Here is a 56,289-nt window from a genome sequence, read left to right as displayed (position 1 = left end):
GTACAGGCATGTAACGCAGTTCTCCACCAGGAGGATCAACTCAGACGAAGGGAGAAGCCCGTGCGCTTCGAAATCCTGCGACTCGACGACGTCGACGGCACGCCCGTCGACCGGACGGTCGTGGACGCCGCCTCCGTCAACCGGATCGTGCAGCAGGCCGCCTCGATCGGCCAGCGCATCTGGATCCGCCCCGCCGAGACCTCGGCCTCGTAACAGGCAGGGTCCACACCACGCACCGCGCCCCCGCACGGACTTCGCAAGAGCGGAATCCGTACGGGGGCGCAGTGGTGTCCGGGGCCGCCCCGGGGAGGTCAGGAACCCCGGATGACCTGGGTGACGCCGTTGATGATCTGCTGCACCGCGATGGCGGAGAGCATCATGCCGGCGAGCCGGGTCACCAGGACCACGCCGCCGTCCTTGATGATCCGGATGATCACGAGCGAGTACCGCATGGTCAGCCAGAGGACGACGTGCATGGCGGCGATGGCGGCCCAGACGGAGATCTGGGCGGCCGCGCCGTCGGCGTGCTGCACGGCGAGGATGACCGAGACGATCGCGCCGGGCCCGGCGAGCAGCGGCATGCCGAGCGGGACCAGGGCGACGTTGACGTCCTTGGTCTGCTTGGGCTCGTCGGTCTTGCCGGTGAGCAGGTCGAGCGCGATGAGCAGCAGGAGCAGTCCGCCCGCGATCATCAGCGCGGGGACGGAGACGTGCAGGTACGCCAGGATCTGCTGGCCCAGGATGCCGAAGACGGTGATGACGCCGAAGGCGACGGCGACGGCCTGCCAGGCCATCCGGCGCTGCACCTTGGCCGCGCGGCCGGAGGTGAGGGCGAGGAAGATCGGGGTGATCCCGGGGGGATCCATGATCACGAAGAGGGTCAGGAACAGCGAGCCGAAGACGGCGACGTCGAACACGGTGGGGTGCCTTGCGGGAGAGGTGGAACGGTGGGGTGTCGCCCCGGCGCGGAATCCATGATTCCGGCGCTGGGACGGGGAGTGCCGTACCCGCGCGGGGCGCGGGGGCGGACCAGGAAGGGGAGGGCTCCGGGGGCGGCGGGCGGACGGACCGGACCGGATCGGGCCGGAACGGACCGGGCCCGAACGGAGCGGACCGGATCGGGCCGGGCCCGAACGGACCGGGCCAGACCGGGCCGACTGCCGACCGGTGATCCGACCGGCGGCCTTGACGGCCGATGGGCCTGTCAGCCGGTGGGGCGGTCAGTCGGTCGGTGGCCCGGTCGGTCCGGTCGCCGTTTGTCGGCCGGTCCGTCTGCCCGCCTGCCCGCCTGTCAGCCGGTGGGCCGACCGGTCAGCCGGCCGGCCGGTCGGTCCGGTGGTCGGTCGGTCGGTCAGCCGGTCGGTCGCGAGTCGGTCCGTCGGTCGCCGGGCCCGTCGGCTCGATGCCCGACCGGCCCGTCGCCCGGCAGCCCGTCGGCGGGCCACCGGGAAGCGGTCCCGGCGGAACCGGTCCCGAAAGGACCGGAGCCCGGGAGCGTACGCCCGGAAGGCCGCCCGGAAGGCCGCCCGGCCGGAGGCCTAGGCGGTGGCGGGTCCCCCCGCGCCGGGGACCGGGAAGGCCCCCGCCGCGCGGCGGGTGATCTCGCCGTAGATCTCGGGGTCGGTGGTGTACTCGCCGAGGCGGCAGGTCTTGCGGCTGCCGTGGTAGTCGCTGGAGCCCGTGGCCAGCAGACCGAGCTCCTTCGCGAGGCCGCGCAGCCGCGCCCGCGTCGCCTCGTCGTGGTCCATGTGGTCGACCTCGATGCCGTCGAGACCGGCCTCGGCGAGCCGGGCGATCGAGGCCTCCGGGAGGACCTGGCCGCGCTTGACGGCGAGGGGGTGCGCGAAGACGGTGACGCCGCCGGCCGCCTTGACGAGGCGGATCGCCTCGACGGGGTCCAGCTCGTGCTTGCCGACGTACGCCCGGCCGCCGTCGGCGAGCCACTCGGGCGTGAAGGCGCCGGACACGTCCGGTACGACCCCGAGCTCGACGAGCGCCTCGGCGACGTGCGGGCGGCCCACGGAGCCGTCGCCGGCGATCCGGGCGACCTGCTCCCAGGTGACGGGGACGCCGAGGTCGCGGAGCCTGCCGACCATGGCGCGGGCGCGGGGCACGCGGTCGTCGCGGACGAGTTCGCGCTCGGCGAGGAGCGCGGGCTCCTCCGGGTCGAAGAGGTACGCGAGCATGTGCAGGCCGATCCCGTCGACCCGGCAGGACAGCTCGGCCCCGGTGACGAGGGTCAGCCCCTCGGGCAGCGCGGCGATCGCCTCGGCGTGGCCGCGGGTGGTGTCGTGGTCCGTGAGGGCGACGACGTCGAGCCCGGCGGCGGCCGCGTTCCGGACGAGTTCGGCCGGGGAGTCCGTGCCGTCGGAGGCCGTGGAGTGGGTGTGCAGGTCGATGCGCACGACGCGGTACTCCAGGGGGCTCGGGACGGACTGAGGGACGCTCCAGCATAACGGGCGAATCGAACACGCCCGTACGGAAGGAACACCCCTCCCCCGGGCGGCCTGCGCCCCCGGACCCCGGGAGCGGCTCCGGCCCCGTCCTCGGCCCTGACCCGCCGGACGGGCCCTAGGGGGTGTCCGGAAAGTCCTGTGCGGTGTCCGCGGTGTCCGCGGTGTCCGGTGCGTGCGGTCGGCACGCCGGGCGGAAGCGCTCGTACGGGACGTACCCGGGCTTTCGCCCGGTGGGGCGGGAGTGCGTGCCGGGCGCCGTGGGCGCCGTGCGGGACCTTCCGGACGCCCCCTAGCCCAGCAGCCTCGGCGTGAGCGCCCCGCACGGCAGCAGTTCGACCTCGGCGCCGGCGTCCCGCAGGTCCGTCAGGACCAGTTCGTCGTACATCAGGAGGCCGGACTGCTCGGGCCAGACGATCGCCCACAGCCACAGGCCGCGCGCCTCGCCCGCGAAGACCGCGCGGTCGTGCGGGGCGCCGCTGACGTGCCAGAGCGGGGTGGGGCGCCCGGCGGCGAGCACCTTCGTCTGGGGCGGTTTCTCGATGGCCATGCCGGAGCCGGGATCGAGCCCGTCGATGCCGGCGTAGCGGGCGCCGAGGCCGACGCCGAGCTCCTCGGCGACCAGGAGCAGCTCGCCGATCCCGCCGAGCGGGCCGGGGCCCGAGCAGGCGACGGCGGTCGCGCGTCCGCCGCTGCGGTCGTCGCCCGCGTACGCGACTCCGGTGAAGAGCCAGCCGACGGGCAGGGGCCACGGCATCCACACGGGCACCCGGGAGCGGTGCACCACCACGCCGAGGGCTTCGACGCTGGGCGGGACGACGGGCTGGAGCGGGTGCACCGAGCCGTGCGCGTCACACTGCCAGGAGTCGGCGAAGAGACCGGGCGCTCTGACCCGGCCACCGCACTTCGGGCAACTGGGTTCGCCCCTCATAGGGCCCAACGGTCCTACCCCTTCCGTCCCGCGTCAAGGACGACCCCGAACGATCACCCGTCCGGCATGAGTCGTTCATCCTTGGGGGACGTGTGCCCGGACTCGGGCACATGCGGGCGTCGCGTCCCGAAGACCGGCCCGCACCGGATTCCGCGCCCGCCCGGAAGGCCGGCAGGGGCGCCCGCGGCCGGAGCGGGGGCTCAGTCCAGCTCCACGGACCTGCGCAGGGGATCGCGCAGGTCCGTCCCCCGGGCCAGCCAGCGCTCCTCCAGGGCCTGCGCCCCGTGCACCCGCTTCCACGCCGCCTCGTTCGAGGTCATCGGCAGCAGCGGCAGGAACCGCACCGGATCCATCGGCTCGTCCAGGTCGAGGTCCTCCACCAGGCCGCCGGACTCCGCCACCAGGACCGAGCTGAAGGGGGCGCCCGGCCAGAGCGGGTCGCCCACGTCGAGCGAGGCGCCGGGGGCCACGATCACGCCCTCGACCTGCGGGGTGGCGGCGAGCACGGCGAGCGGGCGCAGCACCTTGTCGGTGTCGGCGAGACCGGCCCGCACGGTGAGGACGAGTTCCGCGCGCGGGCCCTTCACCGGGTCGGCGAGCGCGGCGGTCGGATCGGCCATCGGCCGCGCGGACATCCCGAGGGTCGCGTACCGCACGCGATCCCCGTCGACGAAGCGGAGCACCTCGATCCGGTCCGTGCCGAGAAACGTCACCGCGGCGCGCGCGTCCGGTTCCCCGAGGGCCGTACGCAACCGGGCCTCGACCAGAGCAAGAACTTCTCCCATGGGTTGAGCATAAAGCGCGTATGGAACGGGCAAAATAAGGGATTGACCATCTGTCGGCTGATAGTCTTGGGCGCTGGCCGGGAGTGCTGGATCCCCCGACCGCTCGTCACACGTCATCCCTCACGAGGGACCGGCCGGAGGAGGTGGGGCTGCGATGGACCGAAGTCGATCGGGCAGTACCAGCGGCTCTTCCGCCCCGCACCCGAGCCCGGTGCGCTTTTTCTCCCGGTGATTCCGGGTACGCGACCCCGGATCCGTGCTTTTCCCTGATCCGCACGGACCGCGCGACCCGTTCTCCGGCATCTCGCACGACGGAAGAGCACTTCTTCTCCTGCCTGTCCGTAGCGAATGTCTGTAGCGAACGCCGTCACCGCGATCCCCCGGTGCCGCCCGCTTTGTGGACGACGTAGCTCCACGTCCCCATTCCGGGCTGTGCCACGGTCGCCGACGGCCTCTCCGTGAAGGAGCATGCCCATGTCGATGATCCGTGACCTGCGCGCCGCCGTCCGTCCGAGCCTGCGGCACCCCCTGCGCAAGACCCCCACCACGTACACCGCGTACGACCCCACCCGCGACCACTCGGCGTCCACCGCCGTCGTCGACTGCGCCGTCTACCGCGACGGGCGCCGGGTCGAGGACGACGAGTGCCTCACCCCGCGCGGCGCGATGCGGCGCGTACGGGAGAAGGGCGGCTTCGCCTGGATCGGCCTGCACGAGCCGACCGAGGCCGAATTCGCCGGTATCGCCGCCGAGTTCGGGCTGCACCCGCTCGCCGTCGAGGACGCCGTCCACGCCCACCAGCGGCCCAAGCTGGAGCGGTACGACGACACCCTCTTCACCGTCTTCAAGACGATCCACTACGTCGAGCACACCGAACTCACCGCGACCAGCGAGGTCGTCGAGACCGGCGAGGTCATGTGCTTCACCGGCCCCGACTTCGTCATCACCGTCCGGCACGGCGGCCAGGGCTCCCTGCGCAACCTGCGCCACCGCCTCCAGGGGGAGCCCGAGCTGCTCTCCAAGGGCCCCTCGGCCGTCCTGCACGCCATCGCGGACCACGTCGTCGACGGCTACATCGCGGTCGCCGACTCCGTCGAACTCGACATCGACCAGCTGGAGATCGACGTCTTCTCGCCCGCCGCGAAGGGCTCCACGCGCGGCACGGACACCGGCCGGATCTACCAGCTCAAGCGCGAGGTCCTGGAGTTCAAGCGGGCCGTCTCGCCGCTGCTGCGGCCGATGCAGCTGCTCAGCGAGCGGCCGATGCGGCTCGTGGACCCGGACATCCAGAAGTACTTCCGGGACGTCGCGGACCACCTCGCCCGCGTCCAGGAGCAGGTCGTCGGCTTCGACGAGCTGCTCAACTCGATCCTCCAGGCCAACCTGGCGCAGGCGACCGTCGCGCAGAACGAGGACATGCGCAAGATCACCTCGTGGGCGGCGATCGTCGCCGTCCCCACGGCGGTCTGCGGCGTGTACGGCATGAACTTCGACCACATGCCGGAGCTGCACTGGAAGTACGGCTACCCGATGGTGCTCACCGGCATCGTCGTGGTCTGCCTCACCATCCACCGCACCCTCAAGCGCAACGGCTGGCTGTAGGAGCGGCTTGGATAGGCTGCGGCCATGACCGATCAGCCGCTCGGGCCCGCCCTCGTCGAGGAGGCCACCAAGAAGTCCGGCCTGGTGTGGGTGCGCGGCACCGGGCCCGCCCGCGCGCTCTGGCACGTCTGGCACGACGGCGCCGCGTTCGTCGTCGGCGACGGTCCCGGGGAGCAGCCGCTGCCGGGCCTGGTGGACGGCGGCACGGCCGAGGTGACCGTCCGCAGCAAGGACAAGGGCGGCCGGATCGTCGCCTGGACGGCCGCCGTGCGCGAGCTCGCCGCCGGTACGGAGGAGTGGGACGCGGCCGTCGCGGAGCTCAAGGGCAAGCGGCTCAACGCGCCCGACGGCGAGGCGATGCCCGCCCGCTGGGCGCGCGAGTGCCGGGTGGTGCGGCTCGACCCGCGGGAGGTCGCCGCGGAGCTGCCGGACGGCTCCCTGGCGGCCGTACCGCTGCCCACGGCGGCCACGACCCGCCGTCCCGCGCCGGCCGCGCTCCCGCGCCTGCTCCTGAAGCGCCGCAGGCGCCGCTGAGGCCCGTGCGCCCCGCCGAACGGGCCCCTCAGGTGCGGGGCAGCTGCTTGCCGTAGTCCACGGTCTCGTCCTTCGTCGGCGCGGCGAGCGGGAAGTCCTTGTTCCAGTCGGAGAGCATCACCACGCCCCCGCCGCCGCCCCGCGCGAACTGCACGGGGTACGGGGAGCCGTCCAGGGACACGTCGAGGACGCCGCCCTCGCCGTCCGCACCGCCCTTGACCTTGATCGTGCGCACCCCGCCGACCCGCGTGCGGTCGCCCTTGACCTTCTCGCCGTGCAGTCCGATGAGGCCGTCGAGCAGCGGCTTCATGTCGGTGAAGCCGCGCAGCTGCTTGTACGAGGGGTCGTCCTGCGGCACCTTCACGTACTTGCCGTCGAGCTTCTCGGCGGCCTCGGTGTCCGCGTCCGTCGGCTTGTCGTCGCCCTTGTCGTGGGACCAGAAGCCGGCGTCGGCCTTCAGGTAGAGCGTGTCGCCGACCCGCGTCAGCTCGAAGGTGCTGTTCCTCGTCGTCACCGAGCCGCTGGCGCCGCCCTGCTTGAGGCGCATGTTCAGCTTGAAGGTGCCGCCCTTGCTGACCAGGGTGCCGGCCAGGCGCACCGCCTTCGCCCCGTCCGCCACCGTCCGCGCCTCGCGCTCGATGTCGGGGGCGGCGAGCCTCCCGACCCCGTTGGTCCCCTCGTCCGGGTCGGCGGCGCAGGCCGTGAGCCCCGCCGTCAGTCCGGCGCAGAGCGCCAGGGGCACGGCGGCCCCGCGGATACGCGATGACGGGATGCGGACGGTCATCTGCGCTGCCTCTCGTGTCGTGCGGGCGTACGGGCGCCGGGACCCGGCCGGGCGGAAGGGCGGGGTCCGGTACCGCGGGCGGTACCGGGGGTTCCGGCTCCGGTACCGGGGTAACAGCAGACCGCAGCGTACCCGGGCCGGCCGGCGGCCCCCGCAGGCAGCCGTACGGAGGCACTGCCGGGGCGGGCCGCAACGGCACGGGCTAGCCTGAACCGGTAGCGCTCCGCGATCACCGGCCGGGCGCCGCGAGGACTCGAATCGTGCGACACCCAGGAGGCGCGTGGCATGGCGGCAGGCGCCCCCCGGATCTTCGTCTCCCACCTGGCGGGGGTCCCCGTCTTCGACCCCGTCGGCGACCAGGTCGGCCGGGTCAGCGACCTGGTGGCCATGCTCCGGGTCGGCCGCCGCCCGCCGCGCCTGCTCGGCATGGTCGTGGAGGTGCTGAGCCGCCGCCGGGTCTTCGTGCCGATGACCCGGATCACCGGCGTCGAGTCCGGGCAGGTCATCACCACCGGCGTGGTCAACATGCGCCGCTTCGAGCAGCGGCCCACCGAGCGGCTCGTCCTCGGCGAGCTCCTCGACCGACGGGTCCGGCTCGTGGGGTCCGACGGGCGGGAGGGCGAGGAGGTCACCGTCCTCGACGTCGCCATCCAGCAGCTGCCCGCCCGCCGCGACTGGGAGATCGACAAGGTCTTCGTCCGCAAGGGCAAGGGCGGGGCGCTGCGCCGCAAGGGCGAGACGCTGACCGTCGAGTGGTCGGCCGTCACCGGCTTCTCCCTGGAGGAGCACGGCCAGGGCGCCGAGAGCCTGCTCGCCACCTTCGAGAAGCTGCGCCCGGCCGACCTGGCCAACGCGCTGCACCACCTCTCCCCCAAGCGGCGCGCCGAGGTGGCCGCGGCCCTCGACGACGACCGGCTCGCGGACGTCCTCGAAGAGCTCCCCGAGGACGACCAGATCGAGATCCTCGGCAAGCTGAAGGAGGAGCGCGCGGCCGACGTCCTGGAGGCGATGGACCCGGACGACGCGGCCGACCTGCTGTCCGAGCTGCCCGAGGAGGACCAGGAGCGGCTGCTGACCCTGATGCAGCCGGACGACGCGGCGGACGTGCGGCGCCTCCTGGCGTACGAGGAGCGCACGGCGGGCGGTCTGATGACGACGGAGCCGATCGTGCTGCGGCCGGACGCGACCGTCGCGGACGCGCTGGCCCGGGTCCGCCAGCAGGACCTGTCCCCGGCGCTCGCCGCGCAGGTGTACGTGTGCCGGCCGCCGGACGAGACGCCGACCGGGAAGTACCTGGGCACGGTGCACTTCCAGCGGCTGCTCCGGGACCCGCCGTTCACGCTCGTCAGCTCGATCGTGGACAGCGACCTGCCGCCGCTCGGCCCGGACACGCCGCTGCCGGCCGTCACCAGCTACCTCGCCGCGTACAACATGGTCGCCGCGCCCGTCGTGGACGAGAGCGGCTCCCTGCTCGGCGCGGTCACCGTCGACGACGTGCTCGACCACCTGCTGCCGGACGACTGGCGCGAGACCGAGTTCCACGAGGAGGGGGCGGGGCATGGCCGCTGAACGCACGCAGGACCGGGAGCGGGAGCGGGAACGGGCCGTGCCCCGGATCCGGCTCGACCTGCCGCGCGAGCGGCGGGCCCGACTGCTGCCGGAGTACGACCCCGAGGCCTTCGGGCGGATGTCGGAGCGGATCGCCCGCTTCCTGGGGACCGGGCGGTTCCTGGTCTGGATGACGCTGACGATCGTCGTCTGGGTGCTGTGGAACATCTTCGCGCCGGGGGCGCTGAAGTTCGACGAGTACCCGTTCATCTTCCTGACGCTCGCGCTGTCCCTCCAGGCCTCGTACGCGGCGCCGCTGATCCTGCTCGCCCAGAACCGGCAGGACGACCGGGACCGGGTCAACCTCGAACAGGACCGGAAGCAGAACGAGCGGTCGATCGCGGACACCGAGTACCTGACGCGGGAGATCGCGGCGCTGCGCATGGGCCTGGGCGAGGTCGCCACGCGCGACTGGATCCGCTCCGAGCTCCAGGACCTCCTCAAGGAGATGGAGGAGCGCCGGGATCTATTCCCGTCCGGCGGCGGCCGGGGAAGTGACGTACCCGACCGTTGACAGCCTTTCATGGGCCGGTGCTCCGCGCCGTACCATCGTCGGTATGGCTACGGAAGACGCGGTGCTCGCGGCACTGGCGACGGTGAACGACCCTGAGATCAACAAGCCGATCACTGAGCTCGGCATGGTCAAGTCGGTGGAGATCGAGCCGGACGGCAGGGTCGCCGTCACGGTCTACCTGACCGTCGCCGGCTGCCCCATGCGCGACACCATCACCCAGCGGGTGACCGAGGCCGTGTCCCGCGTCGAGGGCGTCACCGGCGTCGACGTGACGCTGGACGTGATGGGCGACGAGCAGCGCAAGGAGCTGGCTGCGGCGCTGCGCGGCGGCGGCGCCGAGCGCGAGGTGCCCTTCGCGAAGCCCGGCTCGCTGACCCGGGTGTACGCGGTGGCGTCCGGCAAGGGCGGCGTCGGCAAGTCCTCCGTGACCGTGAACCTGGCGGCCGCGATGGCCGCCGACGGGCTGAAGGTCGGTGTCGTCGACGCCGACATCTACGGCCACAGCGTGCCCCGGATGCTGGGCGCGGACGGGCGTCCGACCCAGGTCGAGAACATGATCATGCCGCCGTCGGCGAACGGCGTGAAGGTCATCTCGATCGGCATGTTCACCCCGGGCAACGCGCCGGTCGTGTGGCGCGGCCCGATGCTGCACCGCGCGCTCCAGCAGTTCCTCGCGGACGTGTACTGGGGCGACCTGGACGTCCTCCTGCTCGACCTGCCGCCGGGCACCGGCGACATCGCGATCTCGGTCGCGCAGCTCGTGCCGAACGCGGAGATCCTGGTCGTCACGACCCCGCAGCAGGCGGCGGCCGAGGTCGCCGAGCGGGCCGGCTCGATCGCCGTCCAGACGCACCAGAAGATCGTCGGCGTCGTCGAGAACATGGCGGGCCTGCCGTGTCCGCACTGCGACGAGATGGTGGACGTGTTCGGCACCGGCGGCGGCCAGAAGGTCGCGGACGGCCTGACGCAGACCACGGGCGCGACGGTCCCGGTCCTCGGCTCGATCCCGATCGACGTGCGGCTGCGCGAGGGCGGCGACGACGGCAGGCCGGTCGTCCTGTCGGACCCGGACTCCCCCGCCGGCGCGGCGCTGCGCGCCATCGCGGGCAAGCTGGGCGGCCGCCAGCGCGGCCTGTCGGGCATGAGCCTGGGCATCACGCCGCGGAACAAGTTCTGAGCGGATCCCGACGCACGGTGAAGGGGCGCCCCCGCGCGGGGGCGCCCCTTCACCTTTCCCGCCTCCGCGTCCTACGCGTACGCGTCGAGGTCCTTGATCTGCGAGAACCCGAGCCCGTACGCGCTCATCCCCCGCCCGTACGCCCCCAGGTGCACGCCCGCCGCCGAGCCGGCCAGGACCCAGCCGAACTCGGACTCGCGGTAGTGGAACGGCACCGGCACCCCGTCCACGGGCAGCGAGAGCGTCGTCCAGGCGGGCCCGTCGAGGTCGTCGGCGAGCTCGAAGGCCGTCTCGGTCTGCTGGTCCAGCCAGTTGTCGCGCGTCACGTGGTCGAGCGTGGCCGGCCAGGTGTGGACGAGCAGTCCGGAGCCGGCCAGCCAGGCGGCGGAGGAGACGGTGGTGGCGTCGAGGACGCCCGTCCCGTCGCCGGTCCGCCGGACGGGGCTCGCCGCGACCGTCACGACGACGGTGAAACGCTCCTTCTCCGCGCCGCTCGCGTCCGACTTTATCGACGGCACGTCACCGTGCCCGGTCGATCCGTGCTGCACGCTGCCGTCGGCCGCCGTGCCGACCTGCATCAGCCGGCGCGGCCCGGTGAACGCCTCGTCGAGGCCGTACCAGGCGAAGGGCGCCCGCAGGTAGCCCTCGTCGATCCGCCGGGCCACGGGCGTGCCCTCCACCCGGCTCGTGGTCTCCATCTCGGCCGCCTCCTCGTTCCGTCAACAGAGCGAGGATAGCCACCGGGGCGCGCCGGATCGGTGACAGCCCGTCGTCAGGTCGCGTCGGAGTCGTACGGGGGGCGCTCGCCGGTGTCCGGCTTGTCCTGCTTCTTGAGGAGGTCCGGGCCGCCCGCCGGGGAGCCGTCGACCGGTGCTCCGGTGCCCGCGGAGCCGTTGACGGCGGGCAGGGTCTCGCGGCCGTGGACCGCGTCGGCGACCTCGTTGATCTCCTTCTTGAGGTCGAAGGTGCCGCGCAGCTCCCGGAGGTCCTCGTTGTTCTCCATCTGCTTGCGCAGGAACGTCTTGGGGTTGAGGTCCTCGAACTCGAAGTCCTTGAACTCCGGTCCCAGCTCGCTGCGGATGTCGCTCTTCGCGCTGTCGGAGAACTCGCGGATCTTCCGGACGAAGCGGGAGACGTCCTGGATCACCTTCGGGAGCTTGTCCGGCCCGAAGACGAGCACGGCGAGGACGACGAGCGTCACCAGCTCGAGTGCGCCTATGTCGCTGAACACCTGGTAGCTCCTTCACGCCGGTCCGGGGCCCGGTCCACGGTACCCGCCGAAACCACCCGGCGGGTACCTCGTGGTGTCCGGAGCATGGCGCTCAGGTGCCCTGCGAGGAGCCGAGCGTCAGCGTCTTTGTCAGCTCTTTGCCGTCGCGGTCCAGGGTGAGCTCCAAGCGGTCGCCGGGGCGGTGGGCGCGGATCTTCACGATGAGCTCCTCGCCGTTGTGCACGCGCTGGCCGTCGACCTTGGTGATGACGTCGCCGGGCCGGAGCCCCGCCTTGGCGGCCGGGCCGCCGGGCGTGACGGAGGCGGTGCCGTCCTTGCCCTTCTCGCCGACGCGGGCGCCGTCGCCGTTGTACTGCATGTCGAGGCTCACACCGATGACCGGGTGGGTCGCCCTGCCGGTCCTGATGAGCTCCTCGGCGACCCGCTTGCCCTGGTTGATCGGTATGGCGAAGCCGAGGCCGATGGAGCCGGGCTGGCTCGCGCCGTCGCCCTCGCCGTCGCCGCCGGACCCGCCGGCCGCGCGGATCGCGCTGTTGATGCCGACGACCCGGGCCTTGGAGTCGAGGAGGGGCCCGCCGGAGTTGCCGGGGTTGATGGGGGCGTCGGTCTGGAGCGCGTCGACGTAGCTGATGTCGCTGCCGTCGCCCTTCTCGCCGCCGGCGGTGATCGGGCGCTCCTTGGCGCTGATGATGCCGGAGGTGACCGTGTTGGAGAGGTCGAAGGGGGCGCCGATGGCGACGACGGGGTCCCCGACGCGCACGTTGTCGGAGTTGCCGAGCGGCAGGGGCTTGAGCCCGGAGACGCCGGTGACCTGGACGACGGCCAGGTCGTAGCCGGTGTCCTTGCCGACGAGCTTGGCGCGGGCGGTCTCCCCGCTGGAGAAGGTCACCGAGATGTCCGCGGAGGACCGGGCCCCGTCCACGACGTGGTTGTTGGTGAGGATGTGGCCCTTGGTGTTCAGGACGAAACCGGTGCCGGTGCCGGACGAGCCGCTGCCCTTGACGTGCAGGGTGACCACGCCGGGCAGGGCGCTGGCGGCGATCCCGGCCACGCTGTCGGGGGCGCGGCCGGTGTCCTCGGCGCCGGCCTGGGGCAGCTCGACGGTGGTGAGTCCGCCGTTGCGCTCGACGTACGCGCCGATCCCGCCGCCGATGACGCCGGTGAGCAGCGCGAAGACGAGCGCCCCCGCGACGGCGAGCCCCTTGCGGGACTTCTTCGCGGGCGCGGGCGGAAGCGCGGGACCGCCGACGCCCCAGGGGTCGTACTGCCCCCAGGGCGCGGGGCCCTGCGGCTGCGGCTGCGGCGGTACGGGGTGCACGGGGCCCTGCTGGGGCGGTACGGGGCCCGGGAGCCGCTGCACGGGCGGCGCGGGCGCCCACGGTCCGGGCTCGCCGTAGGGCGGCGTCCGGTACTCGTCGGGCGCGTGCAGGGGCTGCGCCTGCGCCTGTGCCTGCGGCGCGGGAGCCGGGTCCGCCGGCGGCGCGGGCACGGGGGCGGGGGTGGGCTCGGGCGCCGGGTCCTGCGCCTGGACCGGTGCCTGCGCCGGGGGTTCGCCCTTGGTCAGGACGACGGAGGGCGAGGGCTCCGGGGAGCCGGGCGCGGCAGGCGCGGGGGCCGGAAGGTCGGCCCCGGCGGGCTCGGGGGCCTGGACGTCGGTCCCGGCGGGCGCGGCGGGCGGTGCCGGGGTCTCCGGGGGCGCGGGCGGCGCCGCCGACGGCTGTGGCGCGGGCAGGGGGAAGTCGCCCTCGCCGTCACCGGACGGAGACGGCGAGGGTATCCGCGCCGCCTCCGGTGTGCTCGAAGGACGGCTCCACCAGTTCGGCTTCCCGTTGTTCATGCTCTCCCCGCAACCGCTGACCCGTCCGCGCCCCTGGAACGGACGCCACTGTCCCTGGATTCAACCAGGTCGCGGGTCAACGGGGGGAGCCGAGCGGCGCCGTCGTCGGGCTCGGCGCCGGACTGGGTCCCGGACCGGAGGCCGGCGGGAGGACCGGGCCCGTCTGCCGGACGAACGGCGAGAGGGGGAGTAGGGATCGGGAAGGCGGGTACGAGAGGCCCACGGCCACCAGGGGCGGGGTGAAAGAGCGTCCGGACATCAACGGGACCACGGCCGCCACGGGCCCCTGCGGGACCGCCGCCGGGGTGATCGCGACGAGCGGCTCGGCGGCGACGGCCTGCGCGCCCGTGCGCTCGCCGGAGCGCGTGCCGCGGCCGGGGGACGTGCCGGTGCCGGTGCCGCCGGTGGTGGTCGTACGGAGCGGAGTGACCGTGCTGCCCGTGCCCTGGGCGCCGCGCCCGCCCGCGCTCACCGACGCGTCCAGCGGCAGGGTGCCGCCGAGGGCGATGGCCGCGAACGAGACGGCGCTGGCCGCCGCGAAGGCGAAGCGCCGGCCGCGACCGCCGGAGCCCGGCGCGCGGTCACCGACCTCGTGTATGCGGAAGCCGGTGACGGGACGCCCCGGATGCGGGGTGACGACCGCCGCCGTGGCGAAGCCGTCCGACCTCACCCCCCGGGCGCCCAGAAGTTCTTCGAGGGGGCTTTTCGGACCCCCCGTACGCCTGAGGCCCCCTGGATCCCCCGGGGCCCCGGGATCTCCCGACGGTCCGCCGGGTCCTCCGGGAAGGCCCTGGAGCCGTGCGAGGAAGCCCTCGGAGGGCGGCGGGGGCGCGGCGGAGGCGAAGACGCTCTTCAGGGTGCGCTGCGCGTCGGCCTCGGCCTTGCAGCGGGCGCAGGTCGCCAGGTGGGCGAGGACCCGCTCGCGGGCGTCGTGGCCCAGCTCGCCGTCGACGAGCGCGGCGAGCCGGTCCCCGAGGTGGTGCTCCGCGGGGGTCGGTGACGTGGGGAGTGTGCCGCTCACGCTGTGCCCGCCTCCCATCCCACGGAGGCGAGCGCACGCTCCGCCCGGGCCTCGGGCGAGCGGTGCTTGAGGGCCTTGCGGAGGTGGGAGCGCCCGCGGTGGATCCGGCTGCGGACGGTGCCGAGCTTCACGCCGAGGGTCGCGGCGATCTCCTCGTACGACAGTCCTTCGATGTCGCAGAGGACGACGGCCGCGCGGAACTCGGGCGCGAGGGTGTCGAGGGCCTGCTGCACGTCGGCGTCGAAGTGCGTGTCGTTGAAGGCCTGCTGCGGCGAGGGCTCGCGGCTGGGCAGCCGCTCGGCGGCGTCGTCGGCGAGCGCGTCGAAGCGGATGCGCTGCTTGCGGCGGACCATGTCGAGGAAGAGGTTGGTGGTGATGCGGTGGAGCCAGCCCTCGAAGGTGCCCGGCGTGTACGTCGACAGCGAGCGGAAGACGCGGACGAAGACCTCCTGGGTCAGGTCCTCCGCGTCGTGCTGGTTGCCCGTGAGGCGGTAGGCCAGCCGGTAGACCCGGCCACTGTGCGTGCTGACGATCTCCTCCCACGTGGGAGGGGTCCACGCCTGCGATTCCGCGTCCGATGCGAAGGTCGCGGTGGTGGGTGCGGAGTCGGCGGTGCGGAAGCGGTCAGCGGTGTCGGTCACGGATTTCGGCTCACCCGCCGACCCGAGAAGACGCCGAAGCACTCCTCCCCGATCCACAAGCGCAGCCGCACCTCCCCTGTCGGCTCTGGTGGTGTCCAGTGGAGCCCCTACCATAGCCACCTCGCCCGTTAGTTCCGGATAAGAATCTTTACGCGAATTTGGGACCGGCTCGCCCGGCTGCCCCCGTCGCGTCCCTCCCCTGGTGAACGCCCGGTCCCATCTGCGGGTTCCCGCCGGCAGCGGATACAGTCACCGTTGCGTCAACTACGGGGACAGGAGAGGGCCATTACCGCCAACCGGCAGACGAGCTGGGCGTTCGCCGACGCCTTTGTCGCCGAGGACGAAGCGCTGCGCTGGGCCCGCGAGCGGGCCCTGGAGTCGGGCTTCCCCTCGGTGTCGCCGGGCACCGGCGGGGCGCTGCGCCTGCTCGCCGCGACGGCGGACGCCAAGGCGGTGGCGGAGATCGGCACCGGTACGGGCGTGTCGGGCATCTACCTGCTGCTCGGGATGCGGCCGGACGGGGTCCTGACGACGGTGGACCTCCAGCCGGAGCGGCAGCAGCTGGCCAGGACGGCCTTCCGGGCGGCGGGCTTCGCGGGCAACCGGGCCCGGTTCATCCCCGGCCGCGCCCTGGACGTGCTGCCCCGGCTCGCGGACGGCGGGTACGACCTCGTGTTCTGCGACGGCGACCGCCTGGAGTACCTGGACTACCTCGCTGAATCGTTGCGCCTGCTGCGGCCCGGGGGTCTGGTCTGCTTCGAGGGCGTCTTCGCGGACGGGCGCACGATCGACTCGTCGGCGCAGCCGGCGGAGGTCCAGCGGGTCCGCGAGCTGCTGCGGACGGTGCGGGAGAGCCAGGACCTGGTGCCCTCGCTGCTGCCGGTGGGCGACGGCCTGCTGTGCGCCGTGCGCCGCGGCTGACCGGCGCCCCCGGAGCCGTACGCCCTTCGGAGACACCGCTGCCCCGGCACGGCGGACCGTACCGGGGCAGCGGTGGAAATCATGGAGAGAGGGTCAGCCGACGACCTTCTTGAGTGCGTCGCCCAGCGCCTCGGCCTCGTCCGGGGTCAGCTCGACGACGAGCCGACCGCCGCCTTCGAGCGGAACGCGCATGACGATGCCCCGCCCCTCCTTGGTCACCTCGAGCGGGCCGTCACCCGTCCGCGGCTTCATGGCCGCCATGCTTGTTCCCCTTCCTGAAACCAGCCCATCGACAACCGGGCAGCTCCTTGATGCGGAGCACGCGTCACCGGCTTCGAACACATTGCTTCCAGGTCATTATCCCGCATGGCAGGACCCGATGACCAACATCGATTGGCATCGCTTGCGCAACGCGCTCTCTCATAACCCCACATTTCGGCGGTCGGCCTGCGATACTTCGCCGCCCGGCGTCCGGCCGGACCCCCTGGTTCTTTGACGCAGCTCACATGTCCGACGGGGGTGATCTCCGCCATGCTGTGCTGGTCAACCACGCGACGAGGCGGAGGAAACCCATGGCCGACACGGTGCTGTACGAGGTGAGCGACGGGCTCGCCACCATCACGCTCAACCGGCCCGAGGCCATGAACGCGCTGGACGTGGCGACCAAGGTCGCCCTCCGGGACGCGGCGGAGACGGCCGCGTCGGACCCCGCCGTACGGGCGGTGCTGCTCACGGCGGCCGGGGACCGGGCGTTCTGCGTCGGGCAGGACCTGAAGGAGCACGTGGGGCTGCTCCTGGCGGACCAGGAGTCCGGCACGCGCGACACCATGAACACGGTCCGCGACCACTACAACCCGATCGTCAGGGCGTTCGCCGGCATGCGGAAGCCGGTGGTCGCGGGCGTGAACGGCGTGGCGGCCGGGGCCGGCTTCGGCTTCGCCCTCGCGGCGGACTACCGGGTGGTCGCGGAGACGGCCTCCTTCAACACCTCCTTCGCGGGCGTGGCGCTCACCGCCGACTCGGGCGTGTCCTGGACGCTGCCGCGCCTGATCGGCGCGAGCCGCGCCTCCGACCTGCTGCTCTTCCCGCGCTCGATCGGTGCCCAGGAGGCGTACGAGCTGGGGATCGCGAACCGTCTGGTCCCGGCCGCCGATCTGGCCGCCGAGGCCGAGAAGACGGCCCGGAAGCTCGCGGAGGGCCCGACGGTGGCGTACGCGGCCCTGAAGGAGTCCCTCGCGTACGGCGCCGACCACTCGCTCTCCGAGGCCCTCGGCAAGGAGGAGGAGCTCCAGAGCCTGGCGGGCGCGTCGGAGGACCACACCATCGCGGTCCGCGCCTTCGTCGCCAAGGAGAAGCCGGTGTACCTGGGCCGCTGAACAGGCGTCTGACCAGGGACCGAGCGGGAAAGGGACCCCCGCGTCCGGACGGTGGGCGGAGCTATAGGATCCGCTCACCATTCGTACGCACATACCTGGGGGGTTCCGTGCGTTCCCGTTCTTCCGCGCGCCTTCTTCGCGGCGCGCTCACGGCAGGCGTGGCCCTGGGCCTGTCCGCCACCGCCCTGTCCTCGCCCGCTCGGGCGGCCGACGGCTGGGACCGTTGCCCGCAGGGCAGCGTCTGCGGCTTCAGCAAGCCGCTGTACCAGGGCGACATGCTGGTCATCCGCAGGCCGATGGCCTCGCTCGGGTCCTGGGACAACCGCATCCGGTCCTTCGTCAACAAGCTCTCGGGGCCCGCCGACGCGGTGTGCTTCTACCCGAAGGCCGGGCTCGACCCCGAGGGGTCCACGCACTTCTACACCTCGGCGTCCTTCGACGAGACCGCCTCCCCGGAGCTCGACCGGGCGGTCAGCTCCGTGGACGTCGGCCCCGAGGCCGACGACTTCTGCGGCAGCGAGAGCCGCTTCCCGATGCTGTGGGACACCGTCAAGCCCCGGCCCGCGACGCTTCCCGCGCACGGCGCGTTCGGCGACGTCGACCGCGACGGCTACGCCGACGTCCTCGGCCGCAACATGGTCGGCCAGCTGTGGACGACCCCCAGCTACGACAGCCCCCACCGGCCCCTGCTGGTCGGCGGCGGCTGGGACGCCATGACCAAGCTGGTCCGCCACGGGGACTACGACGGTGACCGCAACGAGGACGTCTTCGCCCGCGACAGGGCCGGCGTCCTGTGGTTCTACCCCGGCAACGGCAAGGGGTCCTTCAAGCCCCGCGTCAGGATCGGCGCCGGCTGGAACACCATGAACGACCTGGCCGCGGCCGGCGACCTGACCGGCGACGGCAGGGGCGACCTGCTCGCCACCGACTCCGCCGGGATCCTGTGGACGTACCCGGGCAACGGCAAGGGAGCGTTCGGCGCCCGCAAGAAGGTCGGCGGCGGCTGGAAGGCGTTCAACGAGCTCGTCGGCGCCGGGGACATGAACTCCGACAAGAAGGCCGACCTGGTCGCCCGCGACACGGCGGGCAGGCTCTGGCTCTACCCCGGCAACGGCAAGGGCTGGTTCGGCGCCCGCAAGCTCATCGGCACCGGCGGCTGGAACGGCCACAAGGAGCTCGCCGGCCTCGGCGACGTGACCGGCGACGGCCGCCCCGACCTGGTCGCCCACGCCTGGGGGTCCTACGTCGGGGAGGGCCACTTCCGCCTCACCGTCTACCCCGGCACCGCCGACGGGCGCCTCCAGGCGCCCCGCGACCTCGCCCAGGTCCGTTCCACGCACTTCGTCTTCTGACCCTCCTCCCGAACGGATTCCCGCGCATGATCCGCACCGTCCGGGGCCGCCGTGCCCTGGCCGCGGCCGTGACCACGGCCGCCTCCCTCGCGACGCTGATGACCGCCGCTCCCCCCGCCGCCGCGGGCGAGGAGCGCTGCCCCTCGGGCAAGCTGTGCGTCTTCCAGTACCTGCACTACAAGGGCGAGATGAAGATCATCACGTCCAGCCAGGCCTCCCTGGGGACCTGGGACAACAAGATCTCCTCGCTGGTCAACCACTCCGGTCTGCACGCCGTCCTCAGCAGCGACCGCAACCACGGCGGAAACGACTCCCTCGTCGTCAGCCCGCACAACGGCGGGGTCGACTTCGACGGCTCCGTCATGGGGCAGCTCGACAACCGGATCAGCTCCATCCGCGTGGCCACCACCCACTGGGAGGCCAACTCGGGCGTCGCGTGGATGGACTGGTGGCCGCAGCAGAAGCGACCCGCCGGCCTCCCCGCCGCCGCGCAGTTCGGCGACCTGAACAACGACTCCCGGCCCGACCTCCTGGAGCGGGCCGACGACGGCCGGCTGTGGTACCTGCACGGCTACAGCGCCCGCTGGGACGTCCCGCCCAAGGCCGTGCTGATCGGCGGCGGCTGGAACACCATGACCCAGATCGTCCGGCACGGCGACTACAACGGGGACCGCAACGAGGACGTCTTCGCCCGCGACAAGGCCGGCGTCCTGTGGTTCTACCCCGGCACCGGCAAGGCGTCCTTCAAGCCCCGCGTGAAGATCGGCGCCGGCTGGAACACCATGAAGGAGATCGAGGCGGTCGGCGACGTCACCGGTGACGGCCGCCGCGACCTCGTCGCGCGCGACACGGCGGGCGTGCTCTGGACCTACCCCGGCACCGGCAAGGGCCGGTTCGGCGCCCGCAAGAAGGTCGGCGCCGGCTGGAACGCCATGAACCAGCTCGTGGCGCCCGGCGACATGAACGGCGACGGCAGGTCCGACCTCCTCGCGCGGGACGGCTCGCGCGGGCTCTGGCTCTACCCGGGCAACGGCAAGGGCGCGTTCGGCGCCCGCGCCAAGCTGCCGTACGCCTGGCCGTCGGACGCGCCCGTCCTCTCCGTCGGCGACGTGACCGGCGACGGCAGGTCGGACGTGATGCGGCCGATCAACTGGCAGCAGCTGTACGTCTACGCCGGCAACGGCCGCGGCGGCATCGGCGGTCCGCAGGCGGACATGGGCTGGGACAGCGCCGAGCGGGTCCACGTCTTCTAGCCCACCGGGCTCAGTGGTCCGGGGCCTCGTTGCCGCCCCGGGCCACGCAGTCCGCGAGGTGGTCGTCGACCAGGCCGCACGCCTGCATCAGGGCGTAGGCCGTGGTCGGGCCGACGAAGCGGACGCCGCGCTTCTTGAGGGCCTTGGACAGGGCCGTGGACCCGTCGGTGACCGCCGGGACGTCGGCGAGCGTGCGCGGGGCCGGGCGGGTCGCCGGGTCGGGGGCGTGGGACCAGATCAGGGCGTCGAGTTCGCCCGGCTCCCAGCCGGCGAGCAGCTTCGCGTTGGCGAGGGTGGCGTCGATCTTGGCCCGGTTGCGGATGATGCCCGCGTCCAGGAGGAGCCGCTCGCGGTCCTCGTCGCCGAAGGCGGCGACGGCGGCGATGCCGAAGCCGGCGAACGCCCGCCGGAAGCCCTCGCGGCGGCGCAGGATCGTGATCCAGGACAGGCCCGACTGGAAGGCCTCCAGACAGAGCCGCTCGAAGAGGGCGTCGTCGCCGTGGACCGGGCGGCCCCACTCCTCGTCGTGGTACGCCACGTAGTCCTCGGCCGACAGGCCCCAGGGACAGCGCGCGAGGCCGTCCGGGCCGACGGCCGTCCCGCCGGCCGTCACGAGCGGTCGTCCTCCGCGCCGCCGGAGGCGGACCCGGGGCCGGCGGCGGGGCCGAACCCGGGGCCGGCGGCGGGACCCGGGCCGAAACCGGGGCCGTCGCCCGCGCCCGTGAGCGCCTCCTCCAGCTCGGCGATCCGGGCGTCCCGCTCGGCGAGCTCCGCGCCGAGGCGGACCAGGACGTCGTCCACGTCCGCCATGCGGTAGCCCCGGGCGGCGACGGGGAGGCGGAGCGCCTCGACGTCGGCGCGGTCGACCGGCCGGCTGACCGGCAGGGGGTCGACGAGCTGCTCGGGCGCCACGTCGGGCAGCACCTCGCTGTCGCCGCCGCCGACCACGGCCAGGGTCACCGCGGCCACGACCACGACCATCGTGATGAGCAGAAACCAGAACACCTGCGCGCCTCTTCCCGGAGTGGAAACCGTCCGGTGCCGATCGTGCCATGCGTCACCGACGGTTAGGGTCGCAGGCGAACGGATGCGAGGGAGGACAAAAGGGATGCTGCGCTTGGGACGGCGTGAATTCGGTCCGCACGAGCCGGTGATCATGGCGATCGTGAACCGGACCCCGGACTCCTTCTACGACCGGGGTGCGACCTTCCTGGACGAGCCGGCGCTCGCCCGGGTCGAGCGGGCCGTGGCCGAGGGGGCGGCGATCGTCGACATCGGCGGGGTGAAGGCGGGCCCCGGCGAGGAGGTGACGGCCGAGGAGGAGGCGCGGCGCACGGTCGGTTTCGTCGCCGAGGTCCGCAGGCGCCACCCGGACGTGGTGATCAGCGTGGACACCTGGCGGGCGGACGTCGGCGAGGCGGTCTGCGAGGCCGGCGCGGACGTCCTGAACGACGCGTGGGGCGGGGTCGACCCCCGGCTCGCGGAGGTGGCGGGGAAGTACGGGGCGGGGCTCGTCTGCACGCACGCGGGCGGCGCGGAGCCGCGGACCCGGCCGCACCGGGTCGCGTACGAGGACGTGATGGCCGACGTCCTGCGGGTGACCGTGGGGCTCGCGGAGCGGGCGGCGGCGCTGGGGGTGCGCCGGGACGGGATCATGATCGACCCGGGCCACGACTTCGGGAAGAACACCCGGCACAGCCTGGAGGCGACCCGGCGGCTCGGCGAGATGGCGGAGACGGGCTGGCCGGTGCTGGTGTCCCTGTCGAACAAGGACTTCGTGGGCGAGACGCTGGACCGCCCGGTGCAGGAGCGGCTGCTCGGCACCCTGGCGACGACGGCGGTGTCCGCGTGGCTGGGGGCGCGGGTGTACCGGGTGCACGAGGTCGCGGAGACCAGGCAGGTCCTGGACATGGTGGCGTCCATCGCGGGCCACCGGCCGCCGGCGGTGGCGCGGCGCGGACTGGCGTAGCGCGGCGGGGCGGGGGCGCTTGGACCCGGCGCCCCCGCCCCGGGCTCCTACTTGCCCGTCTCCTTCGTCACCAGCGCCACCGCCTCTTCCACGTCGTCCGTGACGTGGAAGAGCAGCAGGTCCTGCTCCGCGGCCTTGCCGCCCGCGACGACCGCGTCGCGCAGCCAGTCGACGAGGCCCTTCCAGTACTCCGTGCCGAAGAGGACGATCGGGAAGCGGGTGACCTTGCGGGTCTGCACCAGGGTGAGCGCCTCGAAGAGCTCGTCGAGGGTGCCGAGGCCGCCGGGCAGGACGACGAATCCCTGGGCGTATTTGACGAACATCATTTTCCTGGCGAAAAAGTACCGAAAATTCACACCGATATCGACGTACTGGTTCAACCCCTGCTCGAAGGGCAGCTCGATGCCGAGGCCCACCGAGACCCCCTCGGCCTCGCTGGCCCCCTTGTTGGCCGCCTCCATGGCGCCGGGGCCGCCGCCCGTGATGACCGCGAAGCCCGCCTCGACGAGCGCCCGGCCGAGCCGTACGCCCGCCTCGTACTCGGGCGAGTCCGGCTTGGTGCGGGCCGAGCCGAAGACGCTGATCGCGCTCGGCAGTTCGGCGAGGGCGCCGAAGCCCTCGACGAACTCGGACTGGATGCGCATGACCCGCCAGGGGTCGGTGTGCACCCACTCCGAGTCGCCCTCGGTGTCGAGCAGCCGCTGGTCCGCCGTGCCCGGCTGGACCTGGTCCCTGCGCCTGAGCACCGGGCCCTGACGCTGCTCCTCGGGCTTCGCCACTCCCTCGGGAATGCCCATGGCCTGCTCCCTCCGCCGATCGGCGGTCCGCCGTGGACCGCCAACTGATCTTCTGGTCCGGTCAGGGTAGGACGACACAGGTGACGAAACGCGAAATTACGGAAGTCGGGCAGTCAGCCAGTCGCGGAGGCGTGCCTCGCAGTGGTGGATCCGCTCGACGACGACGTGCTCGTCCCGCTTGTGCGCGTACGTGGGATCGCCGGGCCCGTAGTTGACGGCGGGCACGCCGAGGGCGCTGAAGCGGGAGACGTCGGTCCAGCCGAACTTGGGGTGCGCGCTGCCGCCGACGGCCTTCATGAAGGCCTCCGCGGCGGGGTGGGAGAGGCCGGGCAGGGCGCCGGGGCTCTCGTCGTCGACGACCAGGTCGGCGATGTCGCAGTCGGCGAAGACCTCGCGGACGTGGGCCAGGGCCTCGGCCGGGGAGCGGTCGGGCGCGTACCGGTAGTTGACGGTGACGGTGCAGGCGTCGGGGATGACGTTGGTGGCGACGCCGCCCTCGATCGCCACGGCGTTGAGGCCCTCGTGGTACTCCAGGCCGTCGATGACCGGCTTGCGCGGCTCGTACGCGGCGAGGCGGGCGAGGATCGGGGCGGCGGCGTGGACGGCGTTGGAGCCCATCCAGGAGCGGGCGGAGTGGGCGCGCTCGCCCGCGGTGTGCAGGATGACGCGCAGGGTGCCCTGGCAGCCGCCCTCGACCTGGCCGTCGGAGGGTTCGAGGAGGACGGCGAAGTCGCCCTCCAGCCAGTCGGGGTGCGCGGCGGCGATCTTCCCGAGGCCGTTGAGGTCGGCGGCGACCTCCTCGTTGTCGTAGAAGACGAAGGTGAGGTCGCGGTTGGGCTCGGGGACGGTGGCGGCGATCCGGAGCTGGACGGCGACGCCGGACTTCATGTCGGAGGTGCCGCAGCCCCACAGGACGCCGTCCTCGTCGAGCCGGGAGGGCACGTTGTCGGCGATCGGCACGGTGTCGATGTGGCCGGCGAGGACGACCCGCTCCCCGCGGCCGAGCGTCGTGCGGGCGACGACGTTGTTGCCGTACCGGTCGACGGTGAGGTGCGGCAGGGCGCGCAGGGCCCGCTCGATCGCGTCCGCGAGGGGCCGCTCGGTCCCGCTGACGGACGGGAAGTCGACGAGGGCGGCGGTGAGCGCGGCCCCGTCCCGGGAGAGGTCGAGGGGGGCGTCGGGCGGGGTGATGTCAGCCATATGCCGACCCTAACCCGGCCTCCAGTACGGTGGGCCCCGTGTCCGAGCCCAACCGCCCCGCCCGCCGCGGCCGCCTCGCCCGTTCCGCGGCCGCCCTCGCCGTGCTCCTCGGCCTTGCCTCGTACGTCGGCCTCCACCAGATGACCGGCAGCAGGGGCACCCCCCGGTGCAGTGTGGGCAGTGGCGACCACCGGTACGAGTTCACTCCGGAGCAGGCGTCCAACGCGGCGACGATCTCGGCCGTGGGCACCACCCGGGGGCTGCCGGAGCGGGCGGTGACGATCGCGCTCGCGACGGCGCTCCAGGAGTCGGCGCTGCGGAACATCGCGCACGGCGACCGGGATTCGCTCGGCCTCTTCCAGCAGCGTCCCTCGATGGGCTGGGGGACGCCGGCGCAGATCATGGACCCGGTGTACTCGGCGGGGAGGTTCTACGCGGGCCTGGAGAAGGTCCCGGGGTACTCGCGGCTGCCGCTGACGGTGGCGGCGCAGAAGGTGCAGAAGAGCGGCTTCCCGCAGGCGTACGCGAAGCACGAGCCGGACGCCGCGCTGCTCGCCGCCGCCCTGACGGGCCGGACGCCGGCCGGGCTCTCCTGCACGGCGAACCCGGAGGAGGGCCGGCCGGGCGATCCGCGGAAGGTGCGCGCGGAGCTGATACGGGCCTTCGGCGAGAAGGCGGCCCCGACGGCGGTGACCGGCGGTCCGAGCGCGGGCCGGTCGGCGGCGGAGCCGACGGTGCTCGTGGTGCCGGTGCGGCCGGTGGCGGACGAGCGGCGCGGCTGGGAGCTGGCGCAGTGGGCGGTGGCGCGGGCGGGGTCGCTGCGCATCGCGGAGGTCTCCTACCGGGACCGGGTCTGGCGCGCGGGCGAGGCCCTCGGCGGCTGGTCGAAGCCCTCGGGCACCCCGGCGGCGGGCGGCGAATCCGTCCGCATACGGCTGGCGCGGTAGCCGGAACCCGCCGGAACCTCCCGTACGGCCGTTCCCTCCCTCACTCGCCCGTGGCACGGCCCCGGTCCGGGAGACGGGGAATTCGGCGCGCCTTCGGAGCGCGTTTCCCGGCCACCATTTCCGACCCCCAATTCCCTTGCAGGGCAAGGGAAGTGACGGTTCGCCAGGTGCCCGCGCGATGACGCCTTCGTCCATTTTCCTCCCCGCCCGCCCCTACGGCGCATTGCCAATTCTTTACCTTCGACCTCCGCAACCTCTCCCTCCCCGGAGCCGGTTGTCACTGCGTCCGAACGCACACGTCGCACCTCGTCGAAGGAGCACCATGTCCCTCCCCCTGACCCGCCGGATCGCCCGCGCCGCCCTCCTCCTCGCGGCCGGAGCAGCCCCCGTGGTCGGTGCGGCCGGCTCCGCGAGCGCCCTCGACCACAGCCTCGCGCCGACCGGCGCCCTGGGCAGCCTGACCGCCCTGGACGTCGCCGAGGCGGGCGGCACCGTCGACGGCGCCTCGCGGTCCACCACGAGCGTCGTCGGCCAGGCCGGCGAGACCGCCGCCCCGGTCGCCCAGAAGGTCGCCGGCGACGCCGCCGGCAGCACCGCGGGCCAGGTCGTCGGCAAGACCGCCGGCGCGGCCGCCGAGAGCGCCGAGGGCCCGACCGGCGGCGCCCTGGGCGGCGGCCTCGGCGGGCTGCCGACCGGCCAGACGCTGGGCGGCCTGCCCCTCGGCGGCTGACCTCCGCGCGGAACGCCGGAAGGGCCCGGGGAGCGTCGCGCTCCCCGGGCCCTTCCGTGTGCCCCGGCCCTTCCGTGTGCCCCGGGCCCTTCCGTGTGCCCCGGGCCCTTCCGTGTGCCCCGGGTCTTCGTCCGCGTCCGGGCCTTCGTGCGTCCGGGTGTCAGCCCAGGCGCTTGACGGCCGCCTCGACCCGCTCGTCGGTCGCCGTGAACGCCACCCGCACGAAGCGCTCCCCGGCCTCGCCGTAGAAGTCGCCCGGCGCCACCAGGATCCCCTTCTCCGCCAGGTGCGCCACGGTCTCCCAGCACGGCTCGTCCCGGGTCGCCCACAGGTACAGGCTCGCCTCGCTGTGCTCGATCCGGAAGCCGTGCGCCTCCAGGGCCGCCCGCAGCGCCGCCCGCCGGGCCGCGTACCGCGCGCGCTGCTCGGCCACGTGCGCGTCGTCGCCGAGCGCCGCGACCGTCGCCGCCTGCACCGGGGCCGCGGTCATCATGCCGCCGTGCTTGCGGATCTGGAGCAGCTCCCCGAGCACGGCCGGGTCGCCCGCGGCGAACGCCGCCCGGTAACCGGCCAGGTTGGAGCGCTTGGAGAGCGAGTGGACGGCGACGATCCCCTCGTACGAACCGCCGTTGACGTCAGGGTGCAGCACGGAGACCGGGTCGGCCTCCCAGCCCAGCTCCAGGTAGCACTCGTCGGAGAAGACCAGGACGCCGTGCTCGCGCGCCCAGGCCACGATCCGGGTCAGCTCCTCCTTCGGGAGGACCTTCCCGGTCGGGTTGGACGGGGAGTTGAGCCAGAGCAGCCTCACCGCGGCCGGGTCGAGGTCGGCGACCGGGTCGTCGTAGACGACGGGGGTCGCGCCGCAGAGCCGCGCGCCGACCTCGTACGTCGGGTACGCGAGGCGCGGGTAGGCGACCGCGTCCCCCGCGCCGAGCCCCAGCTGGGTCGGCAGCCAGGCCACCAGCTCCTTGGAGCCGACCACCGGGAGGACGTTCTCGTGGGCGAACCCGACCGCGCCGAGGCGCCGCTCGCACCAGCCGGTGAGCGCGTCCCGCAGCGCCGGGGTCCCCCACACCGTCGGATAGCCCGGCGAGTCCGCCGCCGCCACCAGGGCCTCCTGGATCAGCGCGGGGACCGGGTCGACGGGCGTGCCGACGGACAGGTCCACGATCCCGTCCGGGTGCGCCAGGGCCGTCTTCTTGTACGGCTCCAGCCTGTCCCAGGGGAAGACGGGGAGGCGCGAGGAGACTGCGCTCACGGGTTGGCTCACTTCCTCGTAGGGGCTCGTGCGGGCCCGTACGGACTGGTGGTCTCGGACCGGCTGTCCCGGACCGGTCGTCTCGGGAAACGCGTCGGTCCCGCACGGCGGTCGACGCCGTACGGGACCGGATGCGGTCGATCAGCCGTTCTGCGGCGGCAGGGCGGCGACGAAGGGGTGGTCGCGCTCGATCTCGCCGAGCTTGGAGGCACCACCGGGCGAACCGAGCTCGTCGAAGAACTCGACGTTCGCCTTGTAGTAGTCCTTCCACTCCTCCGGGGTGTCGTCCTCGTAGAAGATCGCCTCGACCGGGCAAACCGGCTCACAGGCCCCGCAGTCGACGCATTCGTCCGGGTGGATGTACAAGGACCTCTTGCCCTCGTAGATGCAGTCGACGGGGCACTCCTCGATGCACGCCTTGTCCTTGACGTCGACACAAGGCTGCGCGATGACGTAGGTCACGCTGTCGTTCCTCCTCGATAGGGCTGGTCTGCGCGGGAGCGCGGCGTCGTCGATGCCCGCACCTAGTATCTCCGTTCTCGGGGGCGATCCGAACAGGAGGGGTGGAGAAGCAGTGGAATTCACCGGCGGTGGACGCCTTGAGATCCGTGTCACCAGCGCTGACGTGGGAAAACGTGTCTCCGTTCGGTACGTGACCGACTCGGGCGAGGCGGGCGGCATGTTCACCGACGCGGTCGGAGTTCTCACATCATGGGACGGGGGCGTGCTGCTGATCACACGAAGGAGCGGCGAGGCCGTCCGGATCGCGGAATCCTCACTGGTCGCGGGCAAGGTCGTGCCCGCCGCACCGGCCCGCCGGCGCGGCCCTTCGGCCACCTTCCCGGAGCTGGCGCGGGCCACCGCGCGCGCGTGGCAGCCGGTCGAGAGCGAGGCGCTCGGGGGGTGGACGCTGCGGGCCTCCGACGGATTCACCCGGCGGGCCAACTCCGTGCTGCCGCTCGGTGATCCGGGGCTCCCGGTCGCCGAGGCGCTGCCGCGCGTGCGGGAGTGGTACGCGGACCGGAAGCTGCCCGCGTACGTCCAGGCCGCGACCGGCGCCGAGGGCACCCAGGAGCTGCTCTGCGCCGAGCTGGAGCGGCTCGGCTGGCGGCGCGAGGTGTCCGCAGAGGTGCGGATCGCGGCGCTCGCCCCGATCGGGGACCTGGACGCCGACGTCTCCGCCGTCCGCCTCTCCCGCACGGTCGACGAGGCGTGGCTGCGCCGCTACCGGCGCTTCGGGGAGCCGGGCCCGGCGGTGCGGGCGGTCCTCGCCTCCGGCCCGAGCGTGTGGTTCGCGTCCGTGGCGGGCCCGGAGGAGGCGCCGGCGGCCATCGGCCGCTGCGTGGTCGACGGACGCTGGGCCGGCTTCATGGCCGTCGAGGTCGACCCGGCGCGGCGGCGCCGGGGCCTGGCCACGTCCGTGATGACCGCGCTCGCCCGCCGGGCCCTGGACGAGGGCGCGTCGGCGGCCTGGCTCCAGGTGGAGGCCGACAACGACGGCGCGCGGGCGCTGTACGACGGGATGGGCTTCGCGTCCCACCACCACTACCACCACTACCGGCGGGCGGAGTCGTGACGGAGGAGGACCCCCTCGGCGACCCGGCCGGCGAACCGGCGGACGAGGCCCCCGGGCCGCCCGACTGGCGTCGGGAGTTCGCGGAGGAGGCACGGGCCGAGCGGCCCGACCTCGCGCGGCTCTGTCTGCTCATCGGGGCGGTGGCCGACCCCTCCGTCACCCGGCACGACCTCGACGGGGCCGAGATCGAACTCGACCGGCTCGCCGGGCTCGTCCCGTACACGACCCGCCGCACCGGCGACTGGGCCGCCGCGCTCGCCGCGCTCCTCGGCCGCCGCGAGGGGTTCGAGGGCGTGCCCGCCGACTACCAGCGCCTGGAGTCCTCGCTGCTCCACGAGGTGCTCCGGCGCCGCCGGGGGCTGCCGATCCTGCTCTCGGTCGTGTGGATGGAGGTCGCCCGCCGGGCCGGGGCGCCCGTGTACGGTCTCGGGCTGCCCGGCCACTTCGTCGTCGGCTTCGGCGACCCGGCCGACCTGGACCTCGCGGACCCGTTCGCGGGCGGGCGGGCCATGACGGGCACGGACGCCGAACTCCTGGTGACGAGCGCGACCGGCGAGGCGCTCGACCGCTCGATGCTCCGGCCGGCCGAGCCCGGCGCGATCGTGCTGCGCGTCCTCAACAACATCCGCGCCTGGGCGGCCCCCCGCCCCGAGCGCTCCGGCGTCGCCCTGTGGGCGGTGGAGCTCGCCCTGCTCCTCCCCTCCCACCCGGCGAGGCTCCGCTACGAGCGCGCCGAGCTGCTGGTGCGGCGCGGGGACTTCCTGACGGGCGCGGTGGAGATGGAGGCGTACGCGCAGGTGATGGACGCGGTGGACCCGGAGGCGGCGACCACGATCCGGCGGCGGGCGCTGGCGGCGCGGGCCCGGCTGAACTAGCGGGCGCCGGCGGGGCCGGGAACGGCCGTGGGGGCGAGTGGTCCACCACTCGCCCCCACGGCCGTTCGTGTCCGGGCCCGTCAGCCCTGGCCGGACAGGTCGATCGTCTTCGTGCGCTCGGCGGGCGTCTTGCCGAGGAGCGCGTCGCGCATCACGAAGGCCACGTCGTCGGCGGAGACCTCGTGCTTGCTGCCGTCGCCCTTGGTGATCATGACGCCGTCGAAGGCGCCGTCCAGGAGCCGCTCGATGGCCTTCTTGTCGTAGACCTCGACCAGGCGGCCGTCGACGGCCTTCATGGAGAGGATCTGCGGCAGCGACCGCGCCGGACCGAACTGGATCTCCTTGCCGCCCGCCCTGATCGTGATCCGGTCGGACATCGCGGGCTCCGCGAACTCCTTCAGGGCCCGGTCCAGCTCGGCCTGGGTGACCGACGGCCGGCGGGACGTGACCGGCAGCTCGACCAGCCTGGTCTGCCCCGTCTCGACCTGGGCGCGGAAGGCGTCCTTGACCGAGAACATCGCGCGCCGGACGTCCAGGCCCTTGCCGGGCCTGCCCGCGACCGGGGTCACCTTGTTCGGCGCGAAGAGGATCGTGCCCTCGGTCGCGGAGCCGGAGGTGCCCGCCAGGTCGGTCAGGGCGACGGCGAGCTTCTCGTCGTCGACCGGGAAGACCGGCTTGGCGATCCGCTCGCCGCCGAAGAGGGAGCCGATGACCGAGACGGGGTTGTAGTCGCTGCCCGCGGCGCCCCGGACGGTCTCCTGGCTGTCGAGGGACAGGCCCGCCTTGTCCGGGGGCAGCTGGACCTTCTTGCCCGCGACGGAGAGCTGGAGCGGGGCGAGGGTGCGCTTGCCGAGCGCCTTCTCCAGCTTGTTGACGCCCTCCTCCTTCGTGCCGCCGCCGATGTCCACGCCGAGCACCGTGGTGCCCTTGGGGACGTCGGACTGGTTGAGGAGCAGTCCCGCGCCGTAGGCGAGGCCGAGGAGGCCGACGACTCCGGCGCCGAGGAGGACCAGCTTGGAGCGGCCCTTCTTCGCCGGGGCCCGGCCGGCCGCGGGGGCCTGGCGCGCGGCCGGGGCGGGAGCGGGGGCCGGGGCCGGCCGCTCCTCGATCCTCGGGGTGAGGTTCGGGCGGGCCGCCGCCGGCGGGACCACGGGGATGCCGCTGGTGAGCGTGTCGCCGGAGACGGGGCCGGCGCCCCCGGCCGCCGGGCCGCCCGGGCCGGGGCCACGGCCGGGGCCGGAGGCCGGGGCGGGCTGCTGGGGCGTCAGGATCGCGGTGTCGTCGGACATGCGCGGGGCGCCGCCGGGGAACGGGGAGCCCGCGCCCTGACCGCCCGCGCCCTGGCCCTGGGCCGGTCCCTGGCCCTGAGCGGGTCCCGGTACCTGGCCCTGTCCCCGGAAGGGGCCCTGGCCCGTGCCGCCGGGGCCGCCGGGGCCGCCGGGGCCGCCGAACGAGGCGATGCCACTGGCCGGGCCGGTGGTCGGACCGGTCGGGGCCGCCGGACCGCGCCGGACGGGCGTGCCGCCGGCCGGGGTCCCGTCGTACAGGGACGTGCCACCGGCGGGGGTGCCGTCGTACTGCGGCACACCGCCGGCGGGGGTGCCGTCGTAGCGCGGCACACCGCCCGCGGGCGTCCCGTCGTACCTCGGCGTGCCGCCCGCCGGGGTCCCGTCGTACGCCGGCGTCCCGCCCGCGGGCGTGCCGGTCTCGTAGAGCGGGTTGCCGGGGACGGGGCCGGGGACGGGGCCGGGCTGGGCGACCGGGCGGCTCGACGGGGTGCCGCCGACCGTCGGGACGCCCGAGGTCGCGGAGCCCGCGAAGCCCGTGCCCGGGGCGTCCGGGCCGGGAGCCGTCCGCTTCGGGCCCGGCGCGGGGGCCGGGGACGGCGCGGGGGCGGGCGCGGGCGCCGAGGACTTGCGGGGGGCGAACCAGTCGCTCGTCTCCTTCGCCTTCGGAGCGGCCTCCTCGGCCCTCGGCGGCTCCGGGGCCGCCAGCGGCTCGGGCTCCGGCTCCACGGCGGGGGCGGGCTCCGGCTCGGGCTCGGGGGCGGGCGCCTCGTTGACCGTCTTGCGGACCACGACCGGCGGAATCGGACGCGAACCCGGGATGTTGATCCGGATCCGGGTCGTCAGGGTCGTCTCGGTCTTGGGCTCCTCCGGCGGCGCGGACGCGGCGGTCTCCTCCGGCGCGTCCTGCGAGGGGTGGAGCGACGGATACTGGCGGGAACCGTACGGCGGGGTACCCGAGGGGTATGCGGCTCCACCGCGCCCCTGGGCGCCGGAGGACGGACTGTCAGTCTCTCGACCAGTTTCACGACTCAAAGCAGGATCTCCCGGTTGGCTCCACCGCCCGCTCTTGCTGATGCTCGTGTGTCCCGGGCGGTTCGGCGGCGCGCACCACCATACTGGCCGCCGCCGTCACGCACCCGACCCCCGGGCCGCCGACGACGGGCAATCCGGCCGAAGTCGGGACGTCCCCGACCTCAAGTCCTCCTGCTCACCGGGGTGGACGCGGCAGCCGGGCCAGCGTGGTGCACATCACAGCGATGCCCATGCCCCCGAAGAGGAAGAGCAGCTCGCCGACGCCCCCGCCGAACACCCCGTCGCCCTCCGGGCGTCCGAAGCTGAGCAGGACGACGGCGACGAGCCAGCCGCCGCCCGCGGCGGCCACGCCGACCTGGGTGCCGGTGGCGCGCAGCCCGCCGTAGAAGAGGCCCCCGGTGGCGAGCAGCGCGAGGAGCAGGCCGGCGGGGAGCCAGGCGGCCTGGACGAGGGCCCCGGCGGTCCCGACGAGGGCGCCGAGGACGAACAGGAGGCCGTACCAGACGTACCGGGCGGTGCGGGAGACGGGGAGGCCGTCGGACGCGGGGCCGGAGCGGGCGGAGCCGGCCGGCGGGGGGCCGCCCGCGGCGGGGCGGCCCGGGGAGGCCGCGCGCCCCCGCGACGGCGGGTTCGGGGAGGAATTCGGGGAGGAGGACGAGGGGCTCACGCGGTCACCCCCGCGAAGAGGTCCGTCTCGCGCTCGCCCTCGGGGGCGCCGGGGACGCCCCGGACCAGCTCGTAGTACTCGGTGGTGAGGAGCGGCTGCCCGAGGTCGTTGGAGAGGGCGAAGAAGGGCCCGTCGACCGTGACTTGGGTGGCGTGCGCGGCCATCGCGGCGCTCTTGCGGGCCGCCTGCTCCGGGGTCGCGGCGATCTCGGCGGTGATCCGGTCCTCGCCGACGACGCCGGGGACGTCGGCGACGTCCGCGACCGCCGGGAAGGCGGAGCCCTCGGCGCGCAGCCGGGCGAAGCCCGCCTCGACGACGGGGCGCGGGACGCGGTTCCAGTAGACCTTGGCGATCGTGTGGGCCGGGCCGAGATCGGGGCGGAAGGCCGGGTCGGCGGCCAGTTCGGCGGCGCGGGTGGCGACCCGGTGGGCCTGGACGTGGTCGGGGTGGCCGTAGCCGCCGTCGGGGTCGTAGGTGACCAGGACCTGGGGGCGGGTCTCGCGGATCACCTCGACGAGGTACGGGGCGGCGGTGTCGACGTCCGTGTTCCAGAAGGCGCCGTCCCGCCCGTTCTGCTCGACGCCCATCATCCCCGAGTCGCGGAAGCGCCCCGGGCCGCCGAGGAAGCGGTGGTCGGTGACGCCCAGCTCGGCCATCGCGGCCGCGAGTTCGCCGACGCGGTGCGGGCCGAGCCGGTCCTCCCGGTCCGGGGCCAGGTGGGCGAGGCCGGGCGGGATGACCTCGCCCTCCTCGCCGCGCGTGCAGGTGACGAGGGTGACGAGGGCGCCCTCGGCCGCGTACCTGGCCATGGTGACGCCGTTGTTGATCGACTCGTCGTCCGGATGCGCGTGCACGAGCAGCAGACGGCGGGCGGGGAGATCGGACATGCCCCCACCCTACGAGGTCGAAGGCCCGCGGGGCCGGACCGGGAGGAGGCCCGTCACGCGCGGGTGCTCAGAACTTGAGACCGCCGATCATGCCCGCCACGTTCGTCGTGAGGGTGCTGATGGACGGGGCGATGGACGAGCTCGCCAGGTAGAAGCCCAGGAGCGCACAGATCGCCGCATGTCCCGCCTTCAACCCGGATTTCCGGATCAGAAGGAAGACGACGATCGCCAGCAGCACCACCACGGAGATCGAGAGTGCCACGGCGGTTCACCTCCACACTTCTTCGGTCGGACTTCTTCGGTCTGTTTGTCCGGAGCGGTTCGGGCAAGGAGCAAGGAGCATGTGCCAGACGGATGCATACCCACCCAGCGCTACGGATCATAACTATCCGTGCCATCGCATCGATCGGCGGACGGAGGCACGAGGGGGGCGCACAGCGCTAGTTTCGGCCTCATGACCCTGTCTCGACAGCAGCCGGCCACATCCTCGGCCGGGCTCTCCTTCCCCCGCCAGCACGCCCGGACCCAGCGTTTCACCCTGGGGGTCCCGCGCGGTTTCTCGGTCTCCCCCGACGGGGAGCGCGTGGTGTTCGTCAGATCCGCCTCCGGCACGGACCGTTCGCACCGGCTCTGGGTGCTCGACCTGCCCCCGGGCGGCGCGCCGGCGGAGCGGGTGGCCGCCGACCCGGAGGTGCTGCTCGCGGGCGCGGCGGAGGAGTTGTCCCCGCAGGAGCGGGCGCGCCGGGAGCGGAGCCGGGAGGGCTCGGCCGGGATCGTGGCGTACGCGGTGGACGGGGCCGTGGAGTTGGCGGCGTTCGCCCTCTCGGGGCGGCTGTTCGCGGCGGAGCTGCGGGCGGGGACGGCGCGGGAGCTGCCGGTGCCGGGCCCGGTGATCGACCCGCGTCCCTCGCCGGACGGGCGGCTCGTGGCGTACGTGGCGGAGGGCGCGCTGCGGGTGGTGGGCTCGGACGGCGCGGACGACCGGGAACTGGCCGGTCCGGAGGGTCCGCACGTCTCCTACGGATTGGCCGAATTCATCGCCTCGGAGGAGATGGGGCGGTATCGGGGCCACTGGTGGTCCCCGGACTCGGACCGGCTGCTCGTCGCGCGGGTGGACGACCGGGCGGTGCGGAGCTGGTGGATCGCGGACCCGGCGCACCCGGAGCGGGAGCCGCGGCGGGTGGGGTACCCGGCGGCGGGCACGGACAACGCGGAGGTGCGGCTGTTCGTCGTGGGCCTCGACGGGTCCCGCACGGAGGTGGAGTGGGACCGGGAGCGGTACCCGTACCTGGCGCGGGTGCACTGGTCGGCGGCCGGGGCGCCGCTGCTGCTCGTCCAGACGCGGGAGCAGCGGGAGCAGCTGCACCTGGCGGTGGACCCGGCGAGCGGGGCGACCTCGGTCGTACGGGCCGAGGAGGACCCGGCGTGGCTGGAGCTGCTCCCGGGGGCGCCGGCGTGGAGCGCGGACGGGCGGCTGGTGCGGATCGCGGACGTCGCGGACGGGGGCGCGGACGTGGACACGGGCGACGGCGGGGCGCGGGTCCTGGCCGTCGGGGACCGGGCGCTGACCGACGGGCGGCTGCACGTCCGGGCGGTGCTCGACGTCGGCCCCGACGACGTCCTCGTGTCGGCCTCGGCGGGCGCGTCCGCGCGGGCGCCGGAGACCGGCGAGGTCCACGTCTACCGGGTGACCGGGGAGGGCGCCGAGCGGCTCTCCGAGGGCGTCGGCGTGCACGGCGCGGTGCGCGCGGGGGCGGTGACCGTCCTGGTGTCGGCGCGCCCGGAGGAGCCGGGCGGCGTGGCGCGGGTGCTGCGGGACGGCGCGCAGGTGGCGGTGGTCGCCTCGTACGCGCAGCGGCCGGTGGTCTCGGCCCGGGCGCGGCTCACGGAGGCCGGGGCCCGGCGGATCCCGTGCGCGGTGCTGCTGCCCTCGGGGTACGCGGAGGGCGACGGGCCGCTGCCGGTCCTGATGGATCCGTACGGCGGCCCGCACGGGCAGCGGGTGGTGGCCGCGCACAATCCGCACCTGACGTCCCAGTGGTTCGCCGACCAGGGCTTCGCGGTGGTCGTGGCGGACGGGCGCGGCACGCCGGGCCGCTCCCCCGCCTGGGAGAAGGCGATCCTGCGCGACCTGACGCCGACGCTGGACGACCAGGTGGAGGCGCTGCACGCGCTCGCCGGGCGCTTCCCCCTCGACCTGGGGCGGGTGGCGGTCCGGGGCTGGTCGTACGGCGGCTATCTGGCGGCCAGGGCGGTGCTCCGGCGGCCGGACGTCTTCCACGCGGCCGTCGTCGGGGCGCCGGTGACGGACTGGCGGCTCTACGACACGCACTACACGGAGCGGTACCTCGGCACCCCGCAGGACGACCCGGAGGTGTACGCGGCCCAGTCGCTGCTCACCGACGACGGGCTGTCGTCGCCGGAGGTGCCGGTCCGGCCGATGATGGTCGTGCACGGGCTCGCGGACGACAACGTGGTGGTGGGGCACGCGCTGCGGCTCTCCTCCGCGCTGCTCGCGGCGGGCCGGCCGCACGAGGTGCTGCCGCTGTCGGGGGTCACGCACATGACGCCGCAGGAGCAGGTGGCGGAGAACCTGCTCCTGCTCCAGGTGGACTTCCTGAGGCGGTCCCTCGGCCTCGACCGGGACTGAGGCCGGGACGGGTCACCAGCCGGGCGGCCGGGGGTGCGGCGGGGGCGGCGGCGCCCCCGCCGGCGGGTACGGGGCGGGCGCGGCGGCGGGGGCGCCGCGCCCGGCCAGGAGGACGAGGACGGCGGTGCCCGCGAGCAGTCCGAGGACGGAGGTGAGGACGTCCGCCCGGTGCACGGCGGGGAGGTCCGCGAGCCGTTCGAGGATTCCGTACCGGACGGCCCCGGCGGTGCCGGCGAGACCGCGGGCGGTCAGGAACGCGCCGGCGAGCAGCCCGAGGGCACGGGTGGGGCGGGCCCGCGCGAGGGCGGAGACGGCGGCCGTGGCGTACAGCGCGGCGAGGACGGCCGCCAGCCAGCCGGGCGGGGGCGCGAGGGCCGCCTGGACGACGGACCGGCCGCCGGTGAACCGGTCGACGGTGATCTCCGCGGGCAGCCGGACGGCCCAGTACAGCTCCCAGCCGGCCGCGGTGAGGGCGGCGGCCGCGAGGAGGATCCCGGCGGCGACGGCGGGGCCGGTGCGGGGGCGGCCGGGCAGCGGCTCGTACGGGGTGCCCGGCGGGCGGCGGCCGACGGCGGCGACGAGGACGAGACCGGCGCCGAGGGCCAGTTCGAGCAGGGCGGTGACGAGGGCCGCACCGTCGGGCGTCCAGAGGCCGGGCAGGCGCAGGGCGAGGGTGGCGGCGCCGGTGGCGGCGAGCGCGGAGGCGGCGTGCCGCGAGCGGAGGGCGGCGACGGCGGTGGCCGCGGAGGCGACGAGGAGCACCGGGTCGACCAGGGAGGTGGCGGCCCGCCCCCGGGCGAGGAAGGACCGGTCCCCGGCCCAGTACCACGCGAGGTCGGTGGGCGAGCCGAGCGCGGCGAGGTCCTTGAGGATCCACACGGCGGTGACGAGGACGAGTGCGCCGCAGAGGGCGGCGCCGGTGAGTCGTGCCGGTCGTGTCACAGTCACGGCTTCGATACTCACGGTCGCGACCGGCCGAAACAAGCGGTTCCGGATATCCGGAGGGGCGGGGGCGGCCGGCCGGAGCGCCTGGTGCGCTCCGGCCGGCCCACGGCACCCGCACGGCCGTACGGTGTGCAGCCTGTCGTGTCCGTATATCGGAGCCGAGTCGGGCGGGTTGCCCCGGTGTTAAGGGGCGTCGGGGGGCGGGGTCCCGTCCTCCGGACGGAGGAGGTGGCTGCCGCCCGGGGGCGGGGTGCCGGGCTTCTTCTCCAGGTCCGGAGCACCGCCCTCCCCCGTGTCCCCCGGCGTGTCGTCCGGCTTCTCCAGGACCGCCCGGTGCTCCTCCGCGACCACGTGCTTCTCCTCCGCGAAGTGGCAGGCCGAGTCGTGGCGGGCCGGGCTGTCGGTGAGCCGGAAGACGGCCGGGACCGCCAGGAGGGGGACCTCCTGGGCGCAGCGCTCCCGCGCCTTCCAGCAGCGGGTGCGGAAGCGGCAGCCGGAGGGGACGTTGGCCGGGGAGGGCACGTCGCCGGTGAGGATGATCCGCTCGCGGTGGGCGCGCGCCTCGGGGTCGGGGACGGGGACGGCGGAGAGCAGCGCCTGCGTGTAGGGGTGGGTGGGGTGGTCGTAGATCTGCGCGTCGGTGCCGATCTCGACGATCCGGCCGAGGTACATGACGCCGACCCGGTCGGAGATGTGCCGCACGATGGACAGGTCGTGGGCGATGAAGACGTACGACAGGGAGAACTCGGACTGGAGCTGTTCCAGCAGGTTGACGACCTGGGCCTGGACGGAGACGTCGAGGGCCGAGACCGGTTCGTCCGCGACGATGACCTCGGGCTGGAGGGCGAGGCCGCGGGCGATGCCGATGCGCTGGCGCTGGCCGCCGGAGAACTGGTGCGGGTAGCGGTTGATGTACTCGGGGTTGAGGCCGACGACGTCCAGGAGGTCCTGGACCTTGCGGCGCCGGTCGCCCTTGGGCGCGACCTCGGGGTGGATCTCGTACGGTTCGCCGATGATGTCGCCGACCGTCATGCGCGGGTTGAGCGAGGTGTACGGGTCCTGGAAGACCATCTGGATGTTGCGCCGGACGGCCTTCAGGGCGCGCGCGGACAGCTTGGTGATGTCCTCGCCCTTGTAGCGGATGGTGCCGGAGGTGGGCCGTTCCAGGTTGACCAGCATCTTCGCGACGGTCGACTTGCCGCAGCCGGACTCGCCGACGATGCCGAGGGTCTCGCCGGCGACGAGGTCGAAGTCGACGCCGTCGACGGCCTTGACGGCGCCGACCTGCTTCTTGAAGAGGACGCCCTGGGTGAGCGGGTAGTGCTTGTGGAGGTCCCGGACTTCGAGGATCGCCTCGCCCGCCCCTGCCGCCCCGGTCGTCTCAGCCATGGAGGCACTCCTTCCAGAAGTGGCAGGCGCTGGCGCGCGGCACCGGGGACTCGGTCACCTCGTACAGCGGGGGCTCGTCGGTCCGGCAGACGTCCTGGGCCATCGGGCAGCGCGGGTTGAAGGCGCAGCCGGGCGGGATGTGCAGCAGGTTGGGCGGCAGGCCCTTGATGGCGTACAGCTCCTGGCCCTTCTGGTCCAGGCGCGGGATCGATTCGAGGAGGCCCTTGGTGTAGGGGTGGGCGGGGGCCTGGTAGATCTCGTGGACGGGGGCCCGTTCGACGATCCGGCCGGCGTACATCACGGCGATCTTGTCGGCCACGTCGGCGACGACGCCGAGGTCGTGGGTGATGAGGATGAGGCCCATGTTGAGTTCGCGCTGGAGCTCGGCGAGGAGGTCCATGACCTGGGCCTGGACGGTGACGTCGAGGGCGGTGGTGGGCTCGTCGGCGATGATCAGCTCGGGTTCGAGGGCGAGCGCCATGGCGATCATGATGCGCTGGCGCATGCCGCCGGAGAACTGGTGGGGGTACTGGCCGACGCGCTCCTTGGCGGCGGGGATGCGGACCCGGTCCATCAGCTCGACGGCCTTGGTCCGGGAGTCCTTGCGCGACATGCCCTTGTGGACCTGGAACATCTCGCCGAGCTGGTCGCCGACGCTGAGGACGGGGTTGAGGGAGGACAGCGCGTCCTGGAAGACCATCGCCATCTTGGCGCCCCGGACCTTGCGCCGCTCGTCCTCCTTGAGCTTCAGGAGGTCCTGGCCCTGGAAGAGGATCTCCCCCCGGGTGATCCTCCCCGGGGGGATGTCGAGGATGCCCATGACGGCCTGGGCGGTGACGGACTTGCCGGAGCCGGACTCGCCGAGGACGGCGAGGGCCTCCCCCGCGTCGACGGAGTAGTCGACGCCGTTGACCGCCTTGGCCACCCCGTCCCGGGTGTGGAACTCCACGTGCAGGTCGCGCACTTCGAGCAGCATGGATCCCTACCTCAGCTTGGGGTCGAGGGCGTCGCGGACGGCGTCGCCGAGCATGATGAAGGCGAGCACCGTGACGGCCAGCGCGCCGGCCGGCCAGAGCAGCATGTGCGGGGCGTTGCGGATGTACGGGGAGGCCGCGGAGATGTCGATGCCCCAGGAGACGGTGGGGGGCTTGAGGCCGACGCCGAGGAAGGAGAGCGTGGCCTCCAGGGAGATGTACGTGCCGAGGGCGATGGTGGCGACGACGATCACGGGGGCCACGGCGTTGGGCGTGATGTGCCGGAGCAGCATCCGGGAGTTGGAGGCGCCGAGCGCGCGGGCGGCCTGGACGTAGTCGTTCTGCTTGGCGGTGATGACGGAGCCGCGGGCGATGCGGGAGATCTGCGGCCAGCCGAGCAGCACCATGAAGCCGATGACGGGCCAGACGCTGTTGTTGCTGACGACGGAGAGGAGGACCAGGCCGCCGAGGACGACGGGGATGGCGAAGAAGATGTCGGTGATCCGGGAGAGGAAGCCGTCCCAGGCGCCGCCGTAGAAGCCGGCGAGGCCGCCGAGGACCGAGCCGAGGAGCGTCACGCCGAGGGTGGAGAGGACGCCGACCTCGATGGAGGCCCTGGCTCCGTAGACCGTGCGGGTGTAGACGTCGCAGCCCTGGCCGTTGAAGCCGAAGGGGTGGCCGGGCTGGGAGCCCTCCTGGGCCTTGGAGAGGTCGCAGTCCAGCGGGTTGCCGCTCGCGATGAGCTGCGGCCAGATCGCGATGACCACCAGGAAGACGATGACCAGGCCGGAGACGATGAAGACCGGGTTCCGGCGCAGGTCGTGCCAGGCGTCGGACCAGAGCGAGCGGGCCTTCTTCTCGGGGCCCGTGCCGTCGGGGCCGCCGGGGGCCTTCTCCAGGGTCTCGGCCTCGGACATCGCGAGGTCGGTGGCGCCCCCGGCCCCGGTCGAGGCGATGGCCGACCCTTCGTCGTGGCGCTCGGGCATCTCAGGCATAGCGGATCCTCGGGTCAAGGACGGCGTACAGGAGGTCGACGAGCAGGTTGGCCACCAGGAAGACCAGGACGAGGACGGTCACGAAGCCGACCACGGTCTGGGTGTTCTGGCGGAGGATGCCCTGGTAGAGCTGGTAGCCGACCCCGTGGATGTTGAAGATCCGCTCGGTGACGATGGCGCCGCCCATGAGCGCGCCGATGTCGGTGCCGATGAAGGTGACCACCGGGATGAGGCTGTTGCGCAGCAGGTGCCGGGTGATGACCCGGCGGCGGGGCAGGCCCTTGGCGACGGCGGTGCGGACGTAGTCGGCGCGTTTGTTCTCGGCGATCGAGGTCCGGGTGAGCCGGGTGACGTAGGCGAGCGACACGGAGGCGAGGACCAGGCCGGGGACGATCAGTTCGTCGAAGGTGGCGGCGGAGGAGACCGAGGGGTCGATCCACTTCCACTTGACGCCGAAGAGGAGCTGGACGAGCAGGCCGGTGACGAAGGTCGGGACGGAGATGACGACCAGGGTCAGCAGCAGCACGGTGGTGTCGACGGGGTGGCCGCGCTTGAGGCCGGTGAGCACGCCGAGGCTGATGCCGATGACGATCTCGAAGAGGATCGCGACGATGGTGAGGCGGATGGTGACCGGGAAGGCGTTGGCCATCAGCTCGGTGACCTCCTGGCCGTTGAAGGCCGTGCCGAAGTCCCCGGTGAAGACGTTGCCCATGTAGGTCAGGTATTGCTGCCAGACCGGCTTGTCGAGGCCGAACTCCTTCTTGAGCTGGGCGGCGGTCGCCGGGTCGCACTGGCGGTCGCCGCACAGTCCGGCGACGGGGTCGCCCATCACGTTCACCATCAGGAAGATCAGCAGCGTGGCGCCGAAGAAGACCGGGATCATCTGCAGCAGTCGCCGGATCACGTATCGACCCATGAGGGACTCCGGGGGTTGGCTCCGGTGGGGACGTGGCTCGGAGGCGGGGAAGGCGTACGGCCCGGCGCGGGGGTCCGCGGGCCGGGCCGTGCGCCGTCGGCCTGTCGGCTCGTCAGTTCACCTTGATCTGGTCGTAGACGGGGACGCTGAAGGGGTTCAGGGTCACGTTGCCCACGCGCTCCGAGTAGCCGGCGCTGCCGTTCTGGTACCAGAGCGGGAGGGCGCCCATGTCGTCGCGGAGGACCTCCTCGGCCTGCTGGAAGATCCCGACGGCCTTGGCGGTGTCGGCCTCGGCGTTGGCCTGGTTCACCAGCTTGTCGAACTCGGGGTTCGTCCACTTGCCGTCGTTGGACGAGGCGTTGGTGTAGTACAGCGGCTGGAGGAAGTTCTGGATGAGCGGGTAGTCCATCTGCCAGCCGGCGCGGAACGGGCCGGTGAGCTTCTGCGTGGTGACCTGGTTGCGGTAGTCGGCGAAGGTGCCGACGGGGTTGCCGACGCAGGCGCGGTCGTTGCCGAGGGCGCGGTTGATGGAGTTGCAGACCGCGTCCACCCACTCCTTGTGGCTGCCGGTGTCGGCGTTGTACGAGATCTTCATGGTGCCGCCGGGGATGCCGCCGCCCTCGGCGACCAGCTTCTTCGCCTCGGCGGCGTCGTACTTGCAGAGGTCGCCGCAGACGTCCTTGAAGCCGCCCTCCTCGCCGAGGACGGGCGAGGTCCAGTCGACGGCGGGGGTGCGGGTCTTCTGGAAGATCGTCTCGGTGATCTGCTTCCGGTCGATCGCCCGCGACAGGCCCTGGCGGAGCTTCTCCTGGCCGGGCTTGTTCCAGTTCGCGTCGTAGAACGGGAAGGAGAGGGTCTGGATGATGCCGGCGGGCACGTTGATGTACCGGTCGCCGAGGTCGGCCTCGACGTTCTTCAGCTGCGCGGCGGGGACGTCGTCGACGAGGTCGAGGTTGCCGGCGATGAGGTCGGTGTAGGCGGTGTTGTTGTCGGTGTAGACCTTGAGGGTCACGCCGCCGTTCTGCGCCTTGTCGGTGCCGGGGTAGGCGTCCCACTTCTTCAGGACCATCTGGGACCCCTTGGAGTAGGAGTCGATGGTGTACGGGCCGTTGCCGACGGGCTTCGAGAGCCAGCCGGCGTGGTCGCTGAAGAAGGTCCGGGGCAGCGGGGCGAAGGCCGCGTAGCCGAGGGTGACGGGCCAGGTGGAGAACTTCTGGGTGAGCTTGACCGTGAAGGTGCGGTCGCCGGTGACCTTGAGGCCGGACATGGTCTCGGCGGTGGGCTCGCCCTTCTCGGGGTGGACCTGGTCGTAGCCCTCGATCTGGCCGAAGAAGTAGGCGTTCTTCTGGTTGTTCTTCAGGTGGGCGCCGTAGTTCCAGGCGTCGACGAAGGACTTGGCGGTGACCTTCTCGCCGTTGGAGAAGGTCCAGCCGTCCTTGACGGTGACGGTGAAGTTGGTCGAGTCGGTGGTGTCGATCTTCTCGGCGAGCATGTCCTTGGCCTCGCCGGTCTTGGGGTCGTACTGCTTGAGCCCCCGGAAGATCATGGAGAGGACCTTGCCGCCCTGGACCTCGTTGGTGTTGGCGGGCTCCAGCGGGTTCTGCGGGTCGCCCCACGAGGAGGACACGACGCCGTCGGCCCCTCCGCCGCCGCCGCTGTCACCGCCGCCGCAGGCGGTCGCCGCGAGGGCGACCGCGGTGGCCAGAGCGGCCCACTTGGCGTGCGTGGCTCCGCGCATGGAGTGCCTCCCGTATGTACCGATTCACACTGAGAGCCCCAATATCACCCTGTAACTCCACGCCTGCATGTTGTCGGCGCCCATCAGTGCGACGGCGGGGGCGCACGGAAAACGGCCGGCTCCCGGCGCCGTGGGGCGCCGGGAGCCGGCCGTGGAGAACCGCGCGGGGTGTCAGTGCACCGGAACGACCTGCTTCTCCTCGGCGAAGTGGCACGCCGAGAAGTGGGCGGCCGGGGTGTCCTGGCCCTGGAAGGCGGCCGGCACCGCGAGGAGCGGCACCTCCTGGGCGCACCGCTCCTGCGCCTTCCAGCAACGGGTGCGGAAGCTGCAGCCCGACGGCGGGTTCGCCGGCGAGGGGACGTCACCGGTGAGGATGATCCGCTCGCGGTGCGCGCGGGCCTCCGGGTCCGGCACCGGCACCGCGGAGAGCAGCGCCTGGGTGTACGGGTGCGTCGGGTGCTCGTAGATCTCGGTGTCCGTACCGATCTCGGCCATCTTGCCGAGGTACATGACGCCGACGCGGTCCGAGATGTGCCGGACGATCGACAGGTCGTGCGCGATGAAGAGGTAGGACAGGTTGAACTCGTCCTGGAGCTTCTCCATCAGGTTGATGACCTGGGCCTGGACGGAGACGTCCAGGGCCGAGACCGGCTCGTCGCAGATGATGATCTCGGGGTTGAGCGCGAGGCCGCGGGCGATGCCGATGCGCTGGCGCTGACCGCCGGAGAACTGGTGCGGATACCGGTTGATGTACTCCGGGTTCAGACCGACGACGTCCAGGAGCTCCTGCACCTTGCGGCGCCGGTCGCCCTTCGGGGCCACCTCGGGGTGGATGTCGAAGGGCTCGCCGATGATGTCGCCGACCGTCATGCGCGGGTTGAGCGAGGTGTACGGGTCCTGGAACACCATCTGGATGTTGCGGCGGACCGCCTTCAGCGCGCGCCCGGACAGCTTGGTGATGTCCTGGCCCTTGTAGAAGACCTCGCCGGCGGTGGCCCGCTCCAGGTTCATCAGGAGCTTGGCGACCGTGGACTTGCCGCAGCCGGACTCGCCCACGATGCCGAGGGTCTCGCCCTGGTAGAGGTCGAAGGAGACCCCGTCCACGGCCTTGACCGCGCCGACCTGCTTCTTGAAGAGGACGCCCTGCGTCAGCGGGAAGTGCTTCTTCAGTCCGCGCACCTGGAGGATCGGCTCGCCGCGGACCACGGGGGCCTCGATGGCGGCGACCAGGGCCTCTTCGTTGGCGGCGGCCACGGCCTCGTCGTTCTTGCCGATGTCAGCCATGGATCGTCTCCTTCCAGAAGTGGCAGGCGCTCTTGCGGCCCGGAAGGTCCGTGCCGTCCTGCTCGGTGACCGGCACCAGGGCCGGGATCTCCGTACGGCAGATGTCCTCGGCCTTGGGGCAGCGCGGGTTGAAGGCGCAGCCGGTGGGGACGCGGAGCAGGTTGGGCGGCAGGCCCTTGATCGCGTAGAGCTCCTGGCCCTTCTGGTCCAGACGCGGGATCGAGTCCAGCAGGCCGCGGGTGTACGGGTGGGCCGGGCGCTTGTACAGCTCGTGCACGGGCGCCTGCTCGACGATCCGGCCGGCGTACATCACGGCGATCTTGTCCGCGACGTCGGCGACGACGCCGAGGTCGTGGGTGATCAGGATCAGGCCCATGTTGTATTCCTGCTGGAGCTCCGCGAGGAGGTCCATGACCTGGGCCTGGACGGTCACGTCGAGAGCCGTGGTGGGCTCGTCGGCGATGATCAGGTCCGGCTCCAGGGCCAGCGCCATGGCGATCATGATGCGCTGGCGCATGCCGCCGGAGAACTGGTGGGGGTAGTCGGCGACCCGGGCCTTGGCGGCCGGGATCTTGACCTTGTCCATCAGCTCGATGGCCTTGGTCCTGGCGTCCTTCTTGGACAGGCCCTGGTGGACCCGGAACATCTCGCCGAGCTGGTAGCCGACGTTGAGGACCGGGTTCAGGGAGGACAGCGCGTCCTGGAAGATCATCGCGATCTTGCGGCCGCGGATCTTCCGGCGCTCCTCCTCGGACATCTTCAGCATGTCCTGGCCGCGGAACAGGATCTCGCCCTGCGGGATCCTGCCGGGGGGCATGTCGAGGATGCCCATGACGGCCTGGGCGGTGACGGACTTGCCGGAGCCGGACTCGCCGAGGACGGCGAGGGTCTCGCCGGCGTTCACCGAGTAGTTGACGCCGTTGACCGCCTTGGCCACACCGTCACGGGTGTGGAACTCGACGTGCAGGTCGCGGACTTCGAGCAGGGGGCCGGTGCCGGACCCGTCGCGCGGCGCGGGGACGGCCGCGGTCTTGTCGATGATGCTCATCTTTTACGCCCTCCTCAGCGCAGCTTGGGGTCGAGGGCGTTGCGGACGGCTTCGCCGAGCATGATGAACGCCAGAACGGTGAGGCTCAGCATGATCGACGGGTACAGCAGGATGTGCTGCGACGTACGGATCGCCTGAACACCCGCGGAGATGTCGACACCCCACGAGACGGTGGGGGCGGCGAGGCCGAGCCCCAGGTAGGACAGGGTCGCCTCGGCGGAGATGTAGCCGCCGAGGGCGATGGTGGCGACGACGATCACCGGAGCCATGGCGTTCGGCAGGATGTGCCGGAAGAGGATCCGGGTGGTGCCCGCGCCGAGCGCCTTGGCGGCGTGGACGTAGTCGGCCTGCTTGACCGTGATCACGGCGCCGCGCATGACGCGGGCCATCTGCGTCCAGCCGAGGAAGGCGAGGGCGAAGACGACGACCCAGACGGTGCGCTCGACGAAGGCCTGGAGGACGACCATCGCGCCGAGCAGGAAGGGGATGCCGAAGAAGACGTCGGTGAGGCGGGAGAGGACCGCGTCGATCCAGCCGCCGAAGTAACCGGCGATCATGCCCATGGCGCCGCCGACCACGGTGACGATCAGGGTGACGCAGACGCCGACGATGATCGAGGCGCGGGTGCCGTAGATCAGTCGGGCGTAGACGGAGCGGCCCTGGATGTCGTAGCCGAGCCAGCCCGGGGAGCCGACGTTGCCGAGTTCGGGCTTGCCGACGTAGTGCTTGACGAGGTCGCCGGCCGTGGGCGAGGCGCTGGTGAACAGCCCCGGGAACGCCGCGATGAGCAGCAGGAAGAAGATGAGCACCGACGACACGATGAAGTACGGGTTGCGGCGCAGGTCGCGCCAGGCGTCGCCCCAGAGCGAACGGGGCTTCTCCGCCTTGGGCGGCTGCGGGGCGGACGTCTCCACCGGAGGGGTGGTGACGGCGTCCACCGATGCGGCGGCCGCGGTCTTGGTCACGTCAGGCATACCGGATCCTCGGGTCCAGGACCGCGTACAGCAGGTCGATGAGCAGGCTGGTGATGAGGTAGACGACCACCAGGACGGTGACGAGACCGACGAGGGTGCTGCCCTCGCGACGGCTGATCGACTCGTAGATCAGACCACCGACACCCTTGACGTTGAAGATGCCTTCGGTGACGACCGCGCCGCCCATCAGGGCGCCGATGTCGGTGCCGAGGAAGGTGACGACGGGGATCATCGAGTTGCGCATGAGGTGGACGCCGATGATGCGCCGCTTCGGCAGGCCCTTGGCGACGGCCGTGCGCATGTAGTCGGCGCGCAGGTTCTCCGCCATGGAGGTGCGGGTGAGCCGCGCCACATAGGCGAGGGAGAGGCCGCCGAGGACGATGGCGGGGGCGATCATCTCGGACAGCAGTTGCTGGTTGCTGACGTTCGGCGCGATCCATTCGAGCTGGAAGGCGAACACCATCTTGATCAGGAAGCCGAGCACGAAGACCGGGATCGAGATGATCAGCAGCGTGAAGATCAGGATCGCGTTGTCGGCCATGCGGCCGGCGCGGAGGCCGGCGATGATGCCGAGGCCGAGGCCGAAGACGAGCTCGAAGGCGAAGGCGAGGGCGGCCAGCTGGATCGTGACGGGGAACGCGTCGCCCAGCACCTCGGTCACAGGCCGGTCGTTGCGGATCTGCGTACCGAAGTCGAAGTGGAAGAGGATTCCACTGATGTAGTCCCAGTACTGCTTCAGGATCGGCTGGTCGAGGCCGAGCTTGTGTCTGATCTCCGCGATGGTCGCGGGGGACGCCCCCTTGTCTCCGAACAGACCGGCCACGGGGTCACCGGGCAGGCTGTAGACCATGAGGAAGATCAGCAGGGTTGTCCCGAAGAAAACCGGGATCATCTGGAGCAGTCGTCGTGCGACATAGCGCCCCATCATGCCTCCGTTGAGATGTGACGGCCGCAGCCGAGGGCCCTCCCCCGACGTACTGCCCGGATTCGGGCAGCACGATGCCGTGGAAGGGCCCCCCAGCCGCTGCGTAAGGCACCGAGACGGGACTGACGGTCCGTCAGTCCCGTGACGGCGTGCGGACTACGCTTTCGGGTTTACTTGTGGACCTCGACGCCGGTCAGGATCGGGTCGCCGTCCTGGCCGTAAGCCACGCCCGAAACCTTCTCGGAGTAGCCCGCGTTGACCTTGTAGTACCAGAGCGGGATGGACGGCATGTAGTTGACCAGGTCCTTCTCGATGGCCTGGTACTGCTTGACCGACTCGTCCAGCGTCGCCGCGGAGTCCGCCTTGGCGATCTTGGCGTCCAGCTCCTTGTTGGAGAAGCCGCCCTGGTTACCCGCCGCACCCGTACGGAACAGGTCCGAGATGAAGTTCGCGTTCACCGGGTAGTCGAGCACCCAGCCGGAGCGGTAGAACGACTTGACCTGCTTGGTCTTGCGAGCGGTCAGGTCGGCCTGGAAGTCCGGCTTGCCGTCACCGACACAGGCGACGCCCGTGGACTGGGTGATGGAGTTGCAGACCGCGTCCACCCACTCCTTGTGGCCGCCGTCGGCGTTGAACTGCAGGGAGATCTTGTTGCCGGGGACGCCGCCGCCGGCCTTGATGAGCTCCTTGGCCTTGGTCGGGTCGAACTTGGTGACGTCGACCGCGTTCGGCTGGTAGCCGAGCACACCCTTGGCGACCCAGCCGGTGGCGGGCTCGCGGGTGCCCTGGAGCACCGTCTTGGTGATGGTGGCGCGGTCGATCGCCATCGAGAGGCCCTGGATGACCTTCGGGTCGACCGGCTTCGGCTTGCTCCACTGGTCGGCGTAGAACGCGACGGCCATGGTCTGGACCGCGGAGTAGGCCTGGTCGACGGCGCGGTCGCCGAGGTCCTGGCGGTAGACCGGGAGGTCCTTCGGGGCGAGCTGACGCAGGACGTCGACGTTGCCCGACTTCAGGTCCTCGTAGGCGGCCTCGAGGGTGGTGTAGTTCTTGAAGACCACACCGCCGTTCTTCGCCTTGTTCGGGCCCTTGTAGTCGTCGTAACGGACGATCTCGATCTGCTTCTTGTGGTCCCAGCTCTTGAACTTGTAGGGACCGTTGCCGACCGGCTTCTGACCGGCGGCCTTGGTGTCCTTGTAGAACACCTCCGGCAGCGGGGCGAAGACGATGTAGGCGAGCTTGTGGCCGAAGTACGGAACGGCCTTCGAGAGCTCGATGGTGAAGGTGTTCTCGTCGACGACCTTCAGACCGTCCAGCTTGTCCGCGGTGGGCTTGGCGCCCTCCTCGGCCGGGCTGAGCTTCTCGAAGCCCTTGATGTCGGCGAACCACGAGTTGAGGCCCATGGCGTTCTTGACGTTGGCGTTCCAGTTCCACGCGTCCACGTAGGACTTCGAGGTCACCGGGGTGCCGTCGTGGAAGGTCCAGCCCGGCTTGAGCTTGACGGTCCACGTCTTCGAGTCCGTCGTGGTGACCGACTCGGCGTTGATCATCTCCAGCGAGCCGTCGGCCTTGTAGTCGACCAGGGTCGAGAACAGGCCGGCCATGACGGCGGAGCCGTTGGACTCCATCGTGTCGCCGGTGTACAGGGGCTTCTCGGGCTCACCGAGCTCGATGGAGAAGATCCCGTTCGGGTCAACAGCGCCCTTGGCGTCGCTGCCGCCGTCGCTCTTCCCCCCGCCACAGGCGGTCGCAGCAAGGGCGACGATGATCGCGCCCGTTACCCACTTGGCGCTCTTGGCACCGCGCATGGGTTCCTCCTCATGAGTCCACTTTGTCACTACAAGAGGGGCACTCCGAGTTTCGCCGACACCCCTGACGGCTATGCACTCAAGTGCCCCGAGTGTGCTCGTGAGTCGGCACTCCCCACAGTGCGTGACCCATTGACCCGAGCTCAATGGAGCCAACTATTAAGTACGCCCGGGCCGTAAACCACACTTAAGTGGTCTCGTTTTGACAACATCACTCCACCCCGAGGTACCGAAATCCGGACAAAGTGAGTCCAGACAGACACCCCCGAAACGGACTGTTAATACACGTTCCGGAGAGCGATGACCGGTATCCGGACGCGGGGTCGCTGAATTCGACTTGACGGCGGGTGCGGGAGCCACCCTCCTCCACCGGTCCCGCGGAGGCCCTCGCGACGCCCTCCCGCCCCGATCTTCGCAGGTGGTCCCGGTGACGGCCCGGGACGGGCCGGGGCGGGCCCGGCGGCGACGGGGCGCACGACTGAGCCCCGCCGGGGCCGGCGGGGCTCAGTCGTGCGCGCGGACCGGTCGAACCGGTTGCGGATCAGGCGTTCTTGGCGCGGGAGGACGCGCGGCCACGCGCGTTCTGGTCCAGGATCACCTTGCGGATGCGCACGGCCTCCGGGGTCACCTCGACGCACTCGTCGTCGCGGCAGAACTCCAGGGACTGCTCCAGGGAGAGCTTGCGCGGCGGGACGATCGCCTCGAAGGAGTCGGCCGAGGAGGAGCGCATGTTGGTGAGCTTCTTCTCCTTGGTGATGTTCACGTCCATGTCGTCGGAGCGCGAGTTCTCGCCGACGATCATGCCCTCGTACACCTCGGTGCCGGGGTCGGTGAACAGGACGCCGCGCTCCTGGAGGTTGGTCATCGCGAAGGCGGTGACGGCACCGGCGCGGTCGGCGACGAGCGAACCGTTGTTACGGGTCGTCAGCGTGCCGAACCACGGCTCGTGGCCCTCGTGGATCGAGTGGGCGATGCCCGTGCCGCGGGTGTTGGTGAGGAACTCCGTACGGAAGCCGATGAGGCCGCGGGACGGGACGACGAACTCCATGCGGACCCAGCCGGAGCCGTGGTTCGACATGTTGTCCATGCGGCCCTTGCGGACGCCCATGAGCTGCGTGACCGCGCCCATGTGCTCCTCGGGGACGTCGACCGTGAGGCGCTCGACGGGCTCGTGGACCTTGCCGTCGACGAGCTTGGTGACGACCTGCGGCTTGCCGATGGTCAGCTCGAAGCCCTCGCGGCGCATCTGCTCGACCAGGATGGCGAGCGCGAGCTCACCGCGGCCCTGGACCTCCCAGGCGTCCGGGCGCTCGGTGTCGAGGACGCGGAGCGAGACGTTGCCGATGAGCTCGCGGTCCAGACGGTCCTTGACCTGGCGGGCGGTGACCTTGCGCTGCTTGACCGCGGACTTCGCGTCCGCGCCCTTGCCCGTGCCGCCCCGGCCGACGAGCGGCGAGGTGTTGGTGCCGATGGTCATGGAGATGGCCGGCTGGTCGACCGTGATCAGCGGCAGCGCGATCGGGTTCTCCGGGTCGGCCAGGGTCTCGCCGATCATGATGTCGGGGATGCCGGCGACGGCGCAGATGTCACCGGGGCCGGCGACCTCGGCGGGCTTGCGGGTGAGCGCCTCGGTCATCATCAGCTCGGTGATGCGGACGTTGGAGATCGTGCCGTCCCGCTTGATCCACGCGACCGTCTGGCCCTTGCGCAGCTCGCCCTGCTCGACGCGGAGCAGCGCGATGCGGCCGAGGAAGTTGTCGGCGTCGAGGTTGGTGACGTGCGCCTGGAGCGGCGCCTCCTCGTCGTACGACGGGGCCGGGACGTGCTCCAGGATGGTGGAGAAGAACGGCTCCAGGCTGTCGCTGTCCGCGGGGACGGTGCCGTTCTCCGGCTTGGTCAGCGAGGCGATGCCGTCACGGCCGCAGGCGTAGACGATCGGGAACTCGATCTGGTCCTCGTCCGCGTCCAGGTCCAGGAACAGGTCGTAGGTCTCGTTGACGACCTCGTCGATCCGGGAGTCCGGGCGGTCCGTCTTGTTGATGCAGAGGATGACGGGCTTGCGCTGCTGGAGCGCCTTGCGCAGCACGAAGCGGGTCTGCGGGAGCGGACCCTCGGAGGCGTCCACGAGGAGGACGACCGCGTCCACCATCGACAGGCCGCGCTCGACCTCGCCACCGAAGTCGGCGTGGCCGGGGGTGTCGATGATGTTGATCGTGATCGGGGCCCCGCCGTCCTTGGGGTGGTACTTCACCGCCGTGTTCTTGGCGAGGATCGTGATGCCCTTCTCACGTTCCAGGTCGTTCGAGTCCATCATGCGGTCGTCGAGCTGCTGGTGGGCGGCGAAGGCACCGGCCTGCTTGAGCATGGCGTCGACGATGGTCGTCTTGCCGTGGTCGACGTGGGCGACGATGGCGACGTTACGGATGTCGTGGCGCGTGGGCATGGGTGGCTTGCGCTTCTCTCGGATCGTGGGAATCGGCGTCAGTTCCTCTTACGCCCGCCGGGCGGACGCGCCACGGCTATGTCCTATGGTACGGGGCTGCCGCGCAAGAGGCTTCCCCGCCCGGGTTCCGAGAGGGTCTACTGGGAGGTTTCGAGGGTGTGGGGGAGGTCGTGCGGCCGGGTCAAGGGGCCGACGCGATCCTGCCCGCCGGGGACGCCGGCGGGCAAGGAAGTTGAGCTGGTTCTGAGGTTGTGACCTGCGCTTTCAGAGCTTTCGGCGTTTTCGTCGGGTTCAGCGGTTCCGTGCCGTGCCTCTACCGGGTCCGCTCGGACCCCTTGGTGGACCCGCCCTTCCGGAAGCCGATGTCCTGGTAGCGGGGGGCGGCGAAGCCCCAGGCCCCCGCGTTCACCAGATCGGCCCTGGCGGCGACGAGCTGGGGGCGCTGGTAGAGCGGGATGGAGCCGGCCGCGGCCCAGATCCGGGCGTCGGCCTGGCGGACGAGCTCCAGGGCCTCCTCCTCGTCGAGGGTGCCCGCCGCCTGGTCGAAGAGCTGGTCGATGCGGTCGGTGCCGACCCGGGAGTAGTTCTGCTCGACCATGAGCGAGCCGTCCGAGGCGGGCTCGGGCTTGGCGAAGATCGGCCGGGCGTCGGTCGCGGGGAAGGCGGAGGCGGGCCAGGAGTAGAGGGCCAGGTCGTAGTCGCCCGAGGCGATGTGGTCCTTGAAGAAGCTCTCGTCGGAGACCTTGCTGACCTCGGTGCGGATCCCGACCGCGTCGAGCATCCGGACGATCCGGTCCCCCACCGCCCGCAGCGGCTCGGAGCCCGGCCCGGACGGCAGGACGAAGCGGAGGCTGAGGGCCTTGCCGTCCTTGCCGAGGGCCTGGCCGGATCCGGGGACGGCCGCGGGCGCGGCGGTGCCCCGGGGGGCGTAGGCCCCGGCGACCCCCTGGTCGGGGTTGGCTGCCGGCCGGCCGCCGACCCGGGCGGCGGAGCCCGTACCGGTGTCGAGGGCTTCGGCCCGGGTGCCGAGGACCCCGGCCCTGGCCTGGAGCGCGGCGCTCTGGCGGGCGGCGGCGAGGGCCCGGGGGTCGCTCTCGGAGCCGGGGGCGGGGGCGGGGGCGGCCCGGCGGTCGCCCGGCTTGTCGTCGCCGACGATGTAGAGGCCCTCGTCGGAGGGGGCGTCCCCGGAGGCGTCGTCGCTCTTCTTCTTGGCGTCGGCGGTGGCGGTGGCGGTGGCGGTGCCCTCCGCGGGCTTCCCGGCCTTCTTCTCCGCCTTCTTCTCCGCCTCCGCCTTCTCCTTCTCCGCCTCGCTGCCCGCCTTCGTGCCGGCGGGCCGCTCGGCCGCCCCGTCGGGGACCCAGCCGGCGTCGGCGAGGAGCGCGCGCGCCTCCTCGGTGTCCTGGCCGCCGAGGGCGTCGCTGCCGTCCTTGTACGCCGCCTGGCCGGCGAGGGCCAGGTGGCTGCCGGGGGGCTTCGCCGGGAGGCCGAGCGGCTTGAGCACGGATTCGGCCAGCTCCTGGCGGTCGATGGCGCGGGCCACCGCGCGCCGCACCCGCTCGTCGGAGAGCGGTCCGGACTCGCCGTTCAGCGAGAGCTGGGTGTAGGCGGGCTCCAGGGACTTGCGGACGACGTACTTCGCCAGGGTGTCCTGCGCGCCCGCGTACCGGGCGATCGCCTCCTGGTTCTTCTTGCGGGCGGCCCGCACCTCCTCCGCCTTCTCCTCGTCGGAGCCGTGGGCGAGGGCCCAGGACGCCAGGGCCTTGGAGGGGGTGATCGAGGAGCCGGGGCCGTGGGCGAGGGCGGCCTGCGCGCCGTTGCGGCCGGCGCGGGCGTCCTTGAGCGCCAGGGAGATCCGCTCGGCCGTGGAGCGGTCGATCTCGGCCAGGTCGAGGGTGCCGGCGGCGAGGGCGTCGGCCCGGTCGGCGCGGGGGACGGGCTTGAGGACGACGGTGTCGAGCTTGGCGGCCTGTCCCCACCAGCGGGGGTTGCGGGTGAGGGTGACGTCGCCGCCCTCGGCGCCGACCGACTTCAGCAGGAACGGTCCGGCGGTGGCCTTGAGGGCGGTGCGCGCGCCGTCGTTGAAGGCGCCCGGGGACCCCATCACCTGCTTCGGGTAGAGGGGGGTGAAGAGGGACTGCCAGTCGGCGTAGGGCTTGGCGAAGGTGACCCGCACCTCCAGGTCGTTCTTGCCCCGCTCGATCTTCTCGATCCGCTCGTAGCCGGAGTTCCGGGCGGTCCAGTACGCGGTGTCGCGGCCGCTCAGGGCCCGCCACTGGGCGACGAAGTCGGGCGCCCCGATCTCGCGTCCGTCGCTCCACACGGCCTGCTGGTTGAGCTTGTAGAGGACGACCTGCTTGGGCTCGGTCTCGATGACCTGCGCGGACTCCAGGTAGTCGGGGTTCCGCTGGGGCCGGCCGCGCCCGTCGAGGGTGTAGAGGGCGGGGAGCACGGCTCCGGCGACGCGGGAGGTGGCGGCGTCGGCGTCGGCCTGGAAGGCGTTGAGGGTGGCGGGCGCCGCGTCGACGGCCCAGCGCAGGGTGCCGCCGTCGGCGACCCGGTCGCGCGGGGCGGGCGCGTCGTCCCGGGCCGCGACCGGGGCGGCGTCGGGCGCGTCGTCCGCGCTGCATCCGGCGAGGACGGTGACGGCGAGGACGGCGCTGGTGAGGGTGGCGACGGTGCGGAGCGTCCGGGTGCGGGGGCTCTTGGGGCATGTCCCCCCGCGAGGGGCGCCGATCTGGGACATGTCTTGTACCCCTTCGTCCAGATTCATTCCATTTGGAGATGATCACACCTCCTGCTCATCCACTGAAAAGGAGGAAAAGGATCCGGCCATGACGACACGGCGAAATGGCCGGAAAATGCCACTCGGGCGGCCCAACCCCCGCCCCGGCCGCACGGGTCCGGTCGCACGAGCCCGGCCGCGGGCCCGGTCGCGGACCGACATACCCGGACATAACCTCACGCTTGTGACGCGAAAAGCCACCCGAGCCCTCCTCGCGGTCCTGGTGGCGGCGTGGTGGCTCGTCGTCCCCGCCGTACCCGGTGCCCGCGCCGACGACCCCGTCGTGCTGTCCCGGGACGGGCAGATCACCGACCGGGTGGGCGCGCTGCGCGACCGCCGCGCCTCCGTGGAGCAGGCCCTGGACCGGCTGTACGAGACGGAGCGCGTCCAGCTCTTCGTCGTCTACGTACGGGACTTCTCCGGGCGCACGGGCCAGGACTGGGCCGACGCCACCGCCGAGCGCAACGGGTTCGGCGGCGACGACCTGCTGCTCGCCGTCGCCACCCACGACCGGCGGTACGGCTACTCCGCCGACCCCGGCTCCGGCCTCACGCGGGACCGGCTCGACGAGGTCGCGCGGACCGCGATCGAACCGGCGCTGCGGCAGAACGACTGGGCGGGCGCCGCCGTCGGCGCGGCGGACGGCTACGCCGCCGTCCTCTCGGGCCGGCCCGTCACCGCTCCCCCGGTCACCCCCGGGCCCGCCGACCCGGGCCGCGCGGCCGACGACGGCCCCTCCGGCTCCGACCTGATCCTGCCCGCGGTGCTCGTCGGCGGCGCCGGGGCGGTGGCGGCCTACGCGTACACCAGGCGGCGCCGCCGGGCCGGGACCCGCACCACGCCGGGGGACGGGCAGGGCTGGGGGCCGCCGGGGGAGCCCGCGCCGCCGACCCTGGACGAGCTGGACGGGGAGGCGCGCAGGACCCTGGTCGCCACCGACGACGCCGTCCGCACCAGCCAGGAGGAGCTGGGCTTCGCGTCGGCGCAGTTCGGCGAGGAGGCGGTGCGGCCCTTCACCGAGTCCCTCGCCTTCGCCCGGGAGCAGCTGACGGCGTCGTTCCGGCTGCGGCAGAAGCTCGACGACGCCTTCCCCGAGGACGACGCGACCCGCCGGTCCATGCTGGAGGAGATCCTGCGCCGCTGCGAGGAGGCGGACGCGCGGCTCGACGCCGAGACCGAGTCCTTCGACCGGCTCCGCGCCCTGGAGCGGACCGCCCCCGAGGCGCTGGCCTCGGTCGAGGCCGCGCTGCGGGAGCAGACGGCCCGGATGGGCACGGCCGAGGCGGCGCTGACCGCCATGCGCGAGCGGTACGCGGAGACGGCGGCCTCGCCGGTCGCCGGTGACGTCGAGCAGGCGAAGGACCGGCTGGTCTTCGTGACCACGCACGTCGAAGAGGCCCGGCGGCGGATCGAGGCGGGTGACAACGGCGCGGCGGCCGTGCACGTCCGGGCCGCCGAGGGCGCCGTGGACCAGGCGGCCCGGCTGATCGAGGCGGTGGACCGGCGGGCGCAGGAGCTGGCCGAGGCCGTGGGCCGGCTGCCGGGCGTGCTCGCGGAGACGGACGCGGACCTCGCGGACGCCCGGGGCCTGCTGGAGGGGACCGCCGCCGGGGTGCCCACGGCCGACCTCCAGGGGCGGATCGCCCGCGCCGAGGCGGTGGTGGCCGAGGTGCGGCGGAGCACGGAGGCCGGGCGGTACGACCCGATCGGCGCCCTGCGCCGGGTCGAGGAGGCCGACACGGCCCTCGACGAGGCCCTGGAGGGGGCCAGGGAGCGCGAGTCGGGTGCGCGGCGGGCCCGCGCACTCCTCGACCAGGCGATGCTGACGGCCCGTTCGGCGATCGGGGCGGCCTCCGACTACGTCACCACCCACCGGGGCGCGGTGGGCAGCGAGGCCCGCACGCGTCTGGCCGAGGCCGGGCGCCGCTGGGAGAAGGCGCAGGCCCTCGCGGACGGCGACGACCCGCGGTCCGCCCTCGCGGAGGCCCGGCGGGCGGACGCGCTCGCCCGGCGGGCGCAGGACCTCGCCGAGCGGGACGTCCGCGCCTACGGGAACCCGAACGGTCCGGGCGGGATGCCGGGGGCGGGCGGGAACGCCGGCGGCGGGCTCGGCGGCGCGGTGCTCGGCGGCATCATCCTCGGCGGCCTGTTCGGCGGGGGCGGAAGGGGCG

At 72.7% G+C, this 56,289-nt stretch carries 51 protein-coding genes; 17 read left to right on the top strand and 34 right to left on the bottom strand.

Annotated features, from left to right (window positions below; all coding sequences use genetic code 11):
• Positions 1-60: 60 nt before the first annotated feature.
• On the top strand, positions 61-213 hold the full coding sequence (locus ADL08_RS36425) for a hypothetical protein (protein ID WP_104860408.1): 153 nt from the start codon (positions 61-63) through the stop codon (positions 211-213).
• A 98-nt stretch (positions 214-311) separates the two neighbouring features.
• Here ADL08_RS36425 and ADL08_RS05520 read toward each other — a convergent pair whose 3' ends face one another.
• The 4 genes from ADL08_RS05520 to ADL08_RS05505 form a co-directional block, all read right to left on the bottom strand.
• Positions 312-917 (bottom strand): MarC family protein, encoded by a 606-nt coding sequence (locus ADL08_RS05520; protein WP_053640910.1) that lies wholly within the window; start codon positions 915-917, stop codon positions 312-314.
• Between the two features lie 621 nt (positions 918-1,538).
• Positions 1,539-2,405 (bottom strand): PHP domain-containing protein, encoded by an 867-nt coding sequence (locus ADL08_RS05515; protein WP_053640909.1) that lies wholly within the window; start codon positions 2,403-2,405, stop codon positions 1,539-1,541.
• Positions 2,406-2,745: 340 nt separating this feature from the next.
• The gene (locus tag ADL08_RS05510) at positions 2,746-3,384 is read right to left on the bottom strand and encodes a DUF6758 family protein (RefSeq protein ID WP_053640908.1); all 639 of its coding nucleotides are present in this window, start codon (positions 3,382-3,384) and stop codon (positions 2,746-2,748) included.
• Between the two features lie 200 nt (positions 3,385-3,584).
• On the bottom strand, positions 3,585-4,169 hold the full coding sequence (locus ADL08_RS05505; protein ID WP_053640907.1) for a suppressor of fused domain protein: 585 nt from the start codon (positions 4,167-4,169) through the stop codon (positions 3,585-3,587).
• A 474-nt stretch (positions 4,170-4,643) separates the two neighbouring features.
• Here ADL08_RS05505 and ADL08_RS05500 point away from each other — a divergent pair, with 474 nt between their 5' ends.
• Both ADL08_RS05500 and ADL08_RS05495 read left to right on the top strand, forming a co-directional pair.
• Positions 4,644-5,771, top strand: a complete 1,128-nt coding sequence (locus tag ADL08_RS05500; protein WP_053640906.1) for a magnesium and cobalt transport protein CorA — start codon at positions 4,644-4,646, stop codon at positions 5,769-5,771.
• Positions 5,772-5,795: 24 nt separating this feature from the next.
• The gene (locus tag ADL08_RS05495; protein WP_053640905.1) at positions 5,796-6,305 is read left to right on the top strand and encodes a hypothetical protein; all 510 of its coding nucleotides are present in this window, start codon (positions 5,796-5,798) and stop codon (positions 6,303-6,305) included.
• Between the two features lie 28 nt (positions 6,306-6,333).
• On the opposite strand, the gene ADL08_RS05490 is transcribed toward ADL08_RS05495, so the two are convergent.
• Entirely contained in the window at positions 6,334-7,089 is a 756-nt protein-coding gene (locus tag ADL08_RS05490) for a hypothetical protein (RefSeq protein WP_053640904.1), read from the bottom strand.
• A gap of 285 nt (positions 7,090-7,374) precedes the next feature.
• Between ADL08_RS05490 and ADL08_RS05485 the strand changes: the two genes are divergently transcribed.
• Genes ADL08_RS05485 through ADL08_RS05475 form a run of 3 tightly spaced genes read left to right on the top strand, consistent with a single transcriptional unit; the run spans position 7,375 to position 10,388 of the window.
• Positions 7,375-8,658, top strand: coding sequence for a magnesium transporter MgtE N-terminal domain-containing protein (locus ADL08_RS05485; protein ID WP_053640903.1), 1,284 nt, complete (start codon positions 7,375-7,377; stop codon positions 8,656-8,658).
• Positions 8,648-9,211, top strand: a complete 564-nt coding sequence (locus tag ADL08_RS05480; protein ID WP_053640902.1) for a DUF1003 domain-containing protein — start codon at positions 8,648-8,650, stop codon at positions 9,209-9,211. The genes ADL08_RS05485 and ADL08_RS05480 overlap by 11 nt, the downstream gene beginning before the upstream one ends.
• A 43-nt stretch (positions 9,212-9,254) precedes the next feature.
• Positions 9,255-10,388, top strand: a complete 1,134-nt coding sequence (locus ADL08_RS05475; RefSeq protein WP_053640901.1) for an Mrp/NBP35 family ATP-binding protein — start codon at positions 9,255-9,257, stop codon at positions 10,386-10,388.
• A gap of 71 nt (positions 10,389-10,459) precedes the next feature.
• Here the strand turns inward: ADL08_RS05475 and ADL08_RS05470 are convergent, their stop codons facing one another.
• The 5 genes from ADL08_RS05470 to sigE all read right to left on the bottom strand — a co-directional run bounded on the left by ADL08_RS05470 (position 10,460) and on the right by sigE (position 15,232).
• Complete coding sequence (locus ADL08_RS05470) at positions 10,460-11,086, bottom strand: hypothetical protein (protein WP_053640900.1); 627 nt, start codon at positions 11,084-11,086, stop codon at positions 10,460-10,462.
• Positions 11,087-11,160: 74 nt separating this feature from the next.
• Complete coding sequence (locus tag ADL08_RS05465; protein WP_053640899.1) at positions 11,161-11,619, bottom strand: sec-independent translocase; 459 nt, start codon at positions 11,617-11,619, stop codon at positions 11,161-11,163.
• 91 nt (positions 11,620-11,710) lie between these two features.
• A complete protein-coding gene (locus tag ADL08_RS05460; protein ID WP_053640898.1) occupies positions 11,711-13,456 on the bottom strand; it encodes a S1C family serine protease in 1,746 nt (581 codons plus the stop codon).
• A 76-nt stretch (positions 13,457-13,532) separates the two neighbouring features.
• Entirely contained in the window at positions 13,533-14,477 is a 945-nt protein-coding gene (locus ADL08_RS05455; RefSeq protein WP_063885240.1) for an anti-sigma factor family protein, read from the bottom strand.
• Positions 14,474-15,232, bottom strand: a complete 759-nt coding sequence (gene sigE / locus ADL08_RS05450) for an RNA polymerase sigma factor SigE (RefSeq protein ID WP_078968012.1) — start codon at positions 15,230-15,232, stop codon at positions 14,474-14,476. Before sigE ends, ADL08_RS05455 begins: the two co-directional genes overlap by 4 nt.
• 141 nt (positions 15,233-15,373) lie before the next feature.
• On the opposite strand from sigE, the gene ADL08_RS05445 reads away from it, so the two are divergent.
• Positions 15,374-16,039 carry an O-methyltransferase gene (locus ADL08_RS05445; RefSeq protein ID WP_078968011.1) on the top strand — a complete coding sequence of 222 codons (666 nt, stop codon included), beginning with the start codon at positions 15,374-15,376 and terminating at the stop codon, positions 16,037-16,039.
• A gap of 93 nt (positions 16,040-16,132) precedes the next feature.
• Here ADL08_RS05445 and ADL08_RS35125 read toward each other — a convergent pair whose 3' ends face one another.
• A complete protein-coding gene (locus ADL08_RS35125; protein ID WP_009997451.1) occupies positions 16,133-16,300 on the bottom strand; it encodes a DUF3117 domain-containing protein in 168 nt (55 codons plus the stop codon).
• Positions 16,301-16,611: 311 nt separating this feature from the next.
• Here ADL08_RS35125 and ADL08_RS05440 point away from each other — a divergent pair, with 311 nt between their 5' ends.
• From ADL08_RS05440 to ADL08_RS05430, 3 genes are all read left to right on the top strand, one after another.
• Complete coding sequence (locus ADL08_RS05440) at positions 16,612-17,415, top strand: enoyl-CoA hydratase/isomerase family protein (protein ID WP_053640894.1); 804 nt, start codon at positions 16,612-16,614, stop codon at positions 17,413-17,415.
• A gap of 107 nt (positions 17,416-17,522) precedes the next feature.
• Complete coding sequence (locus tag ADL08_RS05435; RefSeq protein WP_078968009.1) at positions 17,523-18,767, top strand: FG-GAP-like repeat-containing protein; 1,245 nt, start codon at positions 17,523-17,525, stop codon at positions 18,765-18,767.
• A gap of 26 nt (positions 18,768-18,793) precedes the next feature.
• Positions 18,794-20,020 carry an FG-GAP-like repeat-containing protein gene (locus ADL08_RS05430; RefSeq protein WP_053640893.1) on the top strand — a complete coding sequence of 409 codons (1,227 nt, stop codon included), beginning with the start codon at positions 18,794-18,796 and terminating at the stop codon, positions 20,018-20,020.
• Between the two features lie 10 nt (positions 20,021-20,030).
• Here the strand turns inward: ADL08_RS05430 and ADL08_RS05425 are convergent, their stop codons facing one another.
• Complete coding sequence (locus ADL08_RS05425; protein WP_053640892.1) at positions 20,031-20,633, bottom strand: DNA-3-methyladenine glycosylase I; 603 nt, start codon at positions 20,631-20,633, stop codon at positions 20,031-20,033.
• A complete protein-coding gene (locus tag ADL08_RS05420) occupies positions 20,630-21,025 on the bottom strand; it encodes a hypothetical protein (RefSeq protein WP_053640891.1) in 396 nt (131 codons plus the stop codon). The genes ADL08_RS05425 and ADL08_RS05420 overlap by 4 nt, the downstream gene beginning before the upstream one ends.
• A gap of 103 nt (positions 21,026-21,128) precedes the next feature.
• Here ADL08_RS05420 and folP point away from each other — a divergent pair, with 103 nt between their 5' ends.
• Positions 21,129-21,989 (top strand): dihydropteroate synthase, encoded by an 861-nt coding sequence (gene folP, locus ADL08_RS05415; RefSeq protein WP_053640890.1) that lies wholly within the window; start codon positions 21,129-21,131, stop codon positions 21,987-21,989.
• A gap of 47 nt (positions 21,990-22,036) precedes the next feature.
• On the opposite strand, the gene ADL08_RS05410 is transcribed toward folP, so the two are convergent.
• Both ADL08_RS05410 and dapE read right to left on the bottom strand, forming a co-directional pair.
• Positions 22,037-22,786: a TIGR00730 family Rossman fold protein gene (locus tag ADL08_RS05410; protein ID WP_053640889.1), complete on the bottom strand. Its 750-nt coding sequence runs from the start codon at positions 22,784-22,786 to the stop codon at positions 22,037-22,039.
• Positions 22,787-22,882: 96 nt separating this feature from the next.
• Entirely contained in the window at positions 22,883-23,986 is a 1,104-nt protein-coding gene (gene dapE / locus ADL08_RS05405) for a succinyl-diaminopimelate desuccinylase (protein ID WP_053640888.1), read from the bottom strand.
• Positions 23,987-24,015: 29 nt separating this feature from the next.
• On the opposite strand from dapE, the gene ADL08_RS05400 reads away from it, so the two are divergent.
• Both ADL08_RS05400 and ADL08_RS05395 read left to right on the top strand, forming a co-directional pair.
• On the top strand, positions 24,016-24,933 hold the full coding sequence (locus ADL08_RS05400) for a hypothetical protein (protein WP_053640887.1): 918 nt from the start codon (positions 24,016-24,018) through the stop codon (positions 24,931-24,933).
• Between the two features lie 322 nt (positions 24,934-25,255).
• A complete protein-coding gene (locus ADL08_RS05395; protein WP_053640886.1) occupies positions 25,256-25,663 on the top strand; it encodes a hypothetical protein in 408 nt (135 codons plus the stop codon).
• A 160-nt stretch (positions 25,664-25,823) separates the two neighbouring features.
• Here ADL08_RS05395 and dapC read toward each other — a convergent pair whose 3' ends face one another.
• Together dapC and fdxA are read right to left on the bottom strand one after the other, a co-directional pair.
• Positions 25,824-26,921, bottom strand: coding sequence for a succinyldiaminopimelate transaminase (gene dapC, locus ADL08_RS05390; protein ID WP_053640885.1), 1,098 nt, complete (start codon positions 26,919-26,921; stop codon positions 25,824-25,826).
• A gap of 141 nt (positions 26,922-27,062) precedes the next feature.
• The gene (gene fdxA, locus ADL08_RS05385; protein WP_053640884.1) at positions 27,063-27,383 is read right to left on the bottom strand and encodes a ferredoxin; all 321 of its coding nucleotides are present in this window, start codon (positions 27,381-27,383) and stop codon (positions 27,063-27,065) included.
• A 112-nt stretch (positions 27,384-27,495) separates the two neighbouring features.
• Between fdxA and ADL08_RS05380 the strand changes: the two genes are divergently transcribed.
• On the top strand, positions 27,496-28,497 hold the full coding sequence (locus ADL08_RS05380; RefSeq protein WP_053640883.1) for a GNAT family N-acetyltransferase: 1,002 nt from the start codon (positions 27,496-27,498) through the stop codon (positions 28,495-28,497).
• A complete protein-coding gene (locus ADL08_RS05375; protein WP_053640882.1) occupies positions 28,494-29,372 on the top strand; it encodes a tetratricopeptide repeat protein in 879 nt (292 codons plus the stop codon). The genes ADL08_RS05380 and ADL08_RS05375 overlap by 4 nt, the downstream gene beginning before the upstream one ends.
• A gap of 80 nt (positions 29,373-29,452) precedes the next feature.
• On the opposite strand, the gene ADL08_RS05370 is transcribed toward ADL08_RS05375, so the two are convergent.
• The 4 genes from ADL08_RS05370 to ADL08_RS05355 form a co-directional block, all read right to left on the bottom strand.
• Positions 29,453-31,693, bottom strand: a complete 2,241-nt coding sequence (locus ADL08_RS05370; protein ID WP_420709566.1) for a hypothetical protein — start codon at positions 31,691-31,693, stop codon at positions 29,453-29,455.
• 175 nt (positions 31,694-31,868) lie between these two features.
• Positions 31,869-32,360 (bottom strand): DUF6113 family protein, encoded by a 492-nt coding sequence (locus tag ADL08_RS37910; protein WP_053640880.1) that lies wholly within the window; start codon positions 32,358-32,360, stop codon positions 31,869-31,871.
• The gene (gene mshB, locus ADL08_RS05360) at positions 32,357-33,247 is read right to left on the bottom strand and encodes an N-acetyl-1-D-myo-inositol-2-amino-2-deoxy-alpha-D-glucopyranoside deacetylase (RefSeq protein ID WP_053640879.1); all 891 of its coding nucleotides are present in this window, start codon (positions 33,245-33,247) and stop codon (positions 32,357-32,359) included. Before mshB ends, ADL08_RS37910 begins: the two co-directional genes overlap by 4 nt.
• 67 nt (positions 33,248-33,314) lie before the next feature.
• Entirely contained in the window at positions 33,315-33,509 is a 195-nt protein-coding gene (locus tag ADL08_RS05355; RefSeq protein WP_053640878.1) for a hypothetical protein, read from the bottom strand.
• 192 nt (positions 33,510-33,701) lie between these two features.
• Here ADL08_RS05355 and ADL08_RS05350 point away from each other — a divergent pair, with 192 nt between their 5' ends.
• The gene (locus ADL08_RS05350; RefSeq protein WP_053640877.1) at positions 33,702-35,897 is read left to right on the top strand and encodes a S9 family peptidase; all 2,196 of its coding nucleotides are present in this window, start codon (positions 33,702-33,704) and stop codon (positions 35,895-35,897) included.
• Positions 35,898-35,909: 12 nt separating this feature from the next.
• On the opposite strand, the gene ADL08_RS37050 is transcribed toward ADL08_RS05350, so the two are convergent.
• The 13 genes from ADL08_RS37050 to ADL08_RS05285 all read right to left on the bottom strand — a co-directional run bounded on the left by ADL08_RS37050 (position 35,910) and on the right by ADL08_RS05285 (position 54,079).
• Entirely contained in the window at positions 35,910-36,845 is a 936-nt protein-coding gene (locus tag ADL08_RS37050; protein WP_053640876.1) for a hypothetical protein, read from the bottom strand.
• A gap of 180 nt (positions 36,846-37,025) precedes the next feature.
• Positions 37,026-38,231: an ABC transporter ATP-binding protein gene (locus ADL08_RS05340; protein ID WP_078968007.1), complete on the bottom strand. Its 1,206-nt coding sequence runs from the start codon at positions 38,229-38,231 to the stop codon at positions 37,026-37,028.
• Entirely contained in the window at positions 38,224-39,207 is a 984-nt protein-coding gene (locus tag ADL08_RS05335; RefSeq protein WP_053640875.1) for an ABC transporter ATP-binding protein, read from the bottom strand. The genes ADL08_RS05340 and ADL08_RS05335 overlap by 8 nt, the downstream gene beginning before the upstream one ends.
• Positions 39,208-39,213: 6 nt before the next feature.
• Positions 39,214-40,200, bottom strand: a complete 987-nt coding sequence (locus ADL08_RS05330; RefSeq protein WP_053640874.1) for an ABC transporter permease — start codon at positions 40,198-40,200, stop codon at positions 39,214-39,216.
• Positions 40,193-41,116, bottom strand: coding sequence for an ABC transporter permease (locus ADL08_RS05325; RefSeq protein ID WP_053640873.1), 924 nt, complete (start codon positions 41,114-41,116; stop codon positions 40,193-40,195). The genes ADL08_RS05330 and ADL08_RS05325 overlap by 8 nt, the downstream gene beginning before the upstream one ends.
• A gap of 112 nt (positions 41,117-41,228) precedes the next feature.
• Complete coding sequence (locus tag ADL08_RS05320; RefSeq protein WP_053640872.1) at positions 41,229-42,854, bottom strand: peptide ABC transporter substrate-binding protein; 1,626 nt, start codon at positions 42,852-42,854, stop codon at positions 41,229-41,231.
• Positions 42,855-43,025: 171 nt separating this feature from the next.
• Positions 43,026-44,138: an ABC transporter ATP-binding protein gene (locus ADL08_RS05315; protein WP_053640871.1), complete on the bottom strand. Its 1,113-nt coding sequence runs from the start codon at positions 44,136-44,138 to the stop codon at positions 43,026-43,028.
• A complete protein-coding gene (locus ADL08_RS05310) occupies positions 44,131-45,186 on the bottom strand; it encodes an ABC transporter ATP-binding protein (RefSeq protein WP_053640870.1) in 1,056 nt (351 codons plus the stop codon). The genes ADL08_RS05315 and ADL08_RS05310 overlap by 8 nt, the downstream gene beginning before the upstream one ends.
• Before the next feature lie 14 nt (positions 45,187-45,200).
• Positions 45,201-46,160: an ABC transporter permease gene (locus ADL08_RS05305; protein ID WP_053640869.1), complete on the bottom strand. Its 960-nt coding sequence runs from the start codon at positions 46,158-46,160 to the stop codon at positions 45,201-45,203.
• Complete coding sequence (locus tag ADL08_RS05300; RefSeq protein WP_053640939.1) at positions 46,153-47,085, bottom strand: ABC transporter permease; 933 nt, start codon at positions 47,083-47,085, stop codon at positions 46,153-46,155. The genes ADL08_RS05305 and ADL08_RS05300 overlap by 8 nt, the downstream gene beginning before the upstream one ends.
• 170 nt (positions 47,086-47,255) lie before the next feature.
• Positions 47,256-48,893, bottom strand: a complete 1,638-nt coding sequence (locus ADL08_RS05295; RefSeq protein ID WP_053640868.1) for a peptide ABC transporter substrate-binding protein — start codon at positions 48,891-48,893, stop codon at positions 47,256-47,258.
• Between the two features lie 541 nt (positions 48,894-49,434).
• Positions 49,435-51,336 (bottom strand): translational GTPase TypA, encoded by a 1,902-nt coding sequence (gene typA, locus ADL08_RS05290; RefSeq protein ID WP_053640867.1) that lies wholly within the window; start codon positions 51,334-51,336, stop codon positions 49,435-49,437.
• 313 nt (positions 51,337-51,649) lie between these two features.
• On the bottom strand, positions 51,650-54,079 hold the full coding sequence (locus ADL08_RS05285; protein ID WP_053640866.1) for an ABC transporter family substrate-binding protein: 2,430 nt from the start codon (positions 54,077-54,079) through the stop codon (positions 51,650-51,652).
• 223 nt (positions 54,080-54,302) lie between these two features.
• On the opposite strand from ADL08_RS05285, the gene ADL08_RS05280 reads away from it, so the two are divergent.
• A partial coding sequence (locus ADL08_RS05280) for a TPM domain-containing protein (protein WP_053640938.1) occupies positions 54,303-56,289 on the top strand: 1,987 nt, incomplete at its 3' end.

The sequence above is a fragment of the Streptomyces sp. NRRL F-6492 genome, from assembly GCF_001280125.1.
Lineage (GTDB): Bacteria > Actinomycetota > Actinomycetes > Streptomycetales > Streptomycetaceae > Streptomyces.
The sequence above is the reverse complement of the archived record's forward strand: the minus strand, read 5'-3'. Positions and strand labels throughout refer to the sequence as shown.

What these genes read in the sequence shown, in the direction of transcription:
- ADL08_RS05510 (WP_053640908.1), bottom strand. Translation starts at nt 3,384, where the DNA reads ATGAGGGGCGAACCCAGTTGCCCGAAGTGCGGTGGCCGGGTCAGAGCG.
- ADL08_RS05505 (WP_053640907.1), bottom strand. Translation starts at nt 4,169, where the DNA reads ATGGGAGAAGTTCTTGCTCTGGTCGAGGCCCGGTTGCGTACGGCCCTC.
- ADL08_RS05500 (WP_053640906.1), top strand. Translation starts at nt 4,644, where the DNA reads ATGTCGATGATCCGTGACCTGCGCGCCGCCGTCCGTCCGAGCCTGCGG.
- ADL08_RS05495 (WP_053640905.1), top strand. Translation starts at nt 5,796, where the DNA reads ATGACCGATCAGCCGCTCGGGCCCGCCCTCGTCGAGGAGGCCACCAAG.
- ADL08_RS05490 (WP_053640904.1), bottom strand. Translation starts at nt 7,089, where the DNA reads ATGACCGTCCGCATCCCGTCATCGCGTATCCGCGGGGCCGCCGTGCCC.
- ADL08_RS05485 (WP_053640903.1), top strand. Translation starts at nt 7,375, where the DNA reads ATGGCGGCAGGCGCCCCCCGGATCTTCGTCTCCCACCTGGCGGGGGTC.
- ADL08_RS05480 (WP_053640902.1), top strand. Translation starts at nt 8,648, where the DNA reads ATGGCCGCTGAACGCACGCAGGACCGGGAGCGGGAGCGGGAACGGGCC.
- ADL08_RS05475 (WP_053640901.1), top strand. Translation starts at nt 9,255, where the DNA reads ATGGCTACGGAAGACGCGGTGCTCGCGGCACTGGCGACGGTGAACGAC.
- ADL08_RS05470 (WP_053640900.1), bottom strand. Translation starts at nt 11,086, where the DNA reads ATGGAGACCACGAGCCGGGTGGAGGGCACGCCCGTGGCCCGGCGGATC.
- ADL08_RS05460 (WP_053640898.1), bottom strand. Translation starts at nt 13,456, where the DNA reads ATGAACAACGGGAAGCCGAACTGGTGGAGCCGTCCTTCGAGCACACCG.
- sigE (WP_078968012.1), bottom strand. Translation starts at nt 15,232, where the DNA reads ATGGTAGGGGCTCCACTGGACACCACCAGAGCCGACAGGGGAGGTGCG.
- ADL08_RS35125 (WP_009997451.1), bottom strand. Translation starts at nt 16,300, where the DNA reads ATGGCGGCCATGAAGCCGCGGACGGGTGACGGCCCGCTCGAGGTGACC.
- ADL08_RS05440 (WP_053640894.1), top strand. Translation starts at nt 16,612, where the DNA reads ATGGCCGACACGGTGCTGTACGAGGTGAGCGACGGGCTCGCCACCATC.
- ADL08_RS05430 (WP_053640893.1), top strand. Translation starts at nt 18,794, where the DNA reads ATGATCCGCACCGTCCGGGGCCGCCGTGCCCTGGCCGCGGCCGTGACC.
- folP (WP_053640890.1), top strand. Translation starts at nt 21,129, where the DNA reads ATGCTGCGCTTGGGACGGCGTGAATTCGGTCCGCACGAGCCGGTGATC.
- ADL08_RS05410 (WP_053640889.1), bottom strand. Translation starts at nt 22,786, where the DNA reads ATGGGCATTCCCGAGGGAGTGGCGAAGCCCGAGGAGCAGCGTCAGGGC.
- dapE (WP_053640888.1), bottom strand. Translation starts at nt 23,986, where the DNA reads ATGGCTGACATCACCCCGCCCGACGCCCCCCTCGACCTCTCCCGGGAC.
- ADL08_RS05395 (WP_053640886.1), top strand. Translation starts at nt 25,256, where the DNA reads ATGTCCCTCCCCCTGACCCGCCGGATCGCCCGCGCCGCCCTCCTCCTC.
- mshB (WP_053640879.1), bottom strand. Translation starts at nt 33,247, where the DNA reads ATGTCCGATCTCCCCGCCCGCCGTCTGCTGCTCGTGCACGCGCATCCG.
- ADL08_RS05350 (WP_053640877.1), top strand. Translation starts at nt 33,702, where the DNA reads ATGACCCTGTCTCGACAGCAGCCGGCCACATCCTCGGCCGGGCTCTCC.
- ADL08_RS05340 (WP_078968007.1), bottom strand. Translation starts at nt 38,231, where the DNA reads ATGGCTGAGACGACCGGGGCGGCAGGGGCGGGCGAGGCGATCCTCGAA.
- ADL08_RS05335 (WP_053640875.1), bottom strand. Translation starts at nt 39,207, where the DNA reads ATGCTGCTCGAAGTGCGCGACCTGCACGTGGAGTTCCACACCCGGGAC.
- ADL08_RS05330 (WP_053640874.1), bottom strand. Translation starts at nt 40,200, where the DNA reads ATGCCTGAGATGCCCGAGCGCCACGACGAAGGGTCGGCCATCGCCTCG.
- ADL08_RS05325 (WP_053640873.1), bottom strand. Translation starts at nt 41,116, where the DNA reads ATGGGTCGATACGTGATCCGGCGACTGCTGCAGATGATCCCGGTCTTC.
- ADL08_RS05320 (WP_053640872.1), bottom strand. Translation starts at nt 42,854, where the DNA reads ATGCGCGGAGCCACGCACGCCAAGTGGGCCGCTCTGGCCACCGCGGTC.
- ADL08_RS05315 (WP_053640871.1), bottom strand. Translation starts at nt 44,138, where the DNA reads ATGGCTGACATCGGCAAGAACGACGAGGCCGTGGCCGCCGCCAACGAA.
- ADL08_RS05310 (WP_053640870.1), bottom strand. Translation starts at nt 45,186, where the DNA reads ATGAGCATCATCGACAAGACCGCGGCCGTCCCCGCGCCGCGCGACGGG.
- ADL08_RS05305 (WP_053640869.1), bottom strand. Translation starts at nt 46,160, where the DNA reads ATGCCTGACGTGACCAAGACCGCGGCCGCCGCATCGGTGGACGCCGTC.
- ADL08_RS05300 (WP_053640939.1), bottom strand. Translation starts at nt 47,085, where the DNA reads ATGGGGCGCTATGTCGCACGACGACTGCTCCAGATGATCCCGGTTTTC.
- ADL08_RS05295 (WP_053640868.1), bottom strand. Translation starts at nt 48,893, where the DNA reads ATGCGCGGTGCCAAGAGCGCCAAGTGGGTAACGGGCGCGATCATCGTC.
- typA (WP_053640867.1), bottom strand. Translation starts at nt 51,336, where the DNA reads ATGCCCACGCGCCACGACATCCGTAACGTCGCCATCGTCGCCCACGTC.
- ADL08_RS05285 (WP_053640866.1), bottom strand. Translation starts at nt 54,079, where the DNA reads ATGTCCCAGATCGGCGCCCCTCGCGGGGGGACATGCCCCAAGAGCCCC.